Below are 56026 nucleotides of genomic sequence, written 5' to 3' on the forward strand. Positions count from 1 at the left end.
ATGGATGGTGTGCCCCGAGTATACCGACGAAGGCGATTAAGGTGCGCCTGCGGCGAACCTTAATCGACGGTGATGGCCGCGCTCTTCGCTACCTTGCCGAAGCGTTCGTACTCCTGCAGCGTCAGCGTCTGCAGCTCCGCCGCGCTCGAGCCCTTCGGGTTGAAGCCGGCCTGCGTCAGCTTCTCGCGCACGTCCGCGCGGCCCAGCGCTTCGACGAAGGCCGCATTGAGTGCCTGCACCACGGGCGCGGGCAGGTTGGCCGGACCATAGACGCCGAACCACGGTTCCACGGCATAGCCCGGCAGGCCGGCCTCGGCCAGCGTCGGGACGTCAGGCAGCGACGGCGAACGGCTCTTGCCGGCCACGGCCAGCGCGCGCAGCTTGCCTGCCTGGATGTGCGGCAGCGAGGCAGGCAGGTTGTCGAACATCACGGCAATATGCCCGCCGAGCATGTCGTTGATGGCCGGGCTGCTGCCCTTGTACGGCACGTGCGTCAGGCCGGCATGCGTCGTCTGCGAGAACATCGCGCCGGCCAGGTGCATCGACGTGCCGGTGCCCGCGGTCGCGTACGTCAGGCCGGGATGCGCCTTGGCATAGGCAATCAGTTCCGGCACGGTCTTTACCGGCAGTGATGGGCTCACTTCCAGCACGATGGTCGAGGTGCCGAGCAGGCTGATGGCGGTGAAGTCCTTGCGCGGGTCGAACGGCACCTGCTTGTAGATATGCGGATTCAGCGCGTTGGTGGAGATCGCGCCGAAGCCGATGGTGTAGCCATCGGGCGCAGCCTTGGCCACGGCGTCCATGCCGATGTTGCCCCCGGCGCCCGGACGGTTCTCGATGACCACGGGCTGGCCCAGCTTCTCCGCCACGCGCTGGCCGACGGTGCGCGCGACGAGATCCGTGGTGCCGCCGGCGGCGTACGGGACGACGAAGCGGATCGGCCTGGCCGGGAACGTCTCGGCGGCGGCTGCGGCCAGCGGCAGGGTGCCGAGCGTGGCGGCGCCGAGCGTCAGGGCGATCAGCGCGGCGCGGCGGCAAAGGGCAGGGCGTTGCGGCATGGTGCGGGAATCTCCTCTTGCGGGTTGCGTTGTTCTTTGGTCCTGGACGGCCAAGGGCCGTGCGCGGAAGCGCCCATTGTAGGCAAATGCGCTCGCGCGCAGGCATACCGGGAGGTAGGAAGATGCCCATGCTTCTTTTCGCATACAATGGTCTGGTCGTCTTTTTCGACCCGGCCGGCCACGGCCACGGTTGGGGCGGCAGTCCCTCTCCGCTTGAATTCCCCCGTGCCAGTTTCACCAAAATCCCTTGCCATGCCAGCTGCGTTGCCGTCGCCGCAGCGTTCCGGGCTGGCCATCGCGGCCGTTGGCGCCGTGCTGTTCTCCGCCAAGGCCATCGTCGCCAAACTGATGTACCGCTACAACGTGGACGCCGTCATGGTGATCACGCTGCGCATGCTGTTCGCCGTGCCGTTGTTCATGGCGATCGGCTGGTGGCAGTCGCGGCGCCTGCCGGCGCTGTCGTGGGCCGACCGTGCCCGCGTGGTGTTCCTCGGCTTTATCGGCTACTACCTGTCGAGCTTCATGGATTTCCTGGGCCTGCAGTACATCACGGCGGGGCTGGAACGGCTGATCCTGTTCCTGACGCCGTCATTCGTGCTGCTGGCCACGGCGCTGCTGTTCCGGCGTCCGATCGCCGCGCGGCAGTGGGTGTCGCTGCTGCTGGCCTATGTCGGCATCGTGCTGGTATTCGCCCATGACCTGGATGTCACTGGCCCCACGGTATGGCTGGGCGGGGCGCTGGTGCTGGCCAGTGCCTTGACGTATGGTATCTACCTGATCCTGAGCGGCGAGCTGGTGCAGCGCATCGGTTCGCTGCGGCTGGTGGCGTACGCGATGTGCGTTTCCACGGCATGCTGCGTGCTGCAATACCTGGCGCTGGGCCGGCCCGTAGCCGAACTCGCGCAGCCGGCGCCGGTGATGTGGCTGTCACTCGTCAACGCGGTATTCTGCACGGTGCTGCCGGTATCGATGACGATGGTGGCCGTGGCCCGCATCGGCGCGCCAATGGCGTCGCAGGCCGGCATGATCGGTCCGGTATCGACGCTGTTCCTGGCCTTCTGGCTGCTCGACGAACCCGTCAGCGGCGTGCAGCTGGCGGGCAGCGCACTGGTGCTGGGCGGAATGTACCTGTTGTCGGCGCGCAAGCCATGACTGCGCGGCGGCGAGAAACCTGACTGACAAACGAAGACACGAGCGACAAGCAACAAGGAGAACGGAACATGGATCTGGGACTGCGTGGCAAGCATGCACTGGTGTGCGGCGCGAGCAAGGGCCTGGGCTTTGCCTGCGCGGACGCGCTGGCTGCCGAGGGCGTCGATGTGGTAATCGTGGCGCGCGGCGCCGATGCGCTGGAAAAGGCCGCGGCCGGCCTGCGCGCGCGCCATGGCCGCCGCGTGGTCGCGGTGGCCACCGACATCACGAAGCCGGAAGGCCGCAAGGCCGCGCTCGATGCCGTGGCAAAGCTCGGCGACCTCGATATCCTGGTCAACAATGCGGGCGGCCCGCCCCCGGGCAACTTCCGCGACTGGGACCGCGACGCGTGGCTGGCCGCGCTGGACGCCAACATGCTGACCCCGATCGAGCTGATCAAGGCCACGGTCGACGGCATGATCGCGCGCAAGTGGGGCCGCATCATCAATATCACGAGCGGCGCGGTGAAGGCGCCGATCGACGTGCTGGGCCTGTCCAACGGTGCGCGCTCGGGCCTGACCGGCTTCATCGCCGGGCTGGCGCGCGAAGTCGCGCAGCACGGCGTGACGGTCAATAACCTGCTGCCGGGGCCGTTCAACACCGATCGCCTGGCCAAGACCATGGAAGGCGCGGCGCAGAAGGCCAACCTGAGCATCGAGGAAATCGCGCAACGCCGCGCCGCGCAGAACCCGTCGCGCCGCTTCGGCGACCCGGCCGAGTTCGGCGCCACCTGCGCCTTCCTGTGCAGCCGCCAGGCCGCGTACATCACGGCGCAGAACATCCTGCTCGACGGCGGCGCCTACCCCGGCACGTTCTGAACCCGGCGCGGCCCCGGTACTGGCCGCATATTCACTGCAGTCGCTTACCGCAACAAGGACCCTTGATGACCCGCCCACGTATCGCCCTGATTGCACACGACCACAAGAAAGACGACATCGTCGCCTTTGCCACGCGGCACCGCGAATTCCTTTCGCAGTGCGAGCTGCTCGCGACCGGCACCACCGGTGGCCGGCTGATCGATGAAGTCGGGCTGGACGTGACGCGGATGCTGTCCGGACCGTGGGGCGGCGACCTGCAGATCGGCGCGCAACTCGCGGAAGGGCGCGTGCGCGCCGTGATCTTCCTGCGCGACCCGATGACGCCGCAGCCGCACGAACCGGATATCAATGCGCTGGTGCGCGCGTGCGACGTGCATAACGTGCCGTGCGCGACCAACGTCGCCACTGCGGACCTGGTGATCGCCGAGCTGTGCCGCGTCGAGGCGAAGGCCTGATCCCCAACCCCATACAGCCTGGCTGACAGGAGACATGCAGATGACCAAAGCCATCCGGATCGAACAGACCGGCGGACCGGAAGTGATGCAGTGGGTCGACGTGGAGGTCGGCGAGCCCGGCCCCGGCGAGGTCCGTATCCGCCATGAGGCGGTGGGGCTCAACTATATCGACGTCTACTTCCGCACCGGCCTCTACAAGCAGCCGCTGCCCGGCGGGCTGGGCATGGAAGGCGCGGGCGTGGTCGAGGCGGTGGGCGAGGGCGTGACCCACCTGCGTACGGGCGACCGGGTGGCCTACGCGGGGCGTCCGACCGGCGCCTATGCGCAGGTGCGCGTGATGCCGGCCGATATCGTGGTGCGCCTGCCCGGGTCGATTTCCTTCGAGCAGGGCGCGGCCATGATGCTGCAAGGCCTGACCGTGCAATACCTGATCCGCGACAGCTATCGCGTGCAGGCTGGCGACACCGTGCTGCTGCATGCCGCCGCCGGCGGCGTCGGGCTGATCGCGTGCCAGTGGCTGAAGGCGCTCGGCGTCACGGTGATCGGCACGGTCGGCAGCGACGAGAAGGCGGAACTGGCGCGCGCGCATGGCTGCACGCATACCGTCGTCTATACACGCGAATCGTTCGTGGACCGGGTGAAGGAAATCACCGGCGGCAAGGGTGTGCCGGCCGTGTATGACTCGATCGGCGCGGATACCTTCCGTGGCTCGCTCGATTGCCTGGCGCCGCGCGGCACCATGGTGAGCTTCGGCAATGCCTCGGGCCCGGTACCGCCGTTCGATATCTCGGTGCTGGGCAACAAGGGGTCGCTGCGGCTTACGCGGCCGACGCTGATGACCTATGTGGTCCATCGCGAATTGCTGGAGCCGATGGTGGCGGACCTGTTTGACTCGGTCGGCAGTGGCAAGGTGAAGATCGAGGTGCGCCAGCGCTACGCACTGGCCGATGTGGCGCAGGCGCATCGCGACCTGGAATCGCGCCGGACGACGGGGTCGACCATCCTGCTGCCGTACTGACGGCTGCGGTTACCGATGGACAAAGCCCCCGGGCGGCACGCTGCCCGGGGGCTTTTCACTTGCAGGGGCTCAGCGCGGCCTGACCGTGGAAGCGGTTGCGCGTGCCTCGGCCTGCCTCAGGATATGCGGTGGCAGGCGCTTGAGGATCAGGTGGACCGCAAGGGGGATCAGCACGACGTCATCGACGATGCCAAGCCCGGCGATAAAGTCAGGAATCAGATCGATCGGCGAAACGGCGTACAACAGCAGCCCGAAGGCCGCAGGCTTGAGCCAGGGCGGCGCATCCGGATGCCGCAGTGCATACCAGAACAGCCGTCCGTCGCGACGCACCAGCGTCCACAGGGCCGAAAAACGCTTCCACATGAGAGGCCTCCTTCACTTTGCGGGCGCCAGCCAATGGCGCGTGCACAGATAGCTTGGGCCGATCGGGGCGGCTTCAAGTTCCGAAGGAAAAGCGGGTGGGGAATGAGACGAGGGGTGCGCCCCGCGCACAGCCGGGGCGGGCCCGCATGCCGTCACGGGCATGCGGGCTGGGGAGCTGCCGATCAGCCCGGGATCTTGCCTTCCACGCCTTCGACGTAGAACTTCACGCCGTGCAGGAAGTTATCGTCGGCGGTCTGGTCCTTGGCGACCTGTTCCTTGCCGGTGTTGTCCTTGATCGGACCCTTCCAGATCGGCGCGGAGCCGTCGACGATGCCCTTCTTGCGCTCGGCGACCAGCGCCTTCACGTCCTCAGGCACGATCGTGTTGAAGTCCTTCAGGTCGATCATGCCTTCCTTCAGGCCCCACCACGTGGTGTCGCTCTTCCAGCGGTTGTTCAGCACGTCGTCCACCACCTTGCTGTAGTAGACGCCCCACTGGATTTCCGACGCGGCCAGGTGAGCCTTTTCGCCGAACTTGCTCATATTGCTGTCCCAGCCGAACGCATACACGCCCTTCTCCTGCGCGGTCTGCACCACGGCGGCGGAGTCGGTGTTCTGCATCAGCATGTCGACACCCTGGCCGATCAGCGTGGTGGCGGCCTCACGCTCCTTGCCCGGATCAAACCACTTGTTCACCCAGACCACCTTGACGGTCGCGTTCGGGTTGACGCTGCGCGCGCCCAGCGTGAACGAGTCGATGTTGCGGATCACCTCGGGGATGGGCACGGAACCCACCACGCCCATCTTGCCCGACTTGCTCATCTTGCCGGCGACCACGCCCGCGAGGTAGGCGCCCTCGTAGGTGCGCACGTCATACTGGCCCAGGTTCGCGGCGGTCTTGAAGCCGGTGGCGTGCTCGAACTTCACGTCCGGGAATTCCTTGGCGACCTTGAGCATCGACTCCATGTAGCCGAAGGTGGTGCCGAAGATCAGCTTGTTGCCCTGGCTGGCCAGGTCGCGGAACACGCGCTCGGCGTCGGCGGCGGATTCGGGCACGTTCTCGACAAAGGTGGTCTTGACCTTGTCGCCGAACTTCTCTTCCACGGCCTTGCGGCCGGCGTCGTGCGCAAACGTCCAGCCCGCGTCGCCCACCGGGCCGATATAGACGAAGGCAACCTTGAGCGGCTCGGCCTTCTGTTCGGCGGCGGGAGCGGAGCCCGGTGCGGCCGTCTCGGCCGGCTTCCCGGCTTCCTTCTTGCCGCAGCCGGCCAGGGCCAGCACAGCGGTGGCGGCCAGCGCCGCCAGGGTCTTCCTGCGCGTGACGATCATTGATTTCTCCTTGTGATGAATTGTGTTTGCTTGCGAGGCTCGTTCAACGGGATGGCTGCATCAGGCACTGCCCGGACGGAACGGCTTGCCCAGCGAGGCGGGCATGTTCAGCCAGATCCAGGCCGGGTTGCGCGAGATCAGCGCCAGCACGACGATGGTGGCCGCGTACGGCAGCATCGACAGGAACTGCGACGGCACCGACACGCCGATGCCCTGCAGGTAGAACTGCAGGATCGTCACGCCGCCGAACAGCCACGCGCCGACCAGCACGCGGCCCGGGCGCCAGGTGGCAAACGTGGTCAGCGCCAGCGCGATCCAGCCACGGCCGGCGACAAGGTTCTCGACCCACATCGGCGTGTACACCAGCGACAGGTAGGCGCCGGCCAGGCCGCAGCAGGCGCCGCCGAACAGCAGCGCGCCGAAGCGGATGGTGCGCACCGGATAGCCGAGCGCGTGCGCGGATTCCGGCGATTCGCCGATCGCGCGCAGCGTGAGCCCCGCGCGCGTGCGGAACAGCAACCACATGATGGCAAAGCACAGCAGCAGGCTGAAATACACCATCCAGTGTTGCTGGAAGAAGGCCGGGCCGATGAAGGGGATGTCGGCCAGCCCCGGGATCGACCTGGCCTGCGCCGGCATGGCATGGCCGACGAAGCGCTGGCCCATGAAGGCCGACAGGCCGGTGCCGAAGATCGACAGCGCAAGGCCGGTGGCGACCTGGTTGGTCGCCAGCACCAGCGCCAGCCACGAGAACAGCGAGGCCATCAGCATGCCGGCGACCGCGCCGGCGAGAAAGCCGAGCAGCGGCTGCTGCGTCTGGTAGCCGACCATGAAGCCGGCCACCGCAGCCACCAGCATCATGCCTTCGGCGCCGAGGTTGAGCACGCCGGAGCGTTCGTTGATGAGCAGGCCCAGCGCGGCCAGCAGCAGCGGCGTGCCGGCGTTGATCGCGGTGGCGATGAGAGGAGCGAGTTGTTCCATGTCCGATGTGGCTCCGCTCAGGCTGCCGTGGCGCGCCAGCGCAGGCGGTTTTCGATAAGGGTGTCGCAGGCCAGCAGGAAGAACAGCAGCATGCCCTGGAACACCCAGCCGATCGCCGAGGGCAGCCCCAGGCGCGACTGCGCCATCTCGCCGCCGATATAGAACAGCGACATCATGATGCCGCCGAATACGGTGCCGACCGGATGCAGGCGGCCGACGAACGCGACGATGATGGCCGTGAAGCCGTAGCCCGGCGAGATCGACGGCAGCAGTTGGCCGATCGGGCCCGTGACCTCGAACGCCCCGGCCAGGCCCGCGGTGGCGCCCGAGATCAGCAGCGCATTCCACAGCGCGCTGCGCGACGAGAATCCGGCATAGCGCGCCGCGGCCGGCGCGGTGCCGCCCACCTGCAGGCGATAGCCCGCGAAGCTGCGGAAGATGAAGACCGTCATCACCGCGACCAGCACCAGCATCACGGCAAAGCCCGCATGCAGGCGCGAGCCGGACATCAGGTTCGGCAACAGGTATTCGGACGAGAACACCCTGGACTGCGGGAAATTCATGCCGTTGGGGTCCTTCAACGGCCCGTTGACCACCCACAGCATCAGCTGCTGCGCGATGTACGTGAGCATCAGCGAGACCAGGATCTCGTTGGCGTTGAAGCGGTCCTTGAGCAGCGCCGTGATCGACGCCCACGCCATGCCGCCGATCACGCCGGCGAGCGACGCCAGGATCAGCACCACGGTACCGTTCAGCGTCTGGCCCGGCACGTCGAAGAACAGCACCGTGGCGCCGGCGAAGATGCCGCCGGCAATGAGCTGGCCATCCGCGCCGATGTTCCACACGTTGGCGCGGTAGCAGACCGAGAGGCCCAGCGCGCACAGTACCAGCGGCACGGTCTTGAGCAGGACCTCGCCAATGGAGCGCGTGTCGCGGAGCGGGTCGGCGAGGAACACCTTGAGCGCGGCCATCGGGTCCTTGCCGAGCGCCAGGAACAGCAGCGCCCCGAACAGCAGCGTGAGCGCGAGCGCGATCACCGGCGAGGCATAGGCCATGGTCCGCGACGGCAGGCCGCGCGGCGCCAGCGTGATGGGGGAGCGTGGCAGCAGCGAGCGCATTTCAGCCATGGCTGGTCACCTCCGCTGCGTGGGCATCGCGCGCTTGCGCGGGACCGCCTTCCCACAGGCCGCTCATCCACAGCCCGATCTGTTCGCGCGTGGCGGTCCCGGCCGGGATCGACGGCGACAGGCGGCCCTTGGCGATGACATGCAGCCGGTCGCAGATCGCGAACAGCTCGTCGAGTTCTTCCGATACCACGAGGATGGCGCAACCCGTGGCCTTGAGCGCCAGGATCTCGTTGTGGATCTGCGCGGCGGCACCGACATCCACGCCCCAGGTCGGCTGCGCGACGATCAGTACCTTGGGGCCGCTTTCGATCTCGCGGCCGACGATGAACTTCTGCAGGTTGCCGCCGGACAGGCTGCGGGCCAGCGCGTCGGGCCCGCTGGCTTTCACGCGGAAGCGGCTGATGATCGAAGTCGCCAGGCCGGCCGCGGCCTTCGGCGAGATCACGCCGTTGCGCACATAGGGGGGCGCCTGGTGCGACAGCAGCGTATTGGTCGCCAGGCTCATGCCGGGCACCGCGCCGCGCCCGAGGCGCTCTTCCGGCACGAAGGCCAGCCCCGCGCGCCGCCGCTGGCGCGCATCCAGCCGGCCGGCCGGCTTGCCAGCCAGCTGCACGGACCTTGCGTCCGCGCGCGTGTCTTCACCGGACAGCGCGGCCAGCAGTTCCTGCTGTCCGTTGCCGGACACGCCGGCAATGCCGACGATCTCGCCGGCATGCACATCGAGCGAGATCTGCTGCAACTCGGTGGCGAACGCATGCGCGCGCGGCAGCGACAGTTCCTGCACGCTCAGGCGCACCTCGCCGCGCTGCGCGGCCACGCGCGCTTCGCGCGGCGGCTCGCCGCCGATCATCAGGCGCGACAGCGACGCCGCGCTTTCCTGGCGCGGATCGCATACGCCCGTGACCTTGCCCATGCGCATCACGGTGGCGTGATGGCACAGCGCGCGGATTTCGTCGAGCTTGTGGCTGATGTAGAGGATGCTGGTGCCCTCGGCCGCGAGCTGGCGCAGCGTGACGAAGAGCGTTTCCACGGCCTGCGGCGTCAGCACCGAAGTCGGCTCGTCCAGAATCAGCAGCTGCGGGTCGGCCAGCAGCGCGCGCACGATCTCGACGCGCTGCCGCTCGCCGACCGACAGCGTATGGACATGGCGGTTCGGTTCCAGCGGCAGCCCATAGCGCTCGGCAGTGGCGCGGATGCGTTCCGCCAGCTGCTTCATGCTGCTGCCCGCGCCCTGGTGCCCGCCGGGCAGGCCCAGTGCGATGTTCTCGGTGACGGTCAGGGTGTCGAACAGCGAGAAATGCTGGAACACCATGGCAATGCCCAGGTTGCGGGCGTCATGCGGGCTGTTGATCGTGACCGGGGCCCCGTTGAAGTGCATCTCGCCGGCGTCCGGGCGGACCGCGCCAAAGATGATCTTCATCAGGGTGGATTTGCCGGCGCCGTTCTCGCCAAGGACGGCGTGGATTTCGCCGGGGGCGACGCTGAGGCTGATGTCATCGTTCGCGATGACGCCGGGATAGCGCTTGCTGATATGGGCTAGCGCCAGCCTGGGTGGGAGTTGTGATGTCACTGAGGCGGCTCGGGTTGTTGTGGCGGCAACGTGGAAGGCAGTCAGTCAGCGGCAGTGCGTGGCGCAGCATCGCCGCGACGCATTGCAGCATTCATCATGATTTCGTGATGCATGATATTGGTTACGAATTATATAAGTGCGCGGCCCAGCGGCGGCCGCTTTCCGGCGTTTGTCCAAGCGCCGCAACGGTTGGCGGGTGGTTGCAAGGCGCATGCCGGGCATGCAAAGAAAAACCGCCGCCCTCCGGAAAGAGGGCGGCGGTCTGGAGCGGTTCGGGGCCCCGGCGCGATGGCCTGCGCAGGCCGCGATCAGGCCGCAATCAGGTCGGGCTCAGGCCGGGCTCAGGCCCCGGTGGCGGCCGGGATCGTGGCGAAGCGTCCGTCGCGGAAATCCGCCAGGGTCTGGTAGATCTGCTCCTGCGTGTTCATCACGAACGGCCCGTACTGGGCGATCGGCTCGCCCAGCGGCTGGCCGGCGATCAGCAGGAAGTGCGCATCGGACCCGGCGCTGACGACGACGCCGTCGGCGTTGGCCGCGTTGTCCAGTACGCCCATGCGCTGCGACTCGATCACCGCCTTGTCGCTGCCTTCACCGATCGACACCTCGCCCCGGTACACATAGACGAAAGCGTTGTGCCCCGCCGGCAGCGCCTGCCGGAACTGCTGGCCGGCAGGCAGGTGCACGTCAAGGTAGATCGGCTCCGTCACCGGCCGCGTCACCGCGCCGGCCACGCCGTGCGAGGCGCCGGCCAGCACGCGCACCGTGCCGCCGTTGTCCAGCGCCACCGTCGGAATGGCGTCGGCGGGCATGTCGCGATACCACGGCGCAGTCATCTTGTCGGACGCAGGCAGGTTCAGCCAGAGCTGGAAGCCTTCCATGCGGCCGTCTTCCTGCTCGGGCATTTCCGAGTGCACCACGCCGGCGCCGGCCACCATCCACTGGGCGCCGCCGTTCTGCAGCAGGCCTTCGTTGCCGGCGCTGTCGCGGTGGCGCATGCGGCCGGCCAGCATATACGTGATGGTCTCGAAGCCGCGGTGCGGGTGATCGGGGAAGCCGCCGATGTAGTCGTCCTTGCTGTCGGTGCCAAAGGCGTCGAGCATCAGGAACGGGTCCAGCCGGCGCTGCAGGTTCTGCGTCAGCACGCGCGTCAGCTTGACGCCGGCGCCGTCCGAGGTGGCAATGCCGCGCACGACACGATCCACGGCGCGCGAGCGCTGCACGGATTCCTGTGCGGTGGCCGGAACGGTGGCGATGGGGTTGCGGGTGTCCATGATTCTTTCTCCGGTTGGCGGGCCGGCTGGCGGGGCATTGCTGCTGCCGTCGTCGGCCACGTCGTGTTCAGCTACACCGACAATGTAGAGGTTTGGCCGTGAAAGAGTAGAGGGCGCACGGGCAACAGATTGTTCTATTCGTACGCGCAATATGCTCGGATTCGAGTCAGTGGCGATAACGGTCGCATCCGCCTTTTCTCGCCGGTATTGCGGGCCGCCTGCATCCTTGCGATACGGGTGAAAACTCGCCGCAAAAAGCCGCACGATGGGCGCAAATGACAAGATCGATGAAGATGCGTATAATAGCGCTCTCTTTGTCATCCGTTGCCGTGGATTGATACCCCTGACTTACCCGTCAGGCCTTGTCTGGCAACGGCCAATGAATTCGGCGGCGCGTCGACCTCTTCACTTTTCAGCGCTGCCCTGGCCACCTGGCTTCCGGTGATCGACCGACCCGGGTGCGCCGCTTCAGGGACTCGCCGCGCGAACGCCGCGGCATCCCGTCAACCGGACTTCTCGCCCAATGCGGGGAAGTCCAACAGCCCGTCCGCTGGCGATCGTGCCGGTCATGGCGGCAATGCAATCTGAACCGGGACGGTGGCCCCCCAATTGACGGCCGCCTTGCCCATTTTGTTTTCCGCGTACGGAAAGTGGTGTTTTATGCGCTTTCGGTTTGCGGCGAGGGGGAATATGTCAAAGCAATCCGTGCGGCTGTTCGCCTGGGGATGCCTGACCGTGCTGGCGCTCGGCGGACTGGTCGCCTGGATCGGCGCGGACGTCATCCGCCAGCATCAGGAGCGCCTGCTCTATGACGTGGCCGACCACCTGCGGCTGGTGGCGTTTTCGATGGCGCTCGCGCTGGCCACCGGCATTCCGGCCGGCATCGCGCTGAGCCGTCCGTGCATGCGCCGCTGGGCCGACCGGCTGATGCAGGTGTTCAACGTCGGCAACACGGTGCCGTCGCTCGCGGTACTCGCGCTGGCGCTGGCCGTGCTCGGCATCGGCGAGCGGCCTGCCATCCTGGCGCTGTGGCTCGCGTCGCTGCTGCCGATCGTGCGCAACACCTGCGAAGGCCTGCGCACGGTCTCGCCGACGCTGCTGGAAGCCGCGCGCGGCATCGGCATGACGCCGTGCCAGCGGCTGCTGCGCGTGGAACTGCCGAATGCGCTGCCGGTGATGCTGGCGGGCATCCGCATCAGCCTGGTGATCAACGTCGGCACGGTGCCGCTGTCGTTCCTGATCGGCGCCAACAGCCTCGGCGAGCTGATCTTCCCGGGCATCTACCTGAACAACCAGCCGCTGCTGCTGCTGGGCGCCGCCGCCACCGCGCTGCTGGCCCTGGCGCTCGACGCGCTCTTTGCCGGCGCCGGCAACCTGTACCTGCGCCGGCGCGGCCTGGCGCGATGAACGGCGGCCGAGAGGAGAAACAAGAACCAATGGAACCGAAACGAGACCGCGAACGCCGCGCCTTCTGGGCCTTCATGGTGGTGGGCGCCGTGCTGGCCGCCGTGCTGCTGGGCTCGGCGCCGGCCCGTGCGCAGGCGCCCGCCGCCGAAGCCGCGCCGGTGCGCGTGGGCGGCAAGAATTTCACCGAGCAGCTGATCCTGTCGTCGATGACATCGCAGTACCTGCGTGCCAAGGGCATCGGCACCGAACTGACCGCCGGCCTGGGCAGCACGCTGATGCGCCAGGCCCTGGAGAGCGGACAGCTCGACGTGGTGTGGGACTACACCGGCACCGCGCTGATCGTCTTCAACAAGGTCGAGGAAAAGCTCGACGCGAAGCAAAGCTATGCCCGCGTGAAGGCGCTGGACGCCGCGCGCGGCCTGGTCTGGCTGGAGCCGTCGGGCATCAACAATACCTATGCGCTGGCCATGCCGAAGGAGCGCGCGCAGGCCGCCGGCGTGACTACGCTGTCGGCCTATGCCGAGAAGATGCGCAAGAGCGGCGAGGACGCGCAACACCCGTTTGCGGTCGACATGGAATTCGCCGCGCGCCCGGACGGGCTGGAGCCGCTCAAGGCCCGGTACAAGCTGCCGTTTTCGCGCCGCGACGTGATCCAGCTCGACCCGGGCCTGGTCTACACGGCGCTCAAGAACAACCAGGTCGACCTGGGCCTGGTCTACACGACCGATGGCCGTGTGAAGGGCTTCGAACTCGTGCTGCTCGAAGACGACCTGCATTTCTTCGCGGACTACAGCGCGGTGCCCGTGGTGCGCCAGGCTGCGCTGGACAGGCACCCGGAACTCGCCACGCTGCTCAACGCGCTGGCGGCAAAGCTGGACAACGCGTCGATGACCGACATGAACTACCAGGTGGACATCGGCCAGCAGCCGGCGGACAAGGTGGCGGCAGAGTTCCTGCGCAGCCATGGCCTGATCTGAGGAGGCGCGCATGGACTTGCTGACCTACCTTCACCATAGCTGGCCGACGCTGCTGAAGCTCACCGCCGAACACCTGGCGCTCGTGGGCTCGGCCGTCGGCATGGCGGTCCTGATCGGCGTGCCGCTGGGCATCGCCATTACGCGTTTCCGCTGGCTGGCGACGCCGCTGCTGACGCTGGCCACCATCGTGCTGACGCTGCCGTCGATCGCGCTGTTCGGGCTGATGATCCCGATCTTCGCGCGCTTCGGGCACGCACTGGGCTACGTACCGGCCGTGACCGCGGTGTTCCTGTACTCGCTGCTGCCGGTCATGCGCAACACCTATACCGCGCTGGTCAACGTCGACCCGGGCATCCAGGAAGCCGGGCGCGGCATCGGCATGACGACGTGGCAGCGCATGCGCCGCGTCGACCTGCCGCTGGCCGTGCCGGTGATCCTGGGCGGCGTGCGCACGGCCGTGGTGATGAATATCGGCGTGGCCACCATTGCCGCCATCATCGGCGCGGGTGGCCTCGGGGTGCTGATCCTGCAGGCGATCAGCCAGAGCAATATGAGCAAGCTGGCCGTGGGCGCGGTCCTGGTCAGCGTGCTCGCCATCGTGGCGGATGCTTTCCTGCAATGGCTGCAGAAGGTGCTGACGCCGAAAGGAATCCGACTATGATCGAACTCGACCGACTCACCAAGGCCTTCCCGCAGAAGGACGGCACCGAAGTGCGGGCCGTGGACGCTGTCTCGCTGACGGTGCCGCGCGGGGAAATCTGCGTCTTCCTGGGGCCGTCCGGCTGCGGCAAGACCACCACGCTGAAGATGATCAACCGGCTGATCGAGCCGACCTCGGGCACGGTGCGCATCGATGGCGAGGACACCGTCGGCATCGACGGCGTGGCGCTGCGCCGCAAGATCGGCTATGTGATCCAGCAGATCGGCCTGTTCCCGAACATGACCATCGAAGAGAACATCATGGTCGTGCCGCGCATGCTCGGCTGGGACAAGCGCCGCTGCCACGAGCGCGCGCGCGAGCTGATGTCGATGGTGCAGCTCGACCCCGACCGCATGCTGTCGCGCTATCCGCGCGAGCTGTCGGGCGGGCAGCAGCAGCGCATCGGCGTGATCCGCGCGCTCGCGGCCGACGCGCCGGTGCTGCTGATGGACGAACCCTTCGGCGCGGTCGACCCGATCAACCGCGAGAGCATCCAGAACGAATTCCTGCTGATGCAGCGCCAGCTCGGCAAGACCGTGATCATGGTCTCGCACGATATCGACGAGGCCATCAAGCTGGCCAGCAAGGTCGCGGTGTTCCGGCGCGGCAAGCTGGTGCAGTTCGATCATCCGGACGCGCTGCTGGCGCACCCGGCCGATGAATTTGTGCAAGCTTTTGTCGGCCACGACAACACGCTCAAGCGCCTGCTGCTCGTGAGCGCCGGCGATGCCGCCACCATGCCGCCGAGCTGCCGCCCGGACATGGCCCTGTCCGACGCGCTCGGCGTGATGGACGATGCCGACGTGCGCCACCTGCCGGTGGTCGACGACGCGCAGCGCGCGCTGGGCTACGTCACGCGCCGCGATGCGCGCGGGGGCACCGGCCGCTGCAGCGACGCGATGCGTGCGTTCCCCGCCGCGGCCACGTCCGACGAGCACCTGCGCATCCTGCTGTCGCGCATGTACCAGCACAACACGAGCTGGCTGCCGGTGGTGGACGCCGACGGCGCCTACCTTGGCGAAGTGACGCAGGATTCGATCGCGTGCTACCTCAGCTCGGGCCGCTCGCGCGGCAGCGCGCCGGTCATCCAGCCCCCGGCGCAACCGCTGCGCGCCGCGGCGTGAGGATCGGCGCGGTTCGCGCTATGCTGGCGCCATGGCCCGCACCATCCGCTATTGCCGCTCCCCTTTGTGCCTGATGATCGAAACCCGCTGGCTGGTGCCGCGCGGGTTTGACGGCTTCACGCCGGGTCCGCTGATCCTGCTGCGCCCCGGCGCCAGCCACGCGCTGATCGAGCATGAGAAGGTGCATGTGCGCCAGTTCTGGCGCAGCTGGGGCCTGATGGGCGTGCTCTATCTGCTGAGCCGGCGCTGGCGGCTGCGCTACGAGGTCGAGGCCTATCGCGAGCAGCTGCGGCACAGTCCGCCGGGCGCGGCGCGTGCGCTGGCTCGCCTGCTGGCAACGAAGTACCGGCTCAGGATCACGGAAGACGACGCGTACCGCCTGCTGACGGCGAGTGAATGACGGGTCAGGCTGTCACCGTGGCCGGTGCCGCCTGCCGCCGGAAGCCGAGCGTAAAGCGCGTCTTGCCGTCCGCCGACTGCACGGCGATGGTTCCCCCATGCGCGGCCATGATCGCGCGCGTGATCGACAATCCCAGTCCCACGCTGTCCGAATCCGGACGGACCCGTGATTTGTCGCCGCGCGAGAAGCGGTCGAAGATCACGGGCAGCAAGTCCGGCCGGATCTCCTGGCCTTCGTTCTCCACGGCGATGGTGACCCCATCGGCGCCGTCATCGATTTCCACCGCGATGCCGCCCCCCGGCGGCGTATAGCGCAGGGCGTTGGACAGCAGGTTGCTGAGCGCGCGGCGCAGCATCAGCCTGTCGCCCACCAGGCGCCCCTCGCCGCGCGACGCCAGGCGTACGTGCTTGTCTTCGGCCAGCGCGTCGTAGAACTCGAACAGCGCATGGACTTCGACTGCCGCGTCGATTGGCTCGGCGCAGGGCAGGGTGAGGCCGTGTTCCATCTGGGCCAGGTAAAGCATGTCCGACACCATCCGCGTCAGGCGCTGGAGTTCTTCGGCATTCGACGCCAGCACATCGCGGTACTTTTCGGCCGCGCGCGGTTGCGAGAGCACGACGTGCGTCTGCGTCATCAGGTTGGTCAGCGGCGTGCGCAGTTCATGCGCCAGGTCGGACGAGAATTCGGAGAGCCGCCCGAAGTCGCGCTGCAAGCGCTCCAGCATCGCGTTCAGCGTTGCCGCCAGGTCCGCCATTTCCACCGGCACCGCGTCCACCGGCATGCGCGCGTCGAGCTTGTGCGCGGTCACGGCACGTGCGCGCGTGGCCATGGTGCGCAGCGGCGCCAGCCCGCGCCGGGCGGCCCACCAGCCGAGCAGGCCGCTGGCCAGGGCGGCCAGAGCGACATAGAAGACCAGCGAACGACGGAACGCACGCATGAAATGCGCATGGATCTCGGTGTCCATGCCGACCACGATGGTCAGTGGCGCTGGCCGTCCGCCCGTGGCCGGCACGGTGGCGCGCAGGCCACGGTAGTGCTTGCCGTCCTGTTCCCAGACAAAGTGGTCGCGCCCCACCGGCAGTACCGAGGCGGTGCCGAGCGCGGTCTGGAAATCGAATCCATGGCTGGTGTACAGAGTCTGGCCGTCGGCCGCGCTGACGTGGGCGATGAAGCCGGGATGGTGCTCCAGCGCCACGGCCAGCCGCTCGGGCACCGACGCCGCGGCATTTTCGGTGGCGATCCGCTCGATCAGCCGCACGCTGTCGCCCAGGCTGGCAAAGTCCTCTTCCGCGAAATGCCGGTCCATGGCTGTCGCGATCAGGATGCCGAGGCCCAGCAGCACGCCGGCCGACGACAGGCAGAACAGCGCGGTCAGGCGCGTCGTCAGGGAGAAGCGCCGCATCACTCCGTGTCCTCGGGGTCTTCGAGCACGTAGCCCATGCCGCGGACGGTCTGAATCAGCTTGAGGTCGAAATCATCGTCGATCTTGGCGCGCAGGCGGCGGATGGCGACGTCGATGACATTGCTGTCGCTGTCGAAGTTCATGTCCCACACCTGCGACGCGATCAGCGAGCGCGGCAACACCTCGCCGCGCCGGCGCACCAGCAATTCCAGCAGCGAGAACTCCTTGCTGGTCAGCACGATGCGGCGCCCGCCGCGCGACGCGCGCCGGCGCGCCAGGTCCAGCACCAGGTCGCCGACCTGCACGCGGTCCGCGCTGACCTGCGCGCTGCCACGGCGCAGCAGCGTGCGCACGCGTGCCAGCAGTTCGGCGAAGGCGAACGGCTTGACCAGGTAGTCGTCGGCGCCGAGTTCCAGCCCCTTGACGCGGTCGGCCACGCTGTCGCGCGCGGTCAGGAACAGCACCGGCACGCGGTTGTCGGCCGCGCGCAGCGTCTGCACGATGCGCCAGCCGTCCACGTCGGGCAGCATCACGTCCAGGACGATCAGGTCGTAGGCCTCGCTCATGGCCAGGTGGTGGCCGTCCAGCCCGTTGGCGGCCAGGTCTACCACGAAGCCCGCCTCCGTCAGGCCCTGCCGGAGGTATTGCCCGGTCTTGGCCTCGTCTTCCACTACCAGCAGTTTCATCTGCGCTTTCCTTGTTGCCCGCCGCACCGGTCCGAACCGGCGCCCGGCGACTGTAGCCCGGGGCAATGAACATCAAGATGACGCCAAGATTACCGGATTGTAATTTTGGGGTCATGTGCACGTTCCCCGGCCCTGCGTATGCTTTGCCTGCCGCTGACAAGTGCGGCCATCGACACTCCAAGGACTGATTCCCCATGCGACGCGATCCCTCCACCGGCCTGCTGCTGCCCAACCTGTCCCGCCGGCGCTTTGTGCAGGGCCTGGCGGCAGGCGGCGTGCTGGCGGGCCTGCCGGCCTGGCAGGGGACGGCATGGGCGCAGCCGGGCGCGACTGCTTTCGGCACGGCGCCGGTGCTGCGCGGCACGGAATTCGACCTCGTGGTCGACGAGTCGGTGGTCAACTTTACCGGCAGGCCCGGCGTGGCCACCACCATCAACGGCATGCTGCCCGGCCCGACGCTGCGCTGGCGCGAAGGCGACACGGTCACCATCCGCGTGACCAACCGCCTGCGCGAACCGACTTCGATCCACTGGCACGGCATCATCCTGCCGTACCAGATGGATGGCGTGCCCGGCATCAGCTTCGGCGGCATCGCCCCGGGCGAGACCTTCACCTATCGCTTCAAGGTCGCGCAAAGCGGCAGCTACTGGTACCACTCGCATTCCGGCTTCCAGGAGATGATCGGGCTGTACGGGGGCATCATCATCGATCCGGCCGGCGCAGACCCGGTGCGGGCCGATCGCGACTACACGGTGCTGCTGTCGGACTGGACCGACGAGGACCCGATGCGCGTGCTGTCGAAGCTGAAGGTCCAGAGCGATTACTACAACTACCACCAGCCAACGGTGGTCGATTTCTTCCGCGACGTGTCGAACGACGGGCTGAAGGCCGCGCTCGACAAGCGCCGCATGTGGAACCAGATGCGCATGAACCCGACGGATCTCGCGGACCTGTCGGGCGCCACGCTGACCTATCTGACCAATGGCCTGACGCCAGCCGGCAACTGGACGGGGCAGTTCCGGCCCGGCGAAAAGGTGAGGCTGCGGTTCATCAACGGCGCGGGCAATACCTTCTTCGACGTGCGAATTCCTGGCGTGAAGCTGAACGTAGTGCAGGTCGACGGCATCAACATCGAACCCGTGACGGTCGACGAATTCCGCTTCGGGCCCGGCGAAACCTGCGACGTCGTGGTCGAGCCGCGCGACGATGCCTGCACGGTCTTCGCCCAGTCGATGGACCGCACCGGCTATGCCCGGGGCACGCTGAGCGTGCGCGACGGCCTGCAGGCACCGGTGCCGGCGCTCGAACAGGCCGAGTGGCTGACTATGGGCGACATGATGGGCAACATGGCCGGCATGCATCACGGCTCCGCGCCCGGCGCGGACCATGCGGGGATGCAGCACGGCATGGACCACGGCGGCATGGCCATGGATCACGGCCAGCACGCGATGCACGGCGCCGCGCCCGACCATCCGCTCAAGGTCCCTGGCAAGACCGTGCGCCACGCGCGCACCGAGTACGGTGCGGGCACCGACATGCGCGTGGACACGCCGCGCACGAACCTCGACGATCCCGGCATCGGCCTGCGCAACAACGGACGGCGCGTGCTGACGCTAGCCGACATGCACACACTGGGCGGCCCGCCGGACCCACGCGGGCCGGGGCGCGAGATCGAGCTGCACCTGACCGGCAACATGGAGCGCTACACGTGGTCGTTCGACGGTGTCGAGTTCGGCCAATCGACACCCGTGCATTTCCGCCATGGCGAGCGGCTGCGCGTCATTCTCCACAACGACACCATGATGACCCACCCGATGCACATGCACGGCATGTGGAGCGACCTGGAAGCGCCGGATGGCACGTTCCTCGCGCGCCGGCACACGATCCCGGTGCAGCCGGCGCAGCGCATCAGCTTCCTGGTCACGGCGGACGCGCCCGGCCGCTGGGCGTGGCATTGCCACCTGATGCTGCATATGGATGCGGGCATGTTCCGCGAAGTGGTGGTGTCGTGATGGTAAGATTTGCACGCAACACGGCCATGCTCGCGCACACCAGGAAGCTGTTTGCCGCGATCCTTGCGGCCGCGGGAATCGGATCGGCCTGGGCACAGGACCCGCATGCCGGACATCGGCAACATCAGTCATCCGGCGACCCGGGGGCGACCGCACCTGTCGTGGCAGTCGATGGCATGGAGGGCATGGAGGGCATGGAGGGCATGGAAGAGAGCCCTGCGCCCGCGACTTCGATGCCTCAGTCCAGTCCCACGCCTGCCATGAGCCATGGCGACATGAAGATGCAGGGCGGGAGCGCGCCGCCCGACGCGCGCGACCCGCACGCGTATTCCGGCGGCTATCAGCTTGGCACGGGCCAGTACGCGCTGGGCCCCGTGCGCCATCTGCACATGGCGGACGAGCACACCTTTGCCGCGGTGCTCGTCGACAGGCTGGAATGGGCGCATGCCAACGGCGCCAACGCCGTGAACTGGGAAGCGCAGGCGTGGTTCGGCGGCACCTACAACCGGTTCGTCATCAAGACCGAAGGCGAAGCTGCGGGCGGCAAGGTGCATGATGCGCGCACCGAACTGCTGTGGGGCCACGCCATCGCGCCCTACTGGGACACGCAGCTTGGCTGGCGCAATGACGTGGGCAGCGGACGTCCGGCGCGCAACTGGATGGCGTTCGGCGTGCAGGGCCTGGCGCCGTACTGGTTCGAAGTCGATGCCACCGCCTACGTGGGCGACAGCGGGCGCACGGCGTTGCGCCTGTCGGCCGAGTACGAACTGCTGATCACGCAGCGCCTGATCCTGCAGCCGCGCATCGAAGCCAGTCTGTATGGCAGGAACGATCCGGAGACCGGCACCGGCAGCGGCCTGTCAAACGGTACCGTGGGGCTGCGCCTGCGCTATGAGATCAGCCGCCAGTTCGCGCCCTACATCGGCGTCGAGCGGTACCAGACCTTCGGCAATACGTCGGACATGGTCAGGACCGCCGGCGGGCGCAGTGGCGAGACCCGCTTCGTGGCTGGCGTGCGGGCCTGGTTCTGAGGCATGCTTGCGCAAGTCAGCCGTCAAACCATCATCAGGAAGTTGTCCCCATGTTCGACATCCGCACCACTGCAAAATCCTTGCTTGCCGTATCGGCCCTGCTCGCCGGCGGCCACGCATTCGCCCATCCGCAACTGCTGGCGTCCACGCCGGCCGACAGCGCCGAGATCGTGGCGCCCGCACGCATCGAACTGCGCTTCTCCGAGAGCCTGGTCGCGCGCGTTTCAGGCGCCAAGCTGGTCATGACGGGCATGCCCGGCATGGCGGACCATGCGCCGATGAGCGTGGCCACCCGCGTATCGGCTGGCGAGGATCCGAAGACGATGGTGATCACGCCCGCCAGCCCGCTTGTGCCGGGTACCTATCGCGTGGACTGGCGCGCGGTAGCGGCCGACACGCATCCGGTCAGCGGCAAGCTTTCGTTCACCGTGAAGTAGTCCGATGGACGCTGACTGGGCGACCATCGTCCTGCGTTTTGCGCTGTATGCCGACCTGGCGCTGCTGTTCGGCGTGCCGCTGGCGGCGACGTGGCTGCTGCGCGTGGACGCGAACCTTGCCACATACTGGGGCCGTGTCACCGCATCCGTGGCGGCGGCCGGCATCGTGCTTTCCGTCATGGGCCTGCTGGTGACCGTCAGGACCATGATGGGGGCGGAGTCATACCTGGCCATCGACGGCGAGACGCTCCGCATGATCGTGACCGGGACCGGCCTCGGCATTGCGTGGCAGGTGCGGATGCTGGCGCTGCTCGTTTGCCTGCTCGCATGCGTGGCTCCGCGCCAGTCGCGGGCGATTCGGATCGTCCTGCCCGTGGCCGCGGCCGTCGCGCTGGCCACGCTGGCCTGGGGCGGGCATGGGGTGATGAATGAAGGCCCGCGGCGCGCCATCCATCTGCCCGTCGATATCGTGCATCTGCTGGCGGCCGGCACTTGGGTGGGCGCACTGGCTGTCTTCGTGTCGATGTCATCGCCGAACCGCGCCGGGACAGCCGGCAGCGTGGCCGAGCTGAGCCGCGCGGCGAGCGGATTCGCCCACGCCGGTGCCGGCATCGTCGTCTTGCTGGCGGTGACCGGGGTCGCCAACTACATCCTGGTCGCCGGGCCACGCCTGTCCGGCCTGCTGTCTACGCGCTACGACGGGCTGTTGCTGGCCAAGCTCGCGCTGTTCTGCGCCATGCTGGGACTGGCAGCCATCAATCGCTACCGCCTGGCGCCGCGGCTGGCGCAAGGCGTGCATCGTCGCGACGACGGCGCCGCCGTGGTGGCGCTGCGCCGAAGCCTGCGGTGCGAGTCGGCGTGTGCCATGATCGTGCTGTGGCTCGTGGCATGGCTTGGCACACTATCTCCCGGGCATTGATTTCGTTGGCCCGTTCCCTGAACCTGTTTTCCATTCCGATCCATGAAAGCCGAACCTGTTGTCACCAACTCCCTCCGCCGGACCGTTCTCGCCGCGCTGGCGCTGTTGCCCGCGGCAGCCTGGGCCGGGGCTTCGCAGACCGCGACTGCCGTCAAGGTCTGGAAATCTCCCGCGTGCGGCTGCTGCAAGGACTGGGTCTCGCATCTGCAGGCCAACGGCTTCCAGGTCGCGACGTACGAGGTGGATGATCTCCCTGCCGCACGCAGCAAGGCGGGCATGCCCGAACGCTACGGCTCCTGCCATACCGCAGCCGTGGAAGGCTACGCGCTCGAAGGGCATGTGCCGGCGCGCGAGATCCGCCGCCTGTTGCGTGAGCGCCCGGTCGCCGTGGGCCTGGCGGTACCGGGCATGCCGCTGGGATCGCCGGGCATGGACGGGCCGGAGTATGGCGGGCGCAAGACGCCCTATGATGTGCTGCTGGTGATGCGGGACGGCAAGGCGAAGGTGTTCCAGGCCTATTCCTGAGCGCGGGTGAAAGCCGCTGCGGCGGCTTTCATGCTTGTCCGGCCGGTGCTTCGACGCTGGCCAGGAAGTCGCACTTGGCGAGTTCAAGCCCCGCCTGGTAGCGGATTTCCTCGCCCTGGTGCGTGCCGCGCAGGCAGTTCAGCAGCACCCGGATCAGGTTCGCCCCGGCAAGGTGGGTAAAGGGATAGCCGCCGCCGAACCTCGGATTCATTTCCAGCAGGTACTGTTGCCCGTCGCGGACAATGACATCGCAGTCCAGGTTGCCGATATGCCGCAGGCCGCGGCTGATGCGCGCAGCCATGTCGCTGAATGGTCCGCTTTCGACGGTAATCGCGCGGTCGGTCTCGCCGGCACGCATCGACAGTTTCTTGCGCACGGCCAACCCGACAGGCGCCGCCTCGAGATCGTTGAAGATGTCGAGGCCGTATTCCTGCCCGGAGACCATTTCCTGGATCAGGACCAGCGCATCCGGTTCCCCCATGCGCGCAAACTTTGACTGCAGCCAGATACGCGCGCAATAGGCATGGGCGAAGCGAAGCTCTTCCCGGCTCTCGACGAAGAAGATGCCGAAGCTGGCGCTGCCCCAGCGCGGCTTGACGACCAGCGGATAGGTGATGCAGCCAGCCGCGAGTGCGTCTTCGGCGCTTTGCAGGGTCGCGTAGCTGCGTGGCGTCGACACACCGATCGACTCGGCGAACCGGGCGGTCATCAGTTTGTCCGCGCAAAGACGGATGACCTCCGCCGGCGAGACCACTGGTACGGTCCCGACGTCGCGAAAACGCTGCGCATGCTCCGCGATGAGCGGAAGTTCAAGATCGTTCAGCGAAAGCAGGGCGGAAACCTGACGCGTTCTGCACACGTCTACCAGGTAGTCGATGTAGCTCTCGGCATAGACGTCCGGCGCGAGCAGGAATATGTCGCACACATTGGCAGCGGGCGCGCTGCGCTGGTTGTCCACGCCGAGCACCATGCCGGTTCCGTTCAGTTCAGCCTTCAGATACTCCACGAGGTAGCGTCTTCTACCAACGCACGTCAGCAGCACATTCATAATCACCCCAACGCCATGCCTATCCCAATGATCCTGCGTCCTTGAGGCAGGTTCGTTTTGTATCTTCTCCGGTGCTTCAAGCGAATCGCCAGTCCGGAGTGCGGATGCCAGGCATGCTTCTCCTTCAACGGAGCGCTCGATCACAACCCAGTGGCTGGGTCCGGCGCATGGCATTTTTTACATACCCGGCGAATCACAGGAGCATCTAACCAGAACGGCGGGTCGGAAAGTAGCCAGATATGTGGGGTGGTCCACCGAGCGCAGCAACTTGTATCATCCTCATGGCATTGGCTTGCGCGCCTGGCACGGCTCACAATGCCGGATGGGCTGGAATGTCTTCGCTCGGTGCCGGCGCGGATTTGCCGGCGCCGGGCTGCGCGACCGGGCTGCCGGTGAAGTCGGGAACCGTCACGTCGCCAGTGGCGTTGATGCCCTGTCGCCGTATGACGATGCCGATCGTCTGCCAGATGATCTTCAGATCCAGCCAGAACGAGCGGTGATCGACATACCAGGTGTCCAGGTGAAACTTTTCCTCCCAGGACAGGGAGTTTCGACCGTTTATCTGGGCCCAGCCGGAGATGCCCGGCCGCACCAGATGTCGGCGCGCCTGCGCCGGGGAATAGAACGGCAGGTACTTCGGGGGCAATGGCCGCGGGCCGATCACGCTCATGGTTCCGATCAGGACGCACCAGAACTGCGGCAGTTCATCAAGGCTGGAACGGCGCAGGAAACTGCCGAACGGCGTGAGCCTGTCTTCGTCGGGCAGGAGCTGACCGTCGGGGCCGCGCGCATCGGTCATGGTGCGGAATTTCACGACCTTGAACGGCCGGCTGCCGAGACCTACGCGCGTAGGCCGGAACAGCACGGGTGTTCCCAGTTTCCAGCGCACCGCGCCGGCCAGGATCAGTAACGGGATCGCCAGCATCAGCAGGGCGACGGCAGAGAAAGCCATGTCGAACAAGCGCTTCATGATCGAACCGTCAAGAGCGTGAAAGTGGGGAATTTGCGGGCGTGCGTCGCCTGTCGGCGTGTATCGCCGGAATCTATCTAACCAAGGTATGGCCTCGCTGTGAAGCGCCTAATGTGGTCGGGCCCACGTTTGGCTGCGCTGGCGTTGGGCAGGCCAGCCAACAAAAAGGGCACCGAAAGGGGAGTGTGCGGACCCGCACGGACGGCTCTGCGAGCCGGTTCCAGACTGCCGCAATCCAGGCTGAGTGACCCGGGGCGCGCGCAGGGGGCATGCGCGGAGCCGTGCCCGCAATGCGGTCCTGGATTTCTCCACTGTCCAGTTGGCCAGGCAGTGGCCCGCCCGGCGCGGAGGGGTAAGAGCCGGGCAAATCTATCTGGAAGAGCAATAATGATCTCGTCCACGGATACTGTCATTGTCGGGGCCGGTCCCTATGGCTTGTCGACCTCGACCTATTTGGCAGAGGCTGGCGTGCCCCATCAGGTTCTCGGGCTCCCGATGCACGCCTGGAAGAATTTCACGCCCCCCGGGATGCTTTTGCGCTCCGAGGCATTCGCCTCCAGTCTCTATTCTCCGTGCGGCGGCTATACGGTCGAAGCCTATTGCCAGCGCAACCACATGGAATACAAGTCGGTGGGCCTGCATCTGCCGGTGGAAATGTTCGTGGATTACGGGCAGTGGTTCCAGTCGGAACTGGTCGGGCATGTCCGGCCGGTGGAAGTGCAGGACATGTGCCGCAAGGACGGGTATTTCCGGCTCGGGCTGAGCGATGGAAGTTCGCTGGTGGCCAGGCGCGTCATCCTGTCGCTGGGCCTGAAGGCGTTCGGGCAGGCGCCTGCGGCGCTGCGAGGCGTGCCCAAGCCCTACGTGCTGCATTCCGGCGACTTCGGTGATTCGGCGTGGTCGGAGGGCAAGGACGTCGTCATTGTCGGCGGCGGGCAGTCGGCAATCGGGCTGGCGGCATCCATGAGCGCGGCCGGGGCGCGGGTGCGCCTGCTGGTGCGTGGCGACGCCGTTAACTGGAGCCGGGAACCGCGAACTTCCAGCGGGCTCGTTTCCCGGCTGCTGCGCGCGCGTGTTGGCCTGGGACGCGGATGGGATTCGAACAAGCCATGGTTGCTCGCCTTGTCCTACATGTTGTCCGAATATCCCGCCTCGTTCCACAAGTTGAGCCTTCAGCAGCGGCAGAAGATCCTTGAGACGTCGTGGGGCCCGTCCGGTGCGTGGTGGCTGCGCAATCGCGTCGAGGGCAAGGTCGAGATCTCTGCGCGCACAGAGGTGAGCCGCGCCGAAATCAGGAATGGCCGGATCGTGCTGGAGGTCAGTTCCGGGAACGGAACCTCCGCCATCAGCGCCGACCATGTCGTGCTTGCGACCGGGTTCAAGGTGGATATGGCGCGGCACGCCTTTTTCTCGTCGGAGATCCTGAACTCCCTTTCGATGATCGACGGCTCGCCGGAGCTGACATCGAATTTCGAAACCAGCGTGCGCGACCTGTATGTGCTCGGGCCCGCGGCCGCGATGAGCTTTGGCCCGGCGCTGCGCTTCATCTACGGCGCGCGGTACGCCGCTCCACGCGTGGCGGGCCATATCGGCGGGCGCTTCAAGCGGGAGGCGGGAAGGTTCGCCGCGCCGTCGCATGGTGTCACGCCGGAACTGGCGAATGGGCATCCCGCCAGCGGTGCGCATGCCAGGAGCGTGCTTCAGGCCGTTGAGCGCAATGCGGAGTAGCACCCTGAGTCATCATGCGGGCGCGGCGGGTCAGGGGCAAAACCTCTGATCCGCGGGCTGCAGCACGGCTCTAGTTCGCGGGCCTGGGAAGCCAGCAGATGGGCGATGGGCCGCGCTGGCGAGGAAACTGGCGGAAGCGGTGAGATTCGAACTCACGGATGGGTCACCCCATCGGCAGTTTTCAAGACTGCTGCCTTAAACCACTCGGCCACGCTTCCGTAAAGTGCCGGCATTGTAGCGCGATTGCGCAACACGCCGCTGGCGCAAGGGCCAGTACAGGCCGCGCATTATACAAGGCCCGGGCGCGTCCTTGGGTGAATCCGGCGTTTCTGTTGTCGGAGCCTGTCTGACACGGCGGAACCTTACCGCCGCCATGGGGCTCATATCGGTGTGCCGGGGGATTGCGTAAGTGCCGCTTTCCCGGCTTCACCTGGCAACAGAGGAGAATTCCAGATGCAAAGCAAGTCGAAAAATCGAATGGCGCTCGGGGCCGTGCTGGCTGCAATCGGACTGGCCGGTTGCGCGGCGCCTTACAACAACGGGTACAACAACACCGGCTATCACGCGCCGCCTCCGCCGCAGACCGGCAACGGTGGCTACCCGTCGCAGGCGCCGGCTGGTTCGGTGTACTACGGACGTGTGGAATCCATCGAGCCGATTGCCAGCACGCAGAACAGCTCCGGCCTGCTCGGCACCGTGATCGGCGGCGCCGCGGGCGGCCTGCTGGGTCACCAGGTCGGCGGTGGCCGCGGGCAGACGGCGGCAACGATCGGTGGCGCGGTGGTCGGCGCGGTAGCCGGCAACCAGATCGAGAAGCGCGCGGGCAGCAATACGCAAAACGCCTATCGCGTCAATGTCAGGCTCGATGATGGCCGCGTTGCCACGGTGACGCAGAGCAATCTGGGCAACCTGCAGGTTGGCATGCGTGCCCGCGTGGCCAATGACATGGCCGAGCCGTACTGATCCCGGGTAAGCCGCAAGAAGCAAGAAGGCCACGGCGATGCCGTGGCCTTTTTGCTTTCATGATGGACAGGCGTCGTCCTCAGTCCTTCAGGAACATCTCCTGCAGGTCGTTGAGGAAGCGTCGGCCGAGTTCGGTCGGGCGAATCACCGTGGGGTCGGCATCGAGCAATCCCTTCTTCTCCGCGGCCGCGAGCTGCCGGCTGATGGCGTGCAGCGGCAGGCCCGTCATGTCGTGGAAGCTGGAGGCCGGCACGCCGTCGGTCAGGCGCAGCGCGTTGAGCATGAACTCGAACGGCAGTTCGTCCGCACCGACTTCGCGCGCTTCCTGCACCGCGTTGCCGGCCATGGCCTGCGCCATGTAGGTGGCCGGGTGCTTGTGCCGCATCTGGCGCAGGATGCGATTGGGAAACGACAGCTTGCCATGCGCGCCGGCGCCGATGCCAAGGTAATCGCCAAAGCGCCAGTAGTTCAGGTTGTGCCGGGCTTCGCGGTGCGGGCGCGAGTAGGCCGAGGTCTCGTAATGACGATAGCCGGCCTGCGCCGTGCGGGCCTCGATCAGGTCCTGCATCTCGTAGGCCAGGTCGTCGTCCGGCAGTGCGGGCGGGTACTTGGCGAACAGCGTGTTCGGTTCCAGCGTGAGGTGGTAGAGCGACAGGTGCGTGGTGCCATATGACAGCGCGGCTTCGAGGTCGCTGCGGCATTGTTCCATGGTCTGGCCGGGCAGCGCGTACATCAGGTCCAGGTTGACGTTGTCGAAGCTGCGCTGCGCGATGTCGATCGCCGCGCGCGCCTCGCGCTCGCCATGGATGCGGCCGAGCGCCTGCAGGTGGCTGTCGTTGAAGCTCTGGATGCCGATCGACAGCCGGTTCACGCCGCTCGCGCGGTAGCTGGCGAAGCGTTCGGCCTCGAAGGTGCCCGGGTTGGCCTCCATCGTGATCTCGGCATCGGCGTCGAGCGGCAGCAGCGCACGGATATCGGACAGCAGCCGGTCCATGCCGGCCGCGGACAGCAGGCTCGGCGTGCCGCCGCCGATGAACACGGTATGCACCGGGCGGCCCCACACCAGCGGCAGCGATTGCTCCAGGTCGGCGCGCAAGGCGTCCAGGTAGGCGTCTTCCGGAATGTCGTGGCTGCCGTCCTTGCCGGGCACCGCATGCGAATTGAAATCGCAGTAGGGGCACTTGCGCACGCACCACGGCACATGCACATAGAGCGACAGCGGCGGCGAGCCGGGCAGCGCGATCTGGCCCGGCTTGAGCCAGAGCTGCGTGTTGTCGGCGGTGGCGGCCGGCGGTGTGCCCGCCGGTACGATCGGGATCATCGCGCAGCCTGCCCGCGGCCTTCGGTCTGCAGGCGCGCCGCCAGCGAACGCAGCGCCAGCGCGCGATGGCTGACCGCGTTCTTTTCGTCGGCGGGCAGCTCTGCGGCGGTCTTGCCCAGCTCCGGCAGCAGGAAGTGCGCGTCATAGCCGAAGCCGCCGGCACCACGCGGGGCGTCGACGACTTCGCCATGCCATACGCCTTCGGCGATGATCGGGCACGGGTCGGCGGCATGCCGGACGAAGACCAGCACGCAGTAGTAGTGCGCGCGGCGGTTCAGCTTGCCGGCGAGCTGCGAGATCAGGTGCGCATTGTTGGCGGCATCGGTCTTGGCCTGTCCGGCCATCTGCGCGTAGCGTGCCGAGTAGACGCCCGGGGCACCGTCCAGCGCCTGCACGCAAATGCCAGAATCGTCCGCCAGTGCGGGCATGCCGGCCAGCCGGCTGGCATGCCGGGCCTTGGCCAGTGCGTTCTCGACGAAGGTTCCGAACGGCTCTTCCGCTTCGGGGACACCGAGCTGGCCTTGCGGCACCACGTCAAAGCCGAGCGGGGACAGCAGTGCGCCGAATTCACGCAGCTTGCCGGGGTTGTTGGAGGCCAGTACCAGGCGTTGCATGATGTGCCGCGTCCTTCAGTCCAGGCCCAGCGCCTGGCGCTGGTGCCGCACCAGTTGCGCGATGCCGGCCTCGGCCAGGCGCGTCATGGCGTCCAGCTCGGCGCGGCTGAAGGGGGCGCCTTCGGCGGTGCCTTGTACTTCGACAAAGCCGCCGCTGCCGGTCATGACCACGTTCATGTCGGTATCGCAGTTGCTGTCCTCGGCATAGTCGAGATCGAGCACCGGCACGCCGTCGACCATGCCAACCGAAACGGCGGCGACGAAGTCGCGGATCGGGCTGGTGCTGATCTGGCCGTTGCGCAGCATGGTCGAGACCGCGTCATGCGCGGCCACGAATGCGCCGGTGATGGCCGCCGTACGGGTGCCGCCGTCGGCCTGCAGCACGTCGCAGTCGAGGTGCAGCGTGTATTCGCCCAGCGCGGCCAGGTCGAACACAGTGCGCATGGCGCGGCCGATCAGCCGCTGGATTTCCTGGGTGCGACCGGTCTGCTTGCCGCGCGCGGCTTCGCGGTCCGAGCGCGTATGCGTGGCACGGGGCAGCATGCCGTATTCGGCCGTGACCCAGCCTTCGCCACTGCCTTTCTTGTGCGGCGGCACCTTGGACAGCACGCTGGCGGTGCACAGTACCTTGGTGTCGCCAAAGGCGCACAGCACGGAGCCTTCGGCATGGCGGGTGTAGTGACGGGTCAGGCTGATAGAACGCAGCGCATCGGCTGCGCGTCCGCTGGGTCGCATGGGAATGGTTCGCTCGAATCGGGTGGAGACCGCGATTCTAACGCCGGCGGGCCTGGCGTGCCCGCCTTCCCGCCGTTGCCCCCGCCGTTGCCGGTCGACGCGCTCAGCGCATCAGGTTGCTGGTCTTGTCGATGGCCGCGCGGATCTCGGCGATGGAGCGTTCGATTTCCTCTTCGGAAAGCAGGTCGGCCTCCGTGCCCGTGCGTTCCAGGATGGAGGTCGTGAAGGCGTTCAGCGGCAGGGTGTCGGTCATGACGGATTCGTCACCCGTGGCGCTGGCGTCCAGCTCCCACATCATGGCGATGCCGGTGGTGTTGTCGGCACCTTCGCCGGCTTTTTCGAGCGCGCGCGAAATCAGTTCCGGCACCGCCTGCACCACCGACAGCCGGGTGAGCCTGTCGACGATTTCCGGCTCTTCGAGCGGCCCCCAAAGGCCGTCGGAACCCAGCAGCGCGACATCGCCCGGATCGAGCCGCAGCGGACCGCCGATATCGATCAGCGGCAGGTTGGGCGAGCCCAGGCAGTTGTAGAGCTTGTTGCGCTCGGGATGGTTGGCGACTTCCATGGGCAGCACGCGTTCCTGCTGCAACAGGTTCTCGATCTTCGAGTGATCGCGCGTACGCGTCAGGAGCCGGCCCTTGCGGACCAGGTAGAAGCGCGAATCGCCGGCGTGGGCCCAATGGATCTGGCCCTGCTGCACCAGGCAGCAGACCACCGTCGTGCGCGGCACGTCGGAAAGCCGGTGGGCTTCGGCGTAGCGGTGGATCTCGCGGTGCGCCAGCATGATGGTGTCCTGCAGGAAATCCGCCGGGTTGCGGATCGTCGGCCGGGCCTGGGTCTGGAACTGGTGCGCCAGCGTCTGCAGCGCCTGCTGCGCGGCGATTTCGCCCAGTGCATGGCCGCCCAGGCCGTCGGCCAGGACCATCAGCAGGGCATCGCGCGTGAAGCAGTAGCCCATGCGGTCCTGGTTGACGCGGCGGCCGCCTTTCCTGCTTTCCTGATAGACGGAGAATCGCATGTTGGCTGTTCGGGAGGGTTCGGTTCGGAAATGCGTGACCGTGAGTGACTCAGTCGCCGCTTGTGTCCGCGGGTTGGCGCGTGGTGGCGGCTACCGTGTCGTCGCGGCGGCGCAGCAGGGTCAGGAAGCGGCTGGACGGGCCGGTCCGCTCCGGGCGCTCCGCCGGTGCGGGCGGCGCCGCCTGCGCGGCTTGCTCGCCGAGGGCGTTGGTTTGCTCGCGCAACTCCTTCTGCAGGCGGAAGACGCTCTGCGGGCGCTCTGCAGGAGCGAGCCGCAGGCACCATTCGACCAGGTCGACGAGGCCGTTGGTGTAGCTGCTGCGCAGGCGGGTGATGGCATCGCCCATGCGGTCGTCCTTTTCGCGCTGGTTGGCTTCCTGCGGCGGCATGCCGGCCATGCAGGCGTAGAGCGTCGCGCCCAGGCTGTAGACGTCGGTCCAGGGCCCCAGCTCGTTGTGCTTGCCATAGAGCTCGGGCGCGGCGAAGCCGGGCGTGTACATCGGCTGGAAGCGCTTGGCCTCCATGGTGAGCGTCTGCCGCGCGGCGCCGAAATCGAGCAGGATCGGCGATTCGTCCTCGCGCAGGTAGATGTTGCCGGGCTTGATGTCCAGGTGCAGCAGCTTGTGGATATGGACTTCGCGCAGGCCGCTCATCAGGTCATGGAAGACCTTGCGGATGAAATGCTCGCGCAGCACCTTGGCACGGCCCTGCTGGCGCGCGGCCAGGATATGCTCCTGCAGCGTCTTGCCCATCTCATAGTTCATGACCATGTAGACGGTGGAGTTCTCGCGGAAGAAATTCACCACGCGGACGACGCTGTGATGCGAGATGCGGGCCAGCGAGCGGCCTTCCTCGAAGAAGTACTTCAGGCCCAGGCGGAACGACGCCGCGTTTTCCTCGGGCACCATCGGGATCAGCTCGCCGGGGTTGCGGCGCGCCAGCGATGAGGGCAGGTATTCCTTGATGGCGACCGGCGCACCGGTCTCGTCGGTGGCCAGGTAGACGAAACTGAACCCCCCGCTGGCCAACTTCTTTACAATACGATAGTTGGACAGCAGCGTGCCGACGGGCAGCGGTGCACTCTTGGGTTGTGTAGCGCCCTTGGGCTCTGTCATAGGTATCGGACCGGATTTGCCTCGGGATTGTCACGGCTAATCGGTCACTTGTAAAGAACACAATAGCGGGCATTGTTGCCCCATTTCGGCGGATACAAGACGCCTTTGCGGCGGGCCCAGCCTACCCCCGGGCCCGCGCCATTTCGCGAGAACACTCAATGATCCACAGCATGACAGGTTATGGCCTGGCGACCCGCCAGGCACCGCTGACAAACGCGCAGGGTGAGCCCAGCGGCAGGACGGCTTCCGTTTCGGTGGAATTCCGGACTGTCAATTCGCGTTTTCTCGACCTGTTGTTCCGCGCTCCCGAAGAGTGCCGCGCGTTCGAGCCGGCGTTGCGCGAGATGCTGATGGCCGAGCTGTCGCGCGGCAAGCTGGAATGCCGCATCAACCTGCAGCGCACCGATACCGGCGGCGCCACGCTGGCGCTCAATGAGGGCCTGCTCGGCCAGATCCGCGCACTGGAGTCGACGGTCGCGAACACCTTCCCGACGGCGGGCACGCTGCGCATGGGCGAGATCCTGCGCTGGCCCGGCGTGCTGGTCGAGCCCGAACTGTCCCAGGACGCGCTGCGCGAAGCCGTGATGGGCGCCGCGCGCGAAGCGCTCGACCAGTTGCGCGAGGCGCGCCGCCGCGAGGGCGAGGCGCTCAAGGCCACGCTGATGGAACGCATCGATACGATGCTGGCCATCGTCGAACGGCTCACGCCCACCATTCCGCAGCTGATCGCCCATCATCAGGAAAAGCTGACCGAGCGCCTGCGGGAAGCGTTCAACCTGGCGGCGCCGGCCGGCATGCCGGCGATGAGCCGCGACGAGGTCGCCGAGCGCATCCGCCAGGAGGCCACGGTCTACGGCATCCGCATCGACATTGCGGAAGAGCTGTCGCGCCTGCAGGCACACCTGAACGAAACCCGCCATATCCTGAAGAAGGGCGGGCAGGCCGGCAAGCGGCTCGACTTCATGATGCAGGAGCTCAACCGCGAGGCCAACACGCTCGGCTCCAAGGCAGCCGCCAAGGAACTGGCCGATGCGTCGATGGAGCTCAAGCTGCTGATCGAGCAGATGCGCGAGCAGATCCAGAACCTCGAATAACGCGCCGGTCCGACGCACTCCGTTTCACCCGGCGCCACGACGCCTGACGATCCAAAGAATTCACATGAGCGATACGCCTCACACTGCCATCGATACCGTCTACCCCGGCAACCTGTTCATGGTGGTGGCACCTTCCGGAGCCGGCAAGTCGACCCTGGTCAACGCACTGCTCGCGCAGGACCCGGCAATCCGGTTGTCGATCTCCCATACCACGCGCGCGCCGCGTCCCGGCGAGCAGGACGGGCGCGAGTACCACTTCTGTACCGTGGACAAGTTCCGCGCTGCGCGTGATCGCGGCGAATTCCTCGAGTGGGCCGAAGTCCACGGCAACTACTATGCGACCTCGCGCGTATGGATCGAGCAACAGATGGCGCAGGGCAACGACGTGCTGCTCGAGATCGACTGGCAGGGCGCGCAGCAGGTGCACAAGCGGTTCTCCAACGCGATGGAGATCTTCATCCTGCCGCCGTCGCTGACGGCGCTGGAAGAGCGCCTGAAGAAGCGCGGGCAGGACGAGCCGAACGTGATCGTGCGGCGCCTGCTGGCCGCCGGCAGCGAAATGTCGCATGCGTCCGAGTCGGACTACGTCATCATCAACGAGGTGTTCGAAAACGCGCTCGAGGAACTGCGCAACGTGGTGCGTGCCACGCGCCTGCGCTTTTCGTCGCAAAAGGCGCGCCACACCGAGCTCTTTATCGAGCTTGGCATTCACTGAGCATGTATGCGCGCGGGGCGTCGCCGGGCGATTCCCGCGCGGTGCTGTAAAATAGCAACCCAACAGGTTTTGTCCCAAGGTGGATTTGATATGGCGCGTATTACCGTCGAAGATTGTCTGAAACACATCCCGAACCGCTTTGAGCTCGCCCTGGCGGCCACGTACCGTGCGCGCCAGTTGGTGCAGGGCCACACCCCGAAGGTGGAAGCGAAGGACAAGCCCACCGTGGTTGCCCTGCGCGAGATCGCCTCGGGCCAGGTCGGCATCGAAATGCTCAAGAAGGTACCGACCTGATACCCCGGGCGGCCTGTGGTTCATCCTTGCATCGTATGCGCACGCATCCAGCAACCGGATTCCAGGGGCCGCCCCCATGCCTTCGTCACAGCCATCCTCGTCAACCGTCTCTCCCGGCCAGCAGGCCGGCGCCGCGCACACGCGGGGCGAGACGGGCAGCGATGCCGGAGCGGCGTCCGCGCGTAAGCGCTCTTCTTCCGGCCAGGCATCCGTGACCGCGCGCACCGGCGCTCCCAATCTTCCTGATCCGCTTGGCAACGATGTTGTCGGCGAACGTGCCGTCGTGCCGCCGATGGCGCAGGGCAAGGCACGCATGGCGCCCGCCTCGGCCACGCACGACGACGTGATGGCCGTGGAGGAGGCGCCGGCGGCACTGGCAGGCGACAGCCTGTTCATCGACGCTGTGCTGGCGCAGTCATACCGTCACTTCTTCGGCCCCACATCGCAACCCGCGGTGCCGCCGCGCCAGCAGGTCATCTCCATCTCGCGGCTGATGGAGAAGCTGGCCTACCTGAAGGCGCCGGACCAGGCGCGCGTACGCGAAGCCTTCCAGTTTTCCGACGAGGCCCACCTGGGCCAGTACCGCCAGAGCGGCGAACCGTACATCACCCATCCGGTGGCGGTGGCCGAACTGTGCGCGGACTGGCGGCTCGATGTGCAGTCCATCATGGCGGCGCTGCTGCACGACGTGATGGAAGACCAGGGCATCACCAAGAGCGAGCTGGCCGAGAGATTCGGCCCCAAGGTCGCCGAACTGGTCGATGGCCTGACCAAGCTGGACAAGCTTGAGTTCCAGAGCCGCGAGCAGGCGCAGGCGGAGAGCTTCCGCAAGATGCTGCTGGCGATGGCGCGCGACGTGCGCGTGATCCTGGTGAAGCTGGCCGACCGTACGCACAATATGCGTACGCTCGACTTCGTGCCGCCGGAGAAGCGCCGCCGCATCGCGCTGGAGACCATGGAGATCTATGCGCCGATCGCGCACAGGCTCGGTCTCAACACCATCTACCGCGAGCTGCAGGAGCTGTCGTTCAAGGTCGGCTCGCCATTCCGCTACGCCACGCTCGAAAAGGCCGTCAAGGCCGCGCGCGGCAACCGCCGCGAGGTGGTCAAGCGTATCCTCGAGGCCGCGCAGAAAGGGCTGGCCGATGCCGGCATCGTCGCGGAACTGTCCGGGCGCGAGAAGACGCTCTACAGCATCTACCGCAAGATGCACGACAAGCAGTTGTCGTTCTCGCAGGTGCTCGACGTGTATGGTTTCCGCGTGGTCGTGGAAACGCAGATGCATTGCTATATGGCAATGGGCGCGCTGCATGGCTTGTACAAGCCGATGCCGGGCAAGTTCAAGGACTACATCGCGATCCCGAAGATCAACGGCTACCAGTCGCTGCATACGACGCTGGTGGGCCCGTTCGGCACGCCGGTGGAGTTCCAGATCCGCACGCGCGAGATGCACCAGATCGCCGAGGCCGGCGTGGCCGCGCACTGGATGTACAAGACGCAGGCGGACCATGCCAACGATATCCAGCAGCAGGCGCACCAGTGGCTGCAGTCGCTGCTCGATATCCAGAGCCAGACCGGCGATTCGCAGGAATTCCTCGAACACGTCAAGATCGACCTGTTCCCCGACGCGGTCTACGTGTTCACGCCGAAGGGCCATATCCGCGCGCTGCCGCGCGGCGCCACCGCGCTGGACTTTGCCTACGCGGTGCACAGCGACCTGGGCAACCAGTGCGTTGCCGTGAAGATCAACAACGAGCTGCTGCCGCTGCGCACGGAGCTCAAGAGCGGCGATATCGTCGAGGTGGTGACGGCCCCGTATTCCAAGCCGAATCCCGCTTGGCTGTCGTTCGTGCGCACCGGCAAGGCGCGCGCGGCCATCCGCCACTACCTGAAGACCACCAAGCTCGACGAGGCAATCCAGCTCGGCGAGCGCCTGCTCGAACAGTCGGCGCGCCAGCTCGGCATCGAACTGAAGGCAGTGCCGCAGTCGGTGTGGGACCGCATGATCCAGTGGACCGGCAACAAGCACCGCGAGGACATCTTCGCCGACCTGGCACTGGGCCGGCGCGTGCCCGCCGTGGTGGCCAAGCGCATGGAGATCCTGCTGCAGGAGCTGTCAGGCGATGTCGACAGCGCGCTGCTGGCGGCCGTGCAGACGTTCTCGGGCGAAGAAGCGCCGGCCGTGCCGATTACGGGCGACGAAGGCATGTCGATCCTGTTCCCGGCGTGCTGCCGTGCAATCCCGGGCGACCCGATCGTCGGCTACCTGGGCAAGGGTGAAGGCCTGCAGATCCACGTACAGGACTGCAAGGTGGCCAAGCGCCTGCACAGCAAGGACCCGGAGCACTGGATCGACGTCATGTGGGCGAAGAAGACTACGCGCGCATTCGATGTGTCGATCAAGGTGATGGTGCGCAACGTCAAGGGCATCGTCGCCCGCGTGGCCGCGGACCTGACCTCGGCCGACGCCAACGTGGCGCACGTGTCGATGGAACAGCAGGACGGCAGCCATCAGGAAGCCACCTATATGCAGTTCATCATCCAGGTACAGAATCGCCTGCACCTGGCCAACGTGATGCGGGCCCTGCGACGCAACCCGGACGTGATCCGCATCTTCCGCGACCGCAACGACGGCTGAGCGCCGCCGGTGCGCGCTCAGCCCGGCTTGCGCGACGGGTAGCAGACTTCCAGGATATCGATCTGTTCCACGCCGGCCGGCGTGCGCAGCGCCACGGTGTCGCCTTCACGCGCCTTGATCAGCGCCTTGGCGATCGGCGAAATCCAGCTTACATGGTTCATGTCGAGATCCACCTCATCCATGCCGACGATGGTGATGGTCGTTTCCTCGCCGGACTGGCTGGCGTAGGTGACCGTCGCGCCGAAGAAGATCTGGTCGTTGTCGCCCTGCAGGGACGGGTCGACCACCTCGGCCTTGTCCAGGCGACGGGTCAGGAAGCGGATGCGGCGATCGATCTCGCGCAGACGCTTCTTGCCATAGAGGTAATCGCCGTTCTCGGAGCGGTCGCCATTGGAGGCGGCCCACGACACGATCTGCACGACATCGGGACGCTCGACGTCGATGAGCTGTATCAGCTCGTTGCGCAGGCGGTTGTAGCCTTCCTCGGTGATGTAGTTCTTCGTGCCGGCGGGCAGCGGGGTAGCGCCTTCGGGGAGATCGTCCTCGTCGTCATCGGACGATTCTTTGACAAATGCTTTGTTCATGGTCGGGATCACATCTTCGGTCTGCCATTATAGAAAACCACTCCGGCAGCCCGTGCTTCCAGGAAAAACGAAAAAAAGTGCAGGAGGGGGTTCCCAAGAATGAAATTTCAGATATAATCTCTTTTCTCGAGTGCGGCTGTAGCTCAGTTGGATAGAGTACTTGGCTACGAACCAAGGGGTCGTGGGTTCGAATCCTGCCAGCCGCGCCACCTATGCAGAAAGAAAAGGGCTTCCGGAAACGGAAGCCCTTTTTCGTTTCCGCCCATTCTGCCATTCCGCCATTCTGCTGTTGCGCCATTTTCGCGCGTCTTTCATTTTCGCGCTCGTGCGGCTCCTCATCGCTTGCCGCCGGTCTCGCGCAGCGTTTCCCGATATTCCAGATTCCATCGCATGCGATCTACTGATTGCATGCTGATCGCAGCGGCATGCCTTGCGGTCGCTCGGGCGCACACCTAGGCTCGAAACAAGGTGCGACTGTCTCGCGCAAGGAGATCGGCATGGCGCAACCCGAATGGCGTGTGGAGGCGTATCGCGACATGGACGTCTACGTGCTCGTGACGCAGCAGCATGAAGGTGGCGTGGTCAGCATGGGAGGGGCGGCGCGCTGGGCTTATGAAGTTCGTGTGTGCCAGGAGGGCATGGACCCCGCGGATGCGGGTGACACGGACCTGCTCGTCAGCGGCACGCAGCACTTTGCCACCCGGCACGCCGCGGAAGTCGCGGCCTTCAGCGCCGGCTACTCGCTTGTGGATCGGATCATCGGGCCCGGCAAGTAACGCGTGTGCATTCCGGGCGCATGCGCAGCGACAGCGGGCCGCCTCATGCTGCGCATGCTTCCATTATTCCGGTGCACGCAATGGCTTATATCAGGCCTCTATCTTCATGGATTGGCGTCCATTGATACAGATCATTTTTGTCCCGGGAGTGCACTCCTACTCTGGAAGTGGAGGCGGGCGATGTCCCGTCCGCCACGCAGTAGAGGAGTACACGCCATGCCGGAATTTGAAGGTTACAAGATCGTCTACGAAGTGATTGGCTTGCCCAGGGGCAAGTGGTCGATCCTGGTGGAGATCATCCGGAGGCAGGACGGCGAGATACTGGTGCCGCGGCACAATCCGTTTCCCAATCATGCCTTTGATGCAAAGCTCGAAGCGCTGGACCAGGTGAATCAGTACATCGAAACCGTACTTGCCGATGCAGAAACCGAAGGCAAGCAGCGCCGCATCGCATGAGGTTGCACGCTGGCCTGCTATCGAGCACGGAATTCGCGCGCGAGCGGAAATAATGCTTGCTATCCACGTGCCGATCCAGCATAATCTCTCTTCTCAGACGCGGGGTGGAGCAGTTGGCAGCTCGTCGGGCTCATAACCCGAAGGTCGCAGGTTCAAGTCCTGCCCCCGCAACCAACACCTTCAGGTGCCTGGTTCCTTAGGCCGATCGGCCAAATCTCCCAAAGCTATTCACGCAGTTCCAGCCGCTCAACCGTCGAACACGGTACGGCCAGATCGCATTCGCGCTTGATCAGGCGTGCATCGCGATTTCCTTGCGCGCGCTCTTATTTCGATGCAGCGAGGCTGGCGGCGCGTGCAAAAGTATCGCGCACCAGCGGCTGGCCTTCGCGATCGGCGGCTTCCGCGCGCTCGCGCAGGCGACTCGCGAGGACACTCAGCGTGCCGCCGTCCGCGCCGCAGCGCGATACCGCTTCGCGCACGATTTCTTCAAGCTCGCCGCTGACATCGGCCCCGTCGAATGCGCTGACTGAAAGCGCCGAAATGCGTTCGAGGTAGAGATTGACCAGCGCTTCGTCATGTTTCGGTTCGGGCATGTCTGCTCCTTGTCGACGACGGGGACACAAAGTCATTGTAGTGAAGGGGCGCGCCCCTTCCAGTGCGCGTGGCGCCAGGCCCGAAGGCCGGCGTTCAGTCGTCCCGCGAGCGCCGCATGTGTTCCAGCGGCATCGGCTGGATGCGACGGCGCGCAGGACGCAAGGCCCGGCCGGGCCAGAGTACGTAGTTCGTATGCGGGTCCAGCGGCTTGCCGAAGTACGACACCCACACCTGAACGCCGTGTTCGGTCTCGGCAATGACGGCAGCCACCGCGCGGGCCGCGGCGGAAGGGGATTTGAGCAACTCGGCCAAGGCTTCGACGCCCTGGACGACATGGTGTTTGACACCGGCAAACCATGCGTACTGACGCATGGCGGACAACAAACGCTTGGTCATGAACGCGACTCTTCGTTGGAAGGCGAGTGAGTAAGACTGCATGTCACTCGCTTTGTTCAGTGCATCTTGCGATACGCTCGCGAAAGGCGCGAAAACTCATGATGCGCAACACCGCAATCGCTGCCGTGCGGGGCGCATCACTTGCTGGCCTGGCGGTCCCAGGAGCAGCGGGGAGAGTAGCATCTGTCGCCGCTCGGGGAAGAGAGTGATATCCCTGAGTCGCGTGGCCCGACTGGCTGTATGGCGGCCAATTCTTCGCACTTCTTCGAGCACGCGCGGCGCGGAGCCGCCCGCATCTCCTGAAATTGACAAGCCCCGGGTCGTGCACTAGCTTCTGTTACAGATACTGCACAAATTGCAATCGCCGGTACGGCCGGAATGGAGGCATTGTGGCGACAACGGAAGAGCGGGGCGATCGGCGCGAAAGCGGCAAGTCCGCGCGCAGCAAGGTGCCGCGCGGCACGCATTCGGCGATCGGGAATGTGGACCGCGATCCGGTCGACTTGCTGAAGATCAGCAGCGAAGGCCGGGTGCGGCGGCTGGTGCCGTTGCGTTACGGCCGCATGATCGAATCCCCGTTCGCGTTCTACCGCGGCAGTGCGATCGTGCAGGCCCACGATCTCGCGGGCACGCCCAATTCCGGCCTGCACATGCAGATCTGCGGCGACTGCCACGTCGCCAACTTCGGTGGCTTTGCCACGCCCGAACGCGCACTGGTGTTCGACGTGAACGATTTCGACGAAACCAGCGTCGGGCCTTAGGAATGGGATCTCAAGCGCCTGGCCGCGAGCTTTGTCGTCGCTGCCCGGCATCTGCGCCACAAGCAGGGCGTGGCCGACGAGCTGGTCTACCAGCTCGTGTGCAGCTACCAGAATCGCATGCAGTCCTATGCCGGAATGGGCATCCTTGATACCTGGTACGACCGCATTACCTTCGATCGCCTGCTGAAGGAGGAGACTTCGCCCGACATCCAGAAGCGTATCCGTCGCAGCATCGAGCGCGCCGCGGACCGCACCAGCGAGGCGCTGCTGCCCAAGCTGGCCGAGCTGGTCGGCGACAAGTGGACCATCCTCGATGCGCCGCCGGCGGTCTTCCATGTACGCGGCCAGCACACGCTGTTCGATCCGGACGATGACTGGATGACGGCAAAGAATGTCGATGAAGTTGCCGTGAAGGTCTTCAAGGAATACCTCGGCACGCTCGCCCCGGACCGGCAACGGCTGCTGAGCCACTTCACGCTCCACGACCGTGCTTTCAAGGTGGTAGGCGTGGGCAGCGTCGGCACGCGGTGCCTGATCCAGCTGATGATCGACAGCCACGGCAAGCCGATCTTCCTGCAAGTGAAGGAAGCCGCTCGCTCGGTGGTGGGGCGCTATTTCAAGTGTCCGGCGGTTGCGCATGAAGGCCGCCGCGTGGTGGAAGGCCAGCGGCTGATGCAGGCAGCCAGCGACCTCTTCCTTGGATGGACCAAGGGCCCTTACGGCCGCCACTTCTATGTGCGCCAGCTGCGCGACATGAAACTGTCACCGCAGATCGAGCTGATGGATGCCGAGGTCCTGGGCAAATACGCTGCGCTCTGCGGTTGGGTGCTGGCGCGGGCGCACGCCAAGTCCGGCGGACTCGCCGCGGAGATCAGCGGCTATCTCGGCACTGGCGACCGCATGGCGGAAGTGATGGTAGGCTATTCGAACAGCTATGCCGACCAGGTCGAAAAGGATTACGAGCGCTTCGTGGCCGCCTGCCGTTCGGGCCGGCTGGAAGCGCGCACCGAAGTCGACATGGCTGCGGATTTCCGCGTCTGACGCGGATGAATAGTGGATTGCCAGGAGCGCTTGCCGATGACCGAAGACATCCTGATGCAACTCATGGTCGAGGTGGAGAAGGAAGACCCGATCGACTACGCCAACCTGCCGTTCGACGATGCGGCGCTGCGCCAGCTTGCATGCCGGCTCATTGCCGAACGCTCGAACGAACTGGAAGCCTCCGGCATGCCCGCCGAGGCGCAGCTGGCGACGATGTGGGCGTCCACCGCGAAGCTGGTGCTGGAGAACATTGTCCTCAACGCCAGGCTGCTCACCCTGCAGGGCATGCCCGACGATGCGCGCGCGTTGATCGAGCGCATTTCGCGCCAGTCGCGCGGCTAGTTCGCGCCACGGCAGGGATGGCCATGTGCCGCAGCCTTATCACGGTGCGGCAAGCCCCGCATTTCGCTTAAAATACGCGTTTTGGCTCCGGCCCCGGCCGCGCACGTTCCGTGCGTGCGGGCCCGTAGCCGCCTGGGAGGAATTCGGGTGATCAAGTGGATTATCGTCGCCGGGTATCTCGGCGCCATCCTGTATGTGCATTTCCGCGGCAAGGCGAGATTGCGCATCTGGCGACAGCTGCTCGACCATTCGGCGCTGGTCGCGCCGGTCAATTGCTTCATGTACGCGTTTTCGGGTGTGCCGCGCACGCCCTACATCCCGGTCGACAACTTCCCCGACCTGGAACGGATCCGCGCAGCGTGGCCGGAGATCCGCGACGAGGGCCTGGCCCTGGCCGCGATGCGCAAGATCAAGGCCGCGGAGAAGAACGACGACGCGGGCTTCAACTCGTTCTTCAAGAACGGCTGGAAGCGTTTTTACCTGAAGTGGTATGAAGCCCAGCACCCTTCGGCCGAGGCGCTGTGCCCGAAGACGGTGGCGTTGCTGCAAGGCATTCCCAGCGTGAAGGCCGCGATGTTCGCGGAACTGCCGCCAGGCGGCAAGCTCAATCCGCACCGCGACCCGTTCGCCGGTTCGTTGCGCTATCACCTGGGCCTGGCCACGCCGAACGACGACCGCTGCTTCATCGAGGTCGACGGCGAGCGCCACAGCTGGCGCGACGGTCAGGGCGTGGTGTTCGACGAAACCTACCTGCACTGGGCCGAGAACAAGAGCGATGCCAACCGGCTGATCCTGTTCTGCGACATCGAGCGCCCGATGCGTTTTGGCTGGGCCAGCAAGATCAACCACTGGCTGGGCCGCAAGGTCATGACCGCGGCAAGCTCGCCCAATGACGAGAACGACCAGACCGGCATGATCAACAAGCTGTTCCGCTTCGTCTGGCTGGCCGGACAATACCGCCGCCGCTACAAGGCGTGGAACCGCAAGCTGTACTACGTGACCAAGTTCGGGCTGATCGTCGCAGGCATTGCGCTGATCATCTACCTGTAAGCACTGGCCCAGAGCAGTGCGCAAGCAAAAAGAGCCGGCTGCTGCCGGCTCTTTTGCTTTGGGATGCCGGCTCAGTCCCGCCGGCGATCGTCCAGGGCTTCGTAGTGGGCGCGCTTGGCGTCGTACATGCGGCTGTCGGCGACCTTCACGGTGTCGCTCAGGCGCTCGCCCTGCACGCAGGTGGCATAACCGATGGAAAAGCTCAGCGCGGTGCCCGGGTAGAACTGGTTGTTCAGCTCCACCACCTTCCCGATCTGCTCGACCACCGTGGCCGCGCCGCGCTCGTCGCGGCCGGGCAGCAGCACCATGAATTCATCGCCGCCGATGCGCGCCACGCAGAACTGTTCGCCCACGGCCTTCTTCAGGACTTCGCCGGTGCGCCGCAGCAGCGCATCGCCATCGCCATGTCCGAACTGGTCGTTGACCGTCTTCAGCCCGTTCAGGTCCACGGCGATCACGCTGACCGGCCATGGTCCCTTGCGGCCCAGGCGGGCCAATTCGTCTTCGTAGTAGGCGCGGTTGTACAGCTTGGTCAGCACGTCGTGCTTGCCCAGGAACTCCACATAGGCTTCGGCTTTCTTGCGGGCCGTAATGTCGGTGAGCGACACCAGCACCTGGTCCCAGTCCTGTTCGCAGCCCGGGAAGACCGACCATTGCATGAAGACATCGACGGACCTGCCGTCCAGCGCGTAGTTGATGACCTCGCGCTGTTGCCAGAGCTTTTCGTGCCACAGGTCGACCAGTTGCTCGGCGAAGTGAATGCGCATGTCGTCGCGGAACACATCGCCAAGGCGCGAGAGCAGGATTTGCTTGGATTCCGCGCCGAACATCTGCAGCGTCCGCCGGTTGACGTCGAGCACGCGGATTTCCTGCATGCAACGCGACACGAAATCCGGATGCACGTTGAGGAAGGTGCGGAAATCCGTGATGCCGGCCGCGCGGACTTCGTCGAGCAGCATCTTCACTGCGCTGAAATCCTCCACCCAGAGCGACACGGGTGAATGCTCGAACAGGCCCAGCGCATATTGCTCGCTGTGGCGCAGCTCGCGCTCGGTACGCATGCGCCTGGTGATGTCCTCGATCGACAGCAGCACGCGGTCCCAGGTGGCCTCATGCCCGGGCATGACCGTGGCGTCCAGGCGGATATCGAGGCGCTCGCCTTCGAGCGTGTAGTTCACGGTCTGGCTCGCGAAGCGGTTGCCGCCATCCCACAGCTGGCCGAGTTCTTCGACGTGCTGGTCAAACATGTCGTCGCGGAAGACGGTGTCGAGATTGGCGACGAGGTCGGCAAGGTCGGCGGCGCGAAACAGTTCGAGCGTGCGGTGGTTCACCGCGATCACGCGGATCAGCGACGAGCAGTGTGCCACTTCATCCGGATTGGCCCGCAGGTAGGCCCGCAAGTCCGTCACCCCTTCGGCGCGCAGCCGCCCGAAGTGCTCGCGCACGGCGCTGAAGTCTTCCAGCCAGAGCGAGACCGGCGCCAGTTGAAACAGAGTCTGGTAGTCGTCGTCGACGCGCGACGCCGCGGATGCACTGCGCAAGGCCATTCTCCCTTTTTCTTGTCATCCCGATGATCGCCAGGGTGCGGCGGCGAGGGCCAACGGTCCGGGTCTCGCCAGGAACCGGTCGGCCAGGCCAGCGGCAAGGATAGGCCAGCGCAAACGAAAAAGGGAGCGGTGTTGCAAAAAGGCGAGTGCCTGCCGGTCCGCGCCCGGCTATGCCGCCAGCCGGTGGACGACCGCCGCCACGGTGCCAAGCGCGCGCTCGAGTTGCGCCGAATGCGGCGTGCCGCAGTTGATGCGCACGAAGCCGTCGCAGCGCGGGGAATTGGAGAACATCAGGCCCGGCGCCACGTAGACGCCTTCGCGCAATGCCTGTTCGAACAATGCTTCGGATGACACGCCTTCCGGCAGTTCGACCCACAGGTGGAAGCCGCCGCGCGGCAGCGTCAGCCGCGTGCCGGCGGGGAAGGTCGCGGCGATCACCTGGGCCGTCCACTCGCGCTGCTGGCGCAGCGCCAGGCGCAGCCGCCGCAGGTGGCGCTCATAGCCTCCCGTCGCCATGAATTCGGCGACGGCTGCCTGGGAGAGCATCTCGTTGGGGCGCGACAGCGCGAACTTCAGCATTTCCACGCGCGCATGCCATTTGCCACCCGCGATCCAGCCGAGCCGCACGCCGGGCGCCAGCACCTTGTGCACGGACGAGCAATAGATCACGTTGCCGCTGCGGTCCCATGCCTTCGCGGCGGCCAGCGGCGTGTCGAGGTCGGCGGTGGCGGACAGGCAGTCGTCCTCGATCAGCGGCACGCCGTGATCCTCGCACCATTGCACCAGCCGGATCTTGTGGGCGTCCGGCATGACGGAACCGAGCGGGTTCTGCAGGTTGGGCATGGCGACCACGGCACGGATGTTGTCGTAGGTACGCACCGCCAGTTCCAGCGCTTCCATCGAGAGGCCGGTCTGCGCGCTGCAGGGGATCTCGAGCGCGCGCATGCCCAGGCTTTCCAGGATCTGCAGCAGGCCGTAGTAGGTAGGCGATTCCACGGCAATCACGTCGCCCGGTCCGGCCACGGCGCGCAGCGCCAGTTGCAGGGCCTCGGTACAGCCGTGGGTAATCAGCACCTCATCCGGCGATAGCGTGAAGCGGCTGCGCAGTGCCAGCCGGGCCAGCGCGGCGCGCAAGGCCGGGTGGCCGCGCGGAGCGGCGGCTTCGCCATAGAGCGTGGCGTCGCGCCGCAGGATGCGGCTGGCTGCCTGCTGGAGCGCGGCGAGCGGGTAGAGCGACGGCGCACCGCGGGCGCCACCCAGGCTGAACACGGACGGGTCCTGCTGGCTGCGCGCGAGCACGGACGAGATGCGCTGGTGCATGCCGATGTACTGGGCCGGATCGGGCAGCGTCGCCGCCGGCTCGGTGATCGGCGCCAGGCGCAGGGGCGTGGTCGCCTGCACGAAATAGCCTGAGCGCGGGCGGGCTTCCACCAGGCCGTCGCTCTCGAGCTGCCGGCACGCCTGCAGCGCGGTCGACAGGCTCACGTCATGGGTGCTCATCAGGGCCCGCACCGACGGCATGCGGCGCCCCGGCGCCAGCGAGCCCGCATGGATGGCCTGGCGGTAGTGGTCGGCGAGCTGCTGGTAGAGCGGAGCGGAATCCATGCGACATGATCGCCCCGCTGGCGGGGCCGCGAACAGATACAGAAGATTGGCTTCTGCATCGTAACAGAGCAAAAAAATCTGCTCTGTTCCGGTCCCTGGCCGATCGCGCTGTGGCTATGTGGGCCGGGGAGGCGCCGATACGCTGGGTACCTGTCCGAACCGCGCCCAGGAGCCCTCATGCCAGCCCCGCCAGCCCCGATCCCCACACCGATTTCTCCGATTCGCTATGCGCTCGGCCCCGGCCAGGCCCTCAGGCGCCACGCCGCGCGCGGCACTGTCATCCACGTGGCCGAGGGACATGTCGAGGTGGTTTTGCCGCCGCAATGGGCTGCGATCGGCACACTTGGCCTTTGTCACCGGCTCAGCCCCGGCGGGGTGCTGGTGCTCGGTGAACGCGGCTGGCTGACGGTGTCGGCCACCGGCGCTGCCGAAGTGATGTGGCAAGAGCCCGCGCCGGGCCGCTGGCAGCGCAGGTGGCGCGGGCTGGCTGGATGGCTGCGCCGCCGCGCCTTGCCGGCCACCACCGGCCCCGTCAAGGCGGAAACCCGATAGAATGGCGCACCCGGCCGGCCTTGCCCGGCCGGGTGCCCTTTTCTGGCCCGCTCCCGATGCCCGTGGCATGTCGTACGGATAGCGCGGCCGTTCCGGCTACGACTGTGGCCGCATCCTCGCAGGTTTTCCATGCTCCGCCTTTCCGAACTCAAGCTCTCCCTCGAACACACTGAAGACGATCTCGACCACGCCGTGCGCGGCGCACTGGCCCAGATCGGCGTGAAGGGCGACGGGCTGGTGCAATTCACCGTGTTCCGCCGCGCGCACGACGCGCGCAAGCGCTCCGATATCAAGCTCACCTACATCATCGACATCGAGGTGAAGGACGAGCCCGCCGCCATCCGCCGCATGGCCGGCAAGCCGAACTGGAGCGTAACGCCCGACATGGCCTACCGCTTCGTCGCGCGGGCGCCGCAGGGCGGCAATACGCCGCGTCCGGTGGTGATCGGCATGGGGCCCTGCGGCCTGCTGGCCGGCCTGCTCCTGGCGCAGATGGGCTTCCGCCCGATCATCCTCGAGCGCGGCAAGGAAGTGCGCGAGCGCACCCGGGACACCTTCGGCCTGTGGCGCAAGAGCGTGCTGAATCCGGAGTCGAACGTGCAGTTCGGCGAAGGCGGCGCGGGCACGTTCTCGGACGGCAAGCTGTACAGCCAGATCAAGGATCCGAAGCACTACGGCCGCAAGGTGCTCGACGAGTTCGTGCGCGCCGGCGCGCCGGAAGACATCCTGTACAAGGCGCGCCCGCACATCGGCACGTTCCGGCTGGTGAGCATGGTCGAGAAGATGCGCGCGGAGATCCGCGAGCTGGGCGGCGAGGTCCGCTTCGAGACCCGCGTCGACGACCTCGACATCGAACACGGCAAGCTGCGCGGCCTGAAACTGTCCACGGGCGAGTACCTGGCGGCCGAGCATGTCATCCTGGCGGTGGGGCACAGCGCGCGCGACACCTTCGAGGTGCTGCACGAGCGCGGCGTGTTCATGGAAGCCAAGCCGTTCTCGCTCGGTTTCCGCATCGAGCATCCGCAGGGCCTGATCAACCGCAGCCGCTTCGGCAAGTTCGCCGGCAACAAGCTGCTGGGCGCGGCCGACTACAAGGTGGTGCACCACTGCAGCAACGGCCGTTCGGTGTACAGCTTCTGCATGTGCCCGGGCGGCACCGTAGTGGCCGCCGCCTCGGAGCCGGGCCGCGTGGTGACCAACGGCATGAGCCAGTACAAGCGCGCGGAGCGCAACGCGAATGCGGGCATCGTGGTGGGCATCACGCCGCAGGACTACCCCGGCGGTCCGCTGGCCGGCATCGAGTTCCAGCGCAAGTGGGAAGAGCGCGCGTTTGAACTGGGCGGACGCAACTACAACGCGCCGGGCCAGCTGGTGGGCGATTTCATCGCGCGCCGGGCGTCGACTTCGCTCGGCTCGGTCGAGCCGTCCTACAAGCCGGGCGTGACGCCGACCGACCTCGGCACCGCGCTGCCCGATTACGTCATCGAGGCCATCCGGGAAGCCCTGCCGGAACTCGACAAGAAGATCGCCGGCTTTGCCATGCACGATGCGGTGCTGACCGGCGTGGAAACGCGCACGTCGTCGCCGCTGCGCATCGAGCGCAAGGCGGACTACCAGAGCGTGAATGTGGAAGGCCTGTATCCGGCCGGCGAGGGTGCCGGCTATGCGGGCGGGATCTACTCGGCCGCGATCGACGGCATCGAAGTGGCCGAGGCCGTGGCGCTGGCCATCGTCAACGGCCGTTGATCAGCGCGCGGCCAGCCACTGCGCCGCGCCCTGGCCCGCGGTGCGGCCGCTGGCGAAGCAGGCCGTAAGCAGGTAGCCGCCGGTCGGGGCTTCCCAGTCCAGCATCTCGCCGGCGCAGAACACGCCGGGCAGCGCATTCAGCATCAGGCTGGCGTTCATCGCTTCAAAACGTACGCCGCCTGCGCAGCTGATGACCTCGTCGATCGGCCGCGCACGCAACAGCCGCAGCGGCAGCGCCTTGATGGATGCGGCCAGGGTCGCGGTGTCCAGCATGGCGTCCTTCGACAGGCACTCGCGCAGCAGGCCGGCCTTCACGCCGGTAATGCCGAGCCGGCTCTGCAAATGGCTCGACAGCGAACGCGAGCCACGCGGATGCGATACCGCTGCCAGCACACGCTGCGCATCATGGTCGGGCAGCAGGTCCAGGTGGACGATGGCTTCGCCGTCGCGCTCGATCCGGTCGCGGATGGGCGCGGACAGCGCGTAGACCAGGCTGCCCTCGATGCCGCCCGCGCTGATCACGAACTCGCCCTGGCGATAATGCGCGTTGCCCTGCGTGTCGGTCACCGCCAGCGCAACGGGCTTGACCGGATGGCCGGCATGGCGCTCGGAGAAGATCGCGCTCCAGCTGGCATCGAAGCCGCAGTTCGCCGGTCGCAGCGCGGCGATTTCGACGCCATGCTGCGCGAGCAGCGGCACCCACGCGCCATCGGAGCCAAGGCGTGCCCAGCTTGCGCCGCCGAGCGCCAGGATCACGGCATTCGCCTGCACCTGCCGTTCGCCTTGCGGCGTGGCAAAGCGCAGGGCGCGCGGCGCAGCGTCGGTCCAGCCGAGCCAGCGGTGCCGCATATGGAACTGCACGCCGCCTTCACGCAGCCGGTGCAGCCACGCGCGCAGCATCGGCGCGGCCTTCATGTCCGTCGGAAAGACCCGGCCGGAGCTGCCGACGAAGGTCTCGATACCAAGCCCGTGTACCCAGTCGCGCAGGGCCTGTGCGCCGAAGTCCGCCAGCATCGGCGCGACCTGGGCGGTGCGTTCGCCGTAGCGCGAAAGAAATGCCGGCTCGGGTTCGGCATGGGTGAGGTTCATGCCGCTCTTGCCCGCCATCAGGAACTTGCGTCCTACCGATGGCATGGCATCGAAGACGTGTACGCGCACGCCACGCGCGGCCAGTACCTCGGCCGCCATCAGGCCTGCGGGGCCGCCGCCAATCACGGCGGCTTCAAGCGGCAGGATGGCGGGCGCGGCGGACGGGGTATCGGTGGACGGCATGGCAATGCGCAGAAGGATGGCGGGGGCGTGCTACGCCGCGGATTATAGAGCCTGCGGCAGCGCTAAAATGGTGCTTTGTCCCTGCCTTGCCGCCATGCCGTCTTCCGCCAGCCATCAAGATGCCGTCATCGCCGCCACGCGCCACTGGCTGGCGCGCGCGGTGATCGGGCTCAATCTCTGCCCCTTTGCCAAGAGCGTCTATGTGAAGGAGCAGGTTCGCTACGTCGTCTGCGACGCAAAGGAAGCCGCCGACGTGCTCGATGTCCTGGAGCGCGAACTGAAGCTGCTGGCCGAGACCGACCCCGCGCAGGTCGATACCACGCTGCTGATCGTGCCCGAAGCGCTGGCCGATTTTCTCGAGTTCAATGACCTGCTCTACTTCGCCGAGCGCCTGCTCGGGAGCCTGCGACTGGAAGGCATGCTGCAGATCGCGAGCTTCCACCCGCAGTACCAGTTCGAGGGAACGGAGCCGGACGATATCGAGAACTACACCAACCGCGCGCCGTATCCGATCCTGCATCTGCTGCGCGAGGACAGCATTGCCCGCGCCGCCGCAGCATTTCCCGACGCGGCCGATATCTACGAGCGCAACATGGAGACCATGCGCCGCCTGGGCCATGAAGGATGGCAGCGCTGGATGAATGGTGGCGACGACGCCGGCGATGATGACGACGGCGGCGCGGCGCCGCGCAAGGCGGACGCTTAGTCCGTCGCCGGTTCGGGCGCGGTAAAGAACCGCTCGCGCATTTCTTCAAGCCCCAGCGTGCCGAGCACGTTGTCCAGCCGTTCGGCGGGACGGCGGCGCGGCAGGTCCTTGAACTGGGCGATGATCAGCTCGTTCTTCATCGAGTGTTCCCAGCCGACCAGCTCGGTCACGCTGACCTGGTAGCCGTGCGCTTCAAGCTGCAGGCAGCGCAGCACATTGGTCACCTGGCTGCCGAATTCACGCGTGTGCAGCGGGTGGCGCCAGATCTCGGTCAGCGGGTTGCCGGCCAGCAGGCGCCCCTTGTTCTTGCGCAGCACGCTCGCGACCTCGGCCTGGCAGCACGGTACCAGCACGATGTGCCGGGCGCGCTTGGCCAGCGCGAAGCGGATGGCGTCGTCGGTGGCCGTATTGCAGGCGTGCAGCGCCGTGACCACGTCCACCGTCGCGGGCAGCGCCGGCGAGGTGATGGAATCCGCCACGGAGAGGTTCAGGAACGACATGCCCGGAAACCCCAGGCGCGTCGCCAGCGCCTGCGAGTTCTGCACCAGCTCCTCGCGCGTTTCGATGCCGAAGATGTGCGACTGGTCGTGCAGGCTCTTGAAGAACAGGTCGTACAGGATGAAGCCCAGGTACGACTTGCCGGCGCCGTGGTCGACCAGCGTGACGGCATCGCGCTCGGACTTGACCTCTTGCAGCAGCGGTTCGATGAACTGGAACAGGTGGTAGACCTGCTTGAGCTTGCGCCGGCTGTCCTGGTTCATCTTGCCGTCGCGCGTGAGGATATGGAGTTCCTTGAGCAGCTCGAGCGACTGGCCGGGGCGGATTTCGTGGGTATTTGCCATGACTGCGGGAATTCGGGAGGCGGCGGACGCCTCGGAAGCCGACAGTTTACCGAAAACGCTGCGGCAGTCTGCCATGACGATCCGGCGCGTCAATGCAAGGCCTGAATTTGCCATGCCTCAAGTTTTGTCTTCGGCTGCCGTAGGTAATCGATGGACAACAAGCGGAGGTGCGGCCAAGCGCACCGGCCTGATGGCACCGCTGCACAAAGAGAACATTGGGGGACTCATGAGTCACGAGTCAGGTTTGAGCCTGGAGCTCAGTGAGCCAGGCGAGCAGGTGCGTGCACGCTACGTGCCCGAGACGGGCCGGCTGCCTCCGGACCATACCGCGTTCCGGGAATGTCTGGCCAGCCATGGCTGGGAACAGGCCCGGCTGGACCCGCGCGCCGTTGCGCAATTCCTCAGCCAGTGCCAGCAAGCCGATCGGGAGATCGATGCCACGGTTGGCGCGCTGGTCGACGGTGCGTTCGAACTCGACATCAGCGACGATCGCCTGTCCGTCCGCCTGACGCTGATGCGTCCCGAAGGCGGCCGCCCGGTCACCGGGGTGGAGATCCGGCGGGCCGTCGCCGAGCGCGGCGTGACTGCCCAGGTCCAGTCGCTGGTACTGGAAGCCACGCTTGCCGAGGGTGGCTGCGAGCTGCGCGAGATCGCAGCGGGCATCGCCCCGCGGCAAGGGCAGCCGGCGCGCTTCGTCAACCTGCTGCAACCGCGCAAGCCCGCGCAGGCCGACGACGACGCGCCCATGGACCTGCGCGAACTCGGCAACCTGATGCTGGTCAGCCCCGGCACGGCGCTGATGCGCCGCATTCCGGCCGAGCCCGGCAGCGACGGTGTCGATGTCTTTGGCAAGACGCTCGCTGCCGACCCCGTCGAAGACACGCCGTTTGCCGAAGGGCTGACCGGCGCCGCCGCCGATCCCGACGATCCGGACCTGCTTGTGGCGGTCCTGGCCGGCTCGCCGGTGGTGGGCATGCATGGCATCGCGGTCAGTCCGGTGGTGCAGGTGGAATCCGTCGACCTGCACTCGGGCAATGTGGCGTTCGACGGCACGCTGCGCGTTTCGGGCGACATCCGCACCGGCATGTCGGTGAAGGTCACCGGCGACGTGGTCGTGGACGGTGTCATCGAAGCCGCCACGATCGAGGCGGGCGGCAGCATCGTGGTCAAGGGCGGTATCATCGGCAAGGCCGAATCGGGGCATGCGGACCCGGGCGGGACCATCAGCCGCGCCAGCGTGCGCTGCCAGGGCGCGGTGCAGGCGCGTTTCATCGAGAACGCGGTGGTCGAGGCCGGTACGGAAGTCACGGTGGAAAGCGGTATCCGCCAGAGTGACGTGGCGGCGGGCGAGCGCATCGTCGTGGGCGGGACCAGCGGCATGGGCAGCATCAGCGGCGGCCGCAGCCGCGCGCTGCTGGCGGTGCGTGCGGCGGTGCTGGGCGCGCCGGCGGGCAGCGCCACCATCGTGCAGGTCGGCCTGAACCCGTACGCCGACGCCCAGCGCGCGGCGCTCGAGGCAGACCGCCGGCGCCTGCTGGAGGAGCAGAACAAGGTCAAGCAGCTTGTGGCCTTCTTTGCCAAGAACCCGGAGCGCGCGGTCGGCGACCTGCGCGAGAAGGCGCGCGCCACGCTGTTCAGGTCGTCGCGCGACCTGTTCGAACTCGAGGAGAAGCTCGCCAGGCTCGGAGAGCAGATGCATCCGGCGGCAGGTGCCGTGATCGACGCCGGCCGCCGCATCCATGGCGGTGTGACGCTGCACGTGGGCAACCGCGTGCTCAAGGTGATGGAGGACAAGCCCGGCGGGCAGATTCGCCTGATCGACGACCGCATCGCGGTGACCTGACCGGCATGGGCCGCGGCCCGCGGCTACCGTCCGGCGGAATTTGTACTAAGCTGCATTAGTGTCCTGGGGTGCCGCAGGATAGGCGATGGCTAGTGTTGGGCAGTGAATGCAGAAGCGGATCAGCAATCTGTGGAAGCGTTACACGGAACCGACTCACGTGGCACTGAATCACCGAAGGCCGGCGCGCGCGCCGGCCTTCCTCTTTCTGCACGCCGCTCGCCGGGCGCGAATGCGGCCGATGGATCTTCCCTGAACTCTCGCTGTGCAGGTCCTTGACGTCGCCGCGTTTCGCGATATAGTTAGCCATATGGCTAACTATTTTCCGCTCGACCCGGTCTTCCTCGCACTGGGAGATCCCACGCGTCGTGCCATCGTCTGTCGGCTCGGACTGGGTGCCGCCTCGGTCAAGGAGCTGGCGGCGCCGTTTGCCATGGCGTTGCCGTCCTTCCTGAAGCACCTGGGCGTACTCGAGCGCTGCGGACTGGTGCGTTCGCACAAGCAGGGGCGCGTGCGCATGTGCGAACTGGAACCGGCTACGCTGCAGGCCGCCGAGACGTGGCTGGCGGAACAGCGGGCGATCTGGGAGGCGCGCACCGATCGCCTGGCTGCCTACGTGGAAGCGCTGCATGCCAAGGAGAATCACAATGAGCAGTAAGCAGGACCTCGACCTCGAAATTTCCCGCGTGCTGAAGGCACCGCGCGATCTCGTCTGGAAAGCCTGGACCGACCCGAGCCACCTGAAGGAATGGTGGTGCCCGAAGCCGTGGACCACCGCGGTCCTGGCCTTCGATCTCGCGCCCGGCGGCGCCTTCCACACGCTGTTGCGCGGCCCCGGCGGCGAAACCAGCGACAACCCGGGTGTCTTCCTCGACGTGGTGCCGCGCTCGCGCATCGTCTGGACCACCGCACTGGTCGCGCAATGGCGTCCGGCCGACAACCCGTGGCTGCCGATGACCGCCTACATCACCATGGACGACGAAGGCGACGGCACGCGCTACGTGGCCACCGTCCTGCACAAGGACAAGGCCTCGCGCGACCAGCACGAGGAGATGGGATTCTTCGAAGGTTGGGGGACTTGCGTCACCCAGCTCGAAGCGTATGCGCAGTCGCTGAAATAGCGTGTGTCGCGGCGCCGGTGTTGGCTGGCGCAGACAGGAAAGGGCCCCGGGAGCGCCGCGCTGCCGGGGCCTTTTCTTTGCCGCGTGCCGGCGTTCCAGGCCGGCTATTGGCTGCGCGAATGCAATCCTTCCGAAGGGGTAGGCGTGGCCGGTATTTGCGCGCTGTCAAGTCGGGGCGATGTTGGTCACGGGCCGCATCGTCCTGTCACGGCCGATCGTGAATACTCCTCGCGGCCCCGCCACCCGGGGGCAGGCGGGATGGGGCGACTTCGCGCGCGAAGTCGAGGGCGAGGTTGCAACGACACAGACAACCAGCATCATGAAATTGAATCTACCGGTCACCGATCACGAGTACCGATTGCCATCGGACGAAGTCATCATCACCAGGACCGATGCGCAGGGCAATATCGAATACGCCAACCAGGCGTTCTTCCGCAGCAGCGGCTATGGCCGTGCCGAAGTCATGGGCCAGCCGCAGAACCTCATCCGCCACCCCGACATGCCGGCCGCCGCATTCGCCGACATGTGGGCGACGATCCGTGCCGGTACGCCATGGACGGGCGTGGTCAAGAACCGCCGCAAGGACGGCGGCTTCTACTGGGTGCTCGCCAACATCACGCCGGTGTTCCACGACAACCAGCCCGCGGGCTACCTGTCGGTGAGAACCGCGCCAACGCAGGCGCAGATCGCCGCGGCGACAAGGCTTTATGCCGAGCTGAAGCGCGAGGAGCGGTCCCGCTGGCGACTATCCGGCGGCGAGGCATTCCGCAAGGGGGCGGCCGGTGTGGTCCAGCGCCTGCTGCGGCTGCCGGTGGTGGCGCGCCTGCTTGCCGTCCAGTTCGCGCAGGTCGTGCTGATCGCGCTGGCGGCGGCGAGCGCGACGGTGTGGGCGGCGCCCCCGCTCATCACCTGGGGGCTGGCGGGCGCGGCGGTGGCCATGTGCGGGGCCGCAGCCTGCTATCTGGCGCTCAACATCCTGCGGCCCGTGCTGCGGCTGAACCGCAGCGCGCTGGCGGTGTTGTCCGGCCAGTTGCAGCATCGCTTCCCCGAATGCGGCGACGCGCAGACGCGCCTGCTAGGCCGTTTCCTGAACCAGATGAATGCCCGGCTGGTGGGCGTGCTGCTCGATACGCGCAACTCGATCGAGAGCGTGTGGCAGTCCTCGGCCGGCCTCGCCAGCGGCAACGCCAACCTGTCGGAGCGCACCGAGCAACAGGCCAGCGCCATCGAGGAAACCACGGCCACGCTGGCGCAGATCACCGAAACCGCGCGGCAGAACGCCAGCGACGCCGAGCAGGCTCACCAGGAAGGTCGCCGCACCGCCGAGGCGGCCTCTGCGGCCGCAGGCGGCGTGCGCCGCTCGGCGTCGCTGATGGAACAGGTGACCACGCAATCGCGCAAGATTGCCGAGATCACGTCCGTGATCGATGACATTGCCATCCAGACCAACCTGCTCGCGCTGAACGCCGCGGTCGAGGCCGCCCGCGCGGGCCAGCATGGCCGTGGCTTCGCGGTGGTGGCGGGTGAGGTGAGGTCCCTGGCCCAGCGCGCCGAAGCTGCCGCGAAGCAGATCAAGGCGCTGATCGAAAACTCGCTCGAAGTCGTGCAGGCCAGCAGCGACGCGGCCATCAGCGCCGGCAGCGAAATGGATCGCGTCGAGCAATCGGTGTCGGCGCTGACGCGAACGATTTCCGCCATTGCCAATGCAAGCCGGGGGCAGAGCGTGGAGATCGAGCAGACCAG

General features: G+C 66.5%; 54 protein-coding genes, 3 tRNA genes and 1 pseudogene (1 of these 58 running past the window's edge). 34 read left to right on the plus strand and 24 right to left on the minus strand.

The window, feature by feature from the left end; translation table 11 throughout:
• Positions 1–59: 59 nt before the first annotated feature.
• Positions 60–1058 carry a Bug family tripartite tricarboxylate transporter substrate binding protein gene (locus KHO22_RS11895; RefSeq protein WP_211947338.1) on the minus strand — a complete coding sequence of 333 codons (999 nt, stop codon included), beginning with the start codon at positions 1056–1058 and terminating at the stop codon, positions 60–62.
• Positions 1059–1310: 252 nt separating this feature from the next.
• Between KHO22_RS11895 and KHO22_RS11900 the strand changes: the two genes are divergently transcribed.
• From KHO22_RS11900 to KHO22_RS11915, 4 genes are all read left to right on the plus strand, one after another.
• Positions 1311–2210, plus strand: a complete 900-nt coding sequence (locus KHO22_RS11900) for a DMT family transporter (RefSeq protein WP_211947339.1) — start codon at positions 1311–1313, stop codon at positions 2208–2210.
• Positions 2211–2278: 68 nt separating this feature from the next.
• Complete coding sequence (locus KHO22_RS11905; RefSeq protein WP_211947340.1) at positions 2279–3067, plus strand: SDR family oxidoreductase; 789 nt, start codon at positions 2279–2281, stop codon at positions 3065–3067.
• A 62-nt stretch (positions 3068–3129) separates the two neighbouring features.
• On the plus strand, positions 3130–3522 hold the full coding sequence (locus KHO22_RS11910; protein ID WP_211947341.1) for a methylglyoxal synthase: 393 nt from the start codon (positions 3130–3132) through the stop codon (positions 3520–3522).
• Positions 3523–3562: 40 nt separating this feature from the next.
• On the plus strand, positions 3563–4540 hold the full coding sequence (locus KHO22_RS11915; RefSeq protein ID WP_211947342.1) for a quinone oxidoreductase family protein: 978 nt from the start codon (positions 3563–3565) through the stop codon (positions 4538–4540).
• A gap of 69 nt (positions 4541–4609) precedes the next feature.
• On the opposite strand, the gene KHO22_RS11920 is transcribed toward KHO22_RS11915, so the two are convergent.
• From KHO22_RS11920 to KHO22_RS11945, 6 genes are all read right to left on the minus strand, one after another.
• Entirely contained in the window at positions 4610–4903 is a 294-nt protein-coding gene (locus KHO22_RS11920) for a YkvA family protein (RefSeq protein WP_211947343.1), read from the minus strand.
• A gap of 182 nt (positions 4904–5085) precedes the next feature.
• Positions 5086–6231, minus strand: coding sequence for a BMP family ABC transporter substrate-binding protein (locus KHO22_RS11925; protein WP_211947344.1), 1146 nt, complete (start codon positions 6229–6231; stop codon positions 5086–5088).
• Between the two features lie 60 nt (positions 6232–6291).
• Entirely contained in the window at positions 6292–7212 is a 921-nt protein-coding gene (locus tag KHO22_RS11930) for an ABC transporter permease (RefSeq protein ID WP_211947345.1), read from the minus strand.
• Positions 7213–7229: 17 nt separating this feature from the next.
• Complete coding sequence (locus tag KHO22_RS11935) at positions 7230–8339, minus strand: ABC transporter permease (RefSeq protein WP_211947346.1); 1110 nt, start codon at positions 8337–8339, stop codon at positions 7230–7232.
• On the minus strand, positions 8332–9909 hold the full coding sequence (locus KHO22_RS11940; RefSeq protein ID WP_211947347.1) for an ABC transporter ATP-binding protein: 1578 nt from the start codon (positions 9907–9909) through the stop codon (positions 8332–8334). Before KHO22_RS11940 ends, KHO22_RS11935 begins: the two co-directional genes overlap by 8 nt.
• Positions 9910–10250: 341 nt before the next feature.
• A complete protein-coding gene (locus tag KHO22_RS11945; protein ID WP_211947348.1) occupies positions 10251–11180 on the minus strand; it encodes a pirin family protein in 930 nt (309 codons plus the stop codon).
• 690 nt (positions 11181–11870) lie between these two features.
• Here KHO22_RS11945 and KHO22_RS11950 point away from each other — a divergent pair.
• The 5 genes from KHO22_RS11950 to KHO22_RS11970 are packed head-to-tail and all read left to right on the plus strand — an operon-like array spanning position 11871 to position 15788.
• Entirely contained in the window at positions 11871–12587 is a 717-nt protein-coding gene (locus KHO22_RS11950; RefSeq protein ID WP_211947349.1) for an ABC transporter permease, read from the plus strand.
• Positions 12588–12616: 29 nt separating this feature from the next.
• Positions 12617–13564 carry a glycine betaine ABC transporter substrate-binding protein gene (locus KHO22_RS11955; RefSeq protein ID WP_211947350.1) on the plus strand — a complete coding sequence of 316 codons (948 nt, stop codon included), beginning with the start codon at positions 12617–12619 and terminating at the stop codon, positions 13562–13564.
• 10 nt (positions 13565–13574) lie between these two features.
• Complete coding sequence (locus tag KHO22_RS11960) at positions 13575–14225, plus strand: ABC transporter permease (RefSeq protein ID WP_211947351.1); 651 nt, start codon at positions 13575–13577, stop codon at positions 14223–14225.
• Positions 14222–15388 (plus strand): osmoprotectant ABC transporter ATP-binding protein OsmV, encoded by a 1167-nt coding sequence (locus tag KHO22_RS11965; protein WP_211947352.1) that lies wholly within the window; start codon positions 14222–14224, stop codon positions 15386–15388. Before KHO22_RS11960 ends, KHO22_RS11965 begins: the two co-directional genes overlap by 4 nt.
• A gap of 31 nt (positions 15389–15419) precedes the next feature.
• The gene (locus tag KHO22_RS11970; RefSeq protein ID WP_211947353.1) at positions 15420–15788 is read left to right on the plus strand and encodes a hypothetical protein; all 369 of its coding nucleotides are present in this window, start codon (positions 15420–15422) and stop codon (positions 15786–15788) included.
• A 4-nt stretch (positions 15789–15792) separates the two neighbouring features.
• Here KHO22_RS11970 and KHO22_RS11975 read toward each other — a convergent pair whose 3' ends face one another.
• Together KHO22_RS11975 and KHO22_RS11980 are read right to left on the minus strand one after the other, a co-directional pair.
• Positions 15793–17190: a heavy metal sensor histidine kinase gene (locus KHO22_RS11975; protein WP_420839591.1), complete on the minus strand. Its 1398-nt coding sequence runs from the start codon at positions 17188–17190 to the stop codon at positions 15793–15795.
• Positions 17190–17876 (minus strand): heavy metal response regulator transcription factor, encoded by a 687-nt coding sequence (locus KHO22_RS11980; protein ID WP_211947355.1) that lies wholly within the window; start codon positions 17874–17876, stop codon positions 17190–17192. Before KHO22_RS11980 ends, KHO22_RS11975 begins: the two co-directional genes overlap by 1 nt.
• A gap of 194 nt (positions 17877–18070) precedes the next feature.
• Between KHO22_RS11980 and KHO22_RS11985 the strand changes: the two genes are divergently transcribed.
• The 5 genes from KHO22_RS11985 to KHO22_RS12005 are packed head-to-tail and all read left to right on the plus strand — an operon-like array spanning position 18071 to position 22800.
• Positions 18071–19888: a copper resistance system multicopper oxidase gene (locus KHO22_RS11985; protein WP_211947356.1), complete on the plus strand. Its 1818-nt coding sequence runs from the start codon at positions 18071–18073 to the stop codon at positions 19886–19888.
• Positions 19888–20919, plus strand: a complete 1032-nt coding sequence (locus KHO22_RS11990; protein WP_230426844.1) for a copper resistance protein B — start codon at positions 19888–19890, stop codon at positions 20917–20919. The genes KHO22_RS11985 and KHO22_RS11990 overlap by 1 nt, the downstream gene beginning before the upstream one ends.
• A gap of 50 nt (positions 20920–20969) precedes the next feature.
• On the plus strand, positions 20970–21356 hold the full coding sequence (gene copC, locus KHO22_RS11995; protein WP_211947357.1) for a copper homeostasis periplasmic binding protein CopC: 387 nt from the start codon (positions 20970–20972) through the stop codon (positions 21354–21356).
• Positions 21357–21360: 4 nt separating this feature from the next.
• Positions 21361–22275: a copper homeostasis membrane protein CopD gene (gene copD, locus KHO22_RS12000; RefSeq protein ID WP_211947358.1), complete on the plus strand. Its 915-nt coding sequence runs from the start codon at positions 21361–21363 to the stop codon at positions 22273–22275.
• A gap of 42 nt (positions 22276–22317) precedes the next feature.
• Positions 22318–22800 (plus strand): DUF411 domain-containing protein, encoded by a 483-nt coding sequence (locus tag KHO22_RS12005; protein WP_211947359.1) that lies wholly within the window; start codon positions 22318–22320, stop codon positions 22798–22800.
• Positions 22801–22828: 28 nt separating this feature from the next.
• On the opposite strand, the gene KHO22_RS12010 is transcribed toward KHO22_RS12005, so the two are convergent.
• Both KHO22_RS12010 and KHO22_RS12015 read right to left on the minus strand, forming a co-directional pair.
• A complete protein-coding gene (locus KHO22_RS12010) occupies positions 22829–23992 on the minus strand; it encodes an ATP-grasp domain-containing protein (RefSeq protein ID WP_230426845.1) in 1164 nt (387 codons plus the stop codon).
• 166 nt (positions 23993–24158) lie between these two features.
• Positions 24159–24818, minus strand: coding sequence for a sugar transferase (locus KHO22_RS12015; RefSeq protein WP_211947360.1), 660 nt, complete (start codon positions 24816–24818; stop codon positions 24159–24161).
• A 387-nt stretch (positions 24819–25205) separates the two neighbouring features.
• On the opposite strand from KHO22_RS12015, the gene KHO22_RS12020 reads away from it, so the two are divergent.
• Positions 25206–26546, plus strand: coding sequence for an NAD(P)-binding domain-containing protein (locus KHO22_RS12020; RefSeq protein ID WP_211947411.1), 1341 nt, complete (start codon positions 25206–25208; stop codon positions 26544–26546).
• A gap of 128 nt (positions 26547–26674) precedes the next feature.
• On the opposite strand, the gene KHO22_RS12025 is transcribed toward KHO22_RS12020, so the two are convergent.
• Positions 26675–26764 (minus strand) — tRNA-Ser (locus KHO22_RS12025).
• 235 nt (positions 26765–26999) lie between these two features.
• Here KHO22_RS12025 and KHO22_RS12030 point away from each other — a divergent pair.
• Positions 27000–27509, plus strand: a complete 510-nt coding sequence (locus KHO22_RS12030; RefSeq protein WP_211947361.1) for an outer membrane lipoprotein — start codon at positions 27000–27002, stop codon at positions 27507–27509.
• A gap of 79 nt (positions 27510–27588) precedes the next feature.
• On the opposite strand, the gene hemW is transcribed toward KHO22_RS12030, so the two are convergent.
• The 5 genes from hemW to KHO22_RS12055 all read right to left on the minus strand — a co-directional run bounded on the left by hemW (position 27589) and on the right by KHO22_RS12055 (position 32311).
• A complete protein-coding gene (hemW, locus tag KHO22_RS12035; RefSeq protein WP_211947362.1) occupies positions 27589–28830 on the minus strand; it encodes a radical SAM family heme chaperone HemW in 1242 nt (413 codons plus the stop codon).
• A complete protein-coding gene (rdgB, locus tag KHO22_RS12040; RefSeq protein ID WP_211947363.1) occupies positions 28827–29444 on the minus strand; it encodes an RdgB/HAM1 family non-canonical purine NTP pyrophosphatase in 618 nt (205 codons plus the stop codon). Before rdgB ends, hemW begins: the two co-directional genes overlap by 4 nt.
• A 15-nt stretch (positions 29445–29459) precedes the next feature.
• The gene (gene rph / locus KHO22_RS12045; protein ID WP_211947364.1) at positions 29460–30179 is read right to left on the minus strand and encodes a ribonuclease PH; all 720 of its coding nucleotides are present in this window, start codon (positions 30177–30179) and stop codon (positions 29460–29462) included.
• A 103-nt stretch (positions 30180–30282) separates the two neighbouring features.
• Complete coding sequence (locus KHO22_RS12050; RefSeq protein WP_211947365.1) at positions 30283–31197, minus strand: PP2C family protein-serine/threonine phosphatase; 915 nt, start codon at positions 31195–31197, stop codon at positions 30283–30285.
• A 49-nt stretch (positions 31198–31246) separates the two neighbouring features.
• Positions 31247–32311: a serine/threonine protein kinase gene (locus tag KHO22_RS12055; RefSeq protein WP_211947366.1), complete on the minus strand. Its 1065-nt coding sequence runs from the start codon at positions 32309–32311 to the stop codon at positions 31247–31249.
• A 158-nt stretch (positions 32312–32469) separates the two neighbouring features.
• On the opposite strand from KHO22_RS12055, the gene KHO22_RS12060 reads away from it, so the two are divergent.
• From KHO22_RS12060 to KHO22_RS12075, 4 genes are all read left to right on the plus strand, one after another.
• Positions 32470–33405 (plus strand): YicC/YloC family endoribonuclease, encoded by a 936-nt coding sequence (locus KHO22_RS12060; RefSeq protein ID WP_211947367.1) that lies wholly within the window; start codon positions 32470–32472, stop codon positions 33403–33405.
• A 64-nt stretch (positions 33406–33469) separates the two neighbouring features.
• Positions 33470–34120, plus strand: coding sequence for a guanylate kinase (gene gmk, locus KHO22_RS12065; RefSeq protein ID WP_211947368.1), 651 nt, complete (start codon positions 33470–33472; stop codon positions 34118–34120).
• Between the two features lie 90 nt (positions 34121–34210).
• Positions 34211–34414 carry a DNA-directed RNA polymerase subunit omega gene (rpoZ, locus tag KHO22_RS12070; protein ID WP_006578656.1) on the plus strand — a complete coding sequence of 68 codons (204 nt, stop codon included), beginning with the start codon at positions 34211–34213 and terminating at the stop codon, positions 34412–34414.
• A gap of 211 nt (positions 34415–34625) precedes the next feature.
• On the plus strand, positions 34626–37052 hold the full coding sequence (locus KHO22_RS12075; RefSeq protein WP_211947369.1) for a RelA/SpoT family protein: 2427 nt from the start codon (positions 34626–34628) through the stop codon (positions 37050–37052).
• 17 nt (positions 37053–37069) lie between these two features.
• On the opposite strand, the gene greB is transcribed toward KHO22_RS12075, so the two are convergent.
• The gene (gene greB, locus KHO22_RS12080) at positions 37070–37636 is read right to left on the minus strand and encodes a transcription elongation factor GreB (protein WP_211947370.1); all 567 of its coding nucleotides are present in this window, start codon (positions 37634–37636) and stop codon (positions 37070–37072) included.
• Between the two features lie 132 nt (positions 37637–37768).
• Here greB and KHO22_RS12085 point away from each other — a divergent pair.
• The 4 genes from KHO22_RS12085 (at position 37769) to KHO22_RS12100 (ending at position 39042) form a co-directional block, all read left to right on the plus strand.
• Positions 37769–37845: transfer RNA gene (locus tag KHO22_RS12085), tRNA-Arg, on the plus strand.
• 288 nt (positions 37846–38133) lie between these two features.
• Positions 38134–38412, plus strand: coding sequence for a hypothetical protein (locus tag KHO22_RS12090; RefSeq protein ID WP_211947371.1), 279 nt, complete (start codon positions 38134–38136; stop codon positions 38410–38412).
• A gap of 216 nt (positions 38413–38628) precedes the next feature.
• Positions 38629–38868 carry a hypothetical protein gene (locus KHO22_RS12095; protein WP_211947372.1) on the plus strand — a complete coding sequence of 80 codons (240 nt, stop codon included), beginning with the start codon at positions 38629–38631 and terminating at the stop codon, positions 38866–38868.
• A gap of 98 nt (positions 38869–38966) precedes the next feature.
• Positions 38967–39042: transfer RNA gene (locus KHO22_RS12100), tRNA-Met, on the plus strand.
• A gap of 149 nt (positions 39043–39191) precedes the next feature.
• On the opposite strand, the gene KHO22_RS12105 is transcribed toward KHO22_RS12100, so the two are convergent.
• Together KHO22_RS12105 and KHO22_RS12110 are read right to left on the minus strand one after the other, a co-directional pair.
• A complete protein-coding gene (locus tag KHO22_RS12105; protein WP_211947373.1) occupies positions 39192–39461 on the minus strand; it encodes a hypothetical protein in 270 nt (89 codons plus the stop codon).
• Positions 39462–39555: 94 nt separating this feature from the next.
• Positions 39556–39858 (minus strand): hypothetical protein, encoded by a 303-nt coding sequence (locus KHO22_RS12110; protein WP_211947374.1) that lies wholly within the window; start codon positions 39856–39858, stop codon positions 39556–39558.
• Between the two features lie 389 nt (positions 39859–40247).
• On the opposite strand from KHO22_RS12110, the pseudogene KHO22_RS12115 reads away from it, so the two are divergent.
• The 3 genes and pseudogenes from KHO22_RS12115 (at position 40248) to lpxO (ending at position 43052) form a co-directional block, all read left to right on the plus strand.
• Positions 40248–41660: pseudogene (locus KHO22_RS12115) on the plus strand (DUF2252 domain-containing protein).
• A 36-nt stretch (positions 41661–41696) separates the two neighbouring features.
• Complete coding sequence (locus KHO22_RS12120) at positions 41697–42002, plus strand: hypothetical protein (RefSeq protein WP_211947375.1); 306 nt, start codon at positions 41697–41699, stop codon at positions 42000–42002.
• 147 nt (positions 42003–42149) lie between these two features.
• Positions 42150–43052 carry a lipid A hydroxylase LpxO gene (gene lpxO, locus KHO22_RS12125; RefSeq protein WP_211947376.1) on the plus strand — a complete coding sequence of 301 codons (903 nt, stop codon included), beginning with the start codon at positions 42150–42152 and terminating at the stop codon, positions 43050–43052.
• 71 nt (positions 43053–43123) lie between these two features.
• Here the strand turns inward: lpxO and KHO22_RS12130 are convergent, their stop codons facing one another.
• Together KHO22_RS12130 and KHO22_RS12135 are read right to left on the minus strand one after the other, a co-directional pair.
• Positions 43124–44593 (minus strand): sensor domain-containing diguanylate cyclase, encoded by a 1470-nt coding sequence (locus KHO22_RS12130; protein WP_230426847.1) that lies wholly within the window; start codon positions 44591–44593, stop codon positions 43124–43126.
• A 174-nt stretch (positions 44594–44767) separates the two neighbouring features.
• A complete protein-coding gene (locus KHO22_RS12135; RefSeq protein WP_211947378.1) occupies positions 44768–46204 on the minus strand; it encodes an aminotransferase-like domain-containing protein in 1437 nt (478 codons plus the stop codon).
• Between the two features lie 177 nt (positions 46205–46381).
• On the opposite strand from KHO22_RS12135, the gene KHO22_RS12140 reads away from it, so the two are divergent.
• Positions 46382–46756 carry a hypothetical protein gene (locus KHO22_RS12140; RefSeq protein WP_211947379.1) on the plus strand — a complete coding sequence of 125 codons (375 nt, stop codon included), beginning with the start codon at positions 46382–46384 and terminating at the stop codon, positions 46754–46756.
• Between the two features lie 129 nt (positions 46757–46885).
• Positions 46886–48502 (plus strand): NAD(P)/FAD-dependent oxidoreductase, encoded by a 1617-nt coding sequence (locus KHO22_RS12145; protein WP_211947380.1) that lies wholly within the window; start codon positions 46886–46888, stop codon positions 48500–48502.
• Here KHO22_RS12145 and KHO22_RS12150 read toward each other — a convergent pair whose 3' ends face one another.
• On the minus strand, positions 48503–49774 hold the full coding sequence (locus tag KHO22_RS12150) for a TIGR03862 family flavoprotein (protein ID WP_211947381.1): 1272 nt from the start codon (positions 49772–49774) through the stop codon (positions 48503–48505).
• Between the two features lie 94 nt (positions 49775–49868).
• Between KHO22_RS12150 and KHO22_RS12155 the strand changes: the two genes are divergently transcribed.
• Positions 49869–50480 carry a DUF1415 domain-containing protein gene (locus KHO22_RS12155; RefSeq protein ID WP_211947382.1) on the plus strand — a complete coding sequence of 204 codons (612 nt, stop codon included), beginning with the start codon at positions 49869–49871 and terminating at the stop codon, positions 50478–50480.
• Here the strand turns inward: KHO22_RS12155 and KHO22_RS12160 are convergent.
• Positions 50477–51322 carry a class I SAM-dependent methyltransferase gene (locus KHO22_RS12160; RefSeq protein WP_211947383.1) on the minus strand — a complete coding sequence of 282 codons (846 nt, stop codon included), beginning with the start codon at positions 51320–51322 and terminating at the stop codon, positions 50477–50479. The genes KHO22_RS12155 and KHO22_RS12160 overlap by 4 nt on opposite strands.
• Positions 51323–51548: 226 nt before the next feature.
• Between KHO22_RS12160 and KHO22_RS12165 the strand changes: the two genes are divergently transcribed.
• The 4 genes from KHO22_RS12165 to KHO22_RS12180 all read left to right on the plus strand — a co-directional run.
• Positions 51549–53165, plus strand: coding sequence for a DUF342 domain-containing protein (locus KHO22_RS12165; protein WP_211947384.1), 1617 nt, complete (start codon positions 51549–51551; stop codon positions 53163–53165).
• A 307-nt stretch (positions 53166–53472) separates the two neighbouring features.
• Positions 53473–53820: an ArsR/SmtB family transcription factor gene (locus tag KHO22_RS12170; RefSeq protein WP_211947385.1), complete on the plus strand. Its 348-nt coding sequence runs from the start codon at positions 53473–53475 to the stop codon at positions 53818–53820.
• Positions 53810–54283: an SRPBCC family protein gene (locus tag KHO22_RS12175; protein WP_211947386.1), complete on the plus strand. Its 474-nt coding sequence runs from the start codon at positions 53810–53812 to the stop codon at positions 54281–54283. Before KHO22_RS12170 ends, KHO22_RS12175 begins: the two co-directional genes overlap by 11 nt.
• A gap of 319 nt (positions 54284–54602) precedes the next feature.
• Positions 54603–56026 carry the 5' portion of a methyl-accepting chemotaxis protein gene (locus tag KHO22_RS12180; protein ID WP_211947387.1) on the plus strand. It continues 133 nt past the right edge of the window, so only the first 1424 of its 1557 coding nucleotides appear in the window; the start codon lies at positions 54603–54605; its stop codon lies beyond the right edge, outside the window.

The organism is Cupriavidus yeoncheonensis (assembly GCF_905397275.1).
Lineage (GTDB): Bacteria > Pseudomonadota > Gammaproteobacteria > Burkholderiales > Burkholderiaceae > Cupriavidus > Cupriavidus yeoncheonensis.

Coding starts and splice junctions, on each gene's coding strand:
- KHO22_RS11895 (WP_211947338.1), bottom strand. CDS start 1,058: ATGCCGCAACGCCCTGCCCTTTGCCGCCGCGCCGCGCTGATCGCCCTG.
- KHO22_RS11900 (WP_211947339.1), top strand. CDS start 1,311: ATGCCAGCTGCGTTGCCGTCGCCGCAGCGTTCCGGGCTGGCCATCGCG.
- KHO22_RS11905 (WP_211947340.1), top strand. CDS start 2,279: ATGGATCTGGGACTGCGTGGCAAGCATGCACTGGTGTGCGGCGCGAGC.
- KHO22_RS11915 (WP_211947342.1), top strand. CDS start 3,563: ATGACCAAAGCCATCCGGATCGAACAGACCGGCGGACCGGAAGTGATG.
- KHO22_RS11920 (WP_211947343.1), bottom strand. CDS start 4,903: ATGTGGAAGCGTTTTTCGGCCCTGTGGACGCTGGTGCGTCGCGACGGA.
- KHO22_RS11925 (WP_211947344.1), bottom strand. CDS start 6,231: ATGATCGTCACGCGCAGGAAGACCCTGGCGGCGCTGGCCGCCACCGCT.
- KHO22_RS11930 (WP_211947345.1), bottom strand. CDS start 7,212: ATGGAACAACTCGCTCCTCTCATCGCCACCGCGATCAACGCCGGCACG.
- KHO22_RS11935 (WP_211947346.1), bottom strand. CDS start 8,339: ATGGCTGAAATGCGCTCGCTGCTGCCACGCTCCCCCATCACGCTGGCG.
- KHO22_RS11945 (WP_211947348.1), bottom strand. CDS start 11,180: ATGGACACCCGCAACCCCATCGCCACCGTTCCGGCCACCGCACAGGAA.
- KHO22_RS11950 (WP_211947349.1), top strand. CDS start 11,871: ATGTCAAAGCAATCCGTGCGGCTGTTCGCCTGGGGATGCCTGACCGTG.
- KHO22_RS11955 (WP_211947350.1), top strand. CDS start 12,617: ATGGAACCGAAACGAGACCGCGAACGCCGCGCCTTCTGGGCCTTCATG.
- KHO22_RS11960 (WP_211947351.1), top strand. CDS start 13,575: ATGGACTTGCTGACCTACCTTCACCATAGCTGGCCGACGCTGCTGAAG.
- KHO22_RS11965 (WP_211947352.1), top strand. CDS start 14,222: ATGATCGAACTCGACCGACTCACCAAGGCCTTCCCGCAGAAGGACGGC.
- KHO22_RS11970 (WP_211947353.1), top strand. CDS start 15,420: ATGGCCCGCACCATCCGCTATTGCCGCTCCCCTTTGTGCCTGATGATC.
- KHO22_RS11975 (WP_420839591.1), bottom strand. CDS start 17,190: ATGCGGCGCTTCTCCCTGACGACGCGCCTGACCGCGCTGTTCTGCCTG.
- KHO22_RS11980 (WP_211947355.1), bottom strand. CDS start 17,876: ATGAAACTGCTGGTAGTGGAAGACGAGGCCAAGACCGGGCAATACCTC.
- KHO22_RS11985 (WP_211947356.1), top strand. CDS start 18,071: ATGCGACGCGATCCCTCCACCGGCCTGCTGCTGCCCAACCTGTCCCGC.
- KHO22_RS11990 (WP_230426844.1), top strand. CDS start 19,888: ATGGTAAGATTTGCACGCAACACGGCCATGCTCGCGCACACCAGGAAG.
- copC (WP_211947357.1), top strand. CDS start 20,970: ATGTTCGACATCCGCACCACTGCAAAATCCTTGCTTGCCGTATCGGCC.
- copD (WP_211947358.1), top strand. CDS start 21,361: ATGGACGCTGACTGGGCGACCATCGTCCTGCGTTTTGCGCTGTATGCC.
- KHO22_RS12005 (WP_211947359.1), top strand. CDS start 22,318: ATGAAAGCCGAACCTGTTGTCACCAACTCCCTCCGCCGGACCGTTCTC.
- KHO22_RS12015 (WP_211947360.1), bottom strand. CDS start 24,818: ATGAAGCGCTTGTTCGACATGGCTTTCTCTGCCGTCGCCCTGCTGATG.
- KHO22_RS12020 (WP_211947411.1), top strand. CDS start 25,206: ATGATCTCGTCCACGGATACTGTCATTGTCGGGGCCGGTCCCTATGGC.
- KHO22_RS12030 (WP_211947361.1), top strand. CDS start 27,000: ATGCAAAGCAAGTCGAAAAATCGAATGGCGCTCGGGGCCGTGCTGGCT.
- hemW (WP_211947362.1), bottom strand. CDS start 28,830: ATGATCCCGATCGTACCGGCGGGCACACCGCCGGCCGCCACCGCCGAC.
- rdgB (WP_211947363.1), bottom strand. CDS start 29,444: ATGCAACGCCTGGTACTGGCCTCCAACAACCCCGGCAAGCTGCGTGAA.
- rph (WP_211947364.1), bottom strand. CDS start 30,179: ATGCGACCCAGCGGACGCGCAGCCGATGCGCTGCGTTCTATCAGCCTG.
- KHO22_RS12050 (WP_211947365.1), bottom strand. CDS start 31,197: ATGCGATTCTCCGTCTATCAGGAAAGCAGGAAAGGCGGCCGCCGCGTC.
- KHO22_RS12055 (WP_211947366.1), bottom strand. CDS start 32,311: ATGACAGAGCCCAAGGGCGCTACACAACCCAAGAGTGCACCGCTGCCC.
- KHO22_RS12060 (WP_211947367.1), top strand. CDS start 32,470: ATGATCCACAGCATGACAGGTTATGGCCTGGCGACCCGCCAGGCACCG.
- gmk (WP_211947368.1), top strand. CDS start 33,470: ATGAGCGATACGCCTCACACTGCCATCGATACCGTCTACCCCGGCAAC.
- rpoZ (WP_006578656.1), top strand. CDS start 34,211: ATGGCGCGTATTACCGTCGAAGATTGTCTGAAACACATCCCGAACCGC.
- greB (WP_211947370.1), bottom strand. CDS start 37,636: ATGAACAAAGCATTTGTCAAAGAATCGTCCGATGACGACGAGGACGAT.
- KHO22_RS12090 (WP_211947371.1), top strand. CDS start 38,134: ATGGCGCAACCCGAATGGCGTGTGGAGGCGTATCGCGACATGGACGTC.
- KHO22_RS12095 (WP_211947372.1), top strand. CDS start 38,629: ATGCCGGAATTTGAAGGTTACAAGATCGTCTACGAAGTGATTGGCTTG.
- KHO22_RS12105 (WP_211947373.1), bottom strand. CDS start 39,461: ATGCCCGAACCGAAACATGACGAAGCGCTGGTCAATCTCTACCTCGAA.
- KHO22_RS12110 (WP_211947374.1), bottom strand. CDS start 39,858: ATGACCAAGCGTTTGTTGTCCGCCATGCGTCAGTACGCATGGTTTGCC.
- KHO22_RS12120 (WP_211947375.1), top strand. CDS start 41,697: ATGACCGAAGACATCCTGATGCAACTCATGGTCGAGGTGGAGAAGGAA.
- KHO22_RS12135 (WP_211947378.1), bottom strand. CDS start 46,204: ATGGATTCCGCTCCGCTCTACCAGCAGCTCGCCGACCACTACCGCCAG.
- KHO22_RS12140 (WP_211947379.1), top strand. CDS start 46,382: ATGCCAGCCCCGCCAGCCCCGATCCCCACACCGATTTCTCCGATTCGC.
- KHO22_RS12145 (WP_211947380.1), top strand. CDS start 46,886: ATGCTCCGCCTTTCCGAACTCAAGCTCTCCCTCGAACACACTGAAGAC.
- KHO22_RS12150 (WP_211947381.1), bottom strand. CDS start 49,774: ATGCCGTCCACCGATACCCCGTCCGCCGCGCCCGCCATCCTGCCGCTT.
- KHO22_RS12155 (WP_211947382.1), top strand. CDS start 49,869: ATGCCGTCTTCCGCCAGCCATCAAGATGCCGTCATCGCCGCCACGCGC.
- KHO22_RS12160 (WP_211947383.1), bottom strand. CDS start 51,322: ATGGCAAATACCCACGAAATCCGCCCCGGCCAGTCGCTCGAGCTGCTC.
- KHO22_RS12165 (WP_211947384.1), top strand. CDS start 51,549: ATGAGTCACGAGTCAGGTTTGAGCCTGGAGCTCAGTGAGCCAGGCGAG.
- KHO22_RS12170 (WP_211947385.1), top strand. CDS start 53,473: ATGGCTAACTATTTTCCGCTCGACCCGGTCTTCCTCGCACTGGGAGAT.
- KHO22_RS12175 (WP_211947386.1), top strand. CDS start 53,810: ATGAGCAGTAAGCAGGACCTCGACCTCGAAATTTCCCGCGTGCTGAAG.